Source organism: Serratia sp. Sp408, from assembly GCF_057180665.1.
The window spans coordinates 57,146-114,816 of sequence record NZ_JBXUFT010000005.1 but is presented as its reverse complement, the minus strand read 5'-3'; the positions used below and the strand labels follow the sequence as shown (position 1 = coordinate 114,816).

Here is a 57,671-nt window from a genome sequence, read left to right as displayed (position 1 = left end):
GCACGTCAACAGCAAAACAGTAATCAGCAACAAAATCAGGCACAGGCAAAACAACAATGATCAAGTCGACGGACAGAAAACTGGTAGTTGGACTGGAGATCGGTACGGCGAAAGTCGCCGCATTGGTAGGGGAAGTTCTGCCCGATGGCATGGTCAACATTATCGGGGTGGGCAGCTGTCCGTCCCGGGGTATGGATAAGGGCGGCGTTAACGACCTGGAGTCGGTAGTGAAGTGCGTACAGCGCGCTATCGATCAGGCCGAGCTGATGGCTGACTGCCAGATTTCTTCGGTCTACCTCGCATTATCGGGCAAACATATCAGTTGCCAGAACGAAATAGGGATGGTTCCTATTTCAGAAGAGGAAGTGACCCAGGAGGATGTGGAGAACGTCGTCCATACCGCCAAGTCGGTGCGTGTGCGCGATGAGCATCGCGTTCTGCATGTGATTCCTCAGGAATATGCCATCGACTATCAGGAAGGCATCAAAAACCCGGTGGGGTTGTCCGGCGTGCGTATGCAAGCCAAGGTGCACCTGATTACCTGCCATAACGACATGGCAAAAAACATTGTCAAAGCGGTTGAACGTTGCGGTCTGAAAGTTGACCAACTCATTTTCGCCGGTCTGGCCGCCAGCTATGCGGTACTGACCGAAGATGAACGCGAACTCGGCGTTTGCGTGGTGGATATCGGTGGCGGCACCATGGACATGGCGGTGTATACCGGTGGCGCGCTGCGCCATACCAAGGTTATCCCGTATGCCGGCAACGTGGTCACCAGCGATATCGCCTACGCCTTCGGCACGCCGCCGACGGATGCAGAAGCAATTAAAGTTCGACACGGTTGTGCGCTTGGGTCGATTGTTAGCAAGGATGAGAGTGTAGAGGTGCCTAGCGTCGGGGGACGTCCTCCGCGTAGTCTGCAAAGACAGACACTGGCTGAAGTCATTGAGCCACGCTACGCCGAACTGTTGAATCTGGTTAACGATGAAATTTTGCAATTGCAGGAGCAACTGCGTCAGCAAGGGGTGAAGCACCATCTGGCAGCGGGTATTGTGCTGACCGGCGGTGCCGCCCAGATTGATGGCCTGGCAGCCTGTGCGCAACGGGTGTTCCACACCCAGGTACGCATCGGCCAACCCTTGAACATCACGGGTCTGACGGATTATGCGCAGGAGCCTTACTACTCAACGGCGGTAGGTCTGCTGCACTATGGAAAAGAGTCTCACCTCAGCGGTGAGTCAGAAGTAGAAAAACGCGCCTCGGTGGGCAATTGGTTTAAACGTATCAATAGCTGGCTGAGAAAAGAGTTTTAATGTTTCAACTAAGAGATCATGCTGAGTAATCTTTTTATGATCTCGCAGCGACAGGCACAAAACGGAGAGAAACTATGTTTGAACCAATGGAACTAACCAATGACGCGGTGATTAAAGTCATCGGCGTCGGCGGTGGCGGCGGTAACGCCGTTGAACACATGGTGCGTGAGCGCATCGAAGGTGTTGAATTCTTTGCCGTTAATACAGACGCTCAGGCGCTTCGTAAAACGGCAGTTGGCCAAACCATCCAGATTGGTAGCGGTATTACCAAAGGTCTGGGTGCAGGCGCGAACCCCGAAGTGGGTCGCAATTCGGCGGAAGAAGACCGTGAAGCCCTGCGCGCCGCTCTGGAAGGTGCAGACATGGTCTTCATCGCAGCCGGTATGGGCGGCGGTACCGGTACCGGTGCTGCACCTGTGGTGGCCGAAGTTGCCAAGGATCTGGGGATCCTGACAGTAGCCGTGGTTACCAAGCCTTTCAATTTTGAAGGCAAGAAACGCATGGCGTTCGCTGAGCAGGGTATCGCCGAACTGTCCAAGCACGTGGACTCACTGATCACCATCCCGAACGACAAGCTGTTGAAAGTACTGGGACGCGGTATTTCTCTGCTGGACGCCTTTGGTGCGGCCAACGACGTGCTGAAAGGCGCGGTGCAGGGCATTGCCGAACTGATCACCCGTCCGGGCCTGATGAACGTCGACTTCGCCGACGTGCGCACCGTGATGTCCGAAATGGGCTACGCGATGATGGGTTCTGGCGTTGCCTGCGGTGAAGACCGTGCTGAAGAAGCCGCTGAAATGGCCATCTCCAGCCCGCTGCTGGAAGATATCGATCTGTCCGGCGCGCGCGGCGTTCTGGTTAACATTACCGCCGGCTTCGACCTGCGTCTGGATGAGTTCGAAACCGTGGGTAACACCATCCGTGCGTTTGCTTCCGACAATGCGACCGTAGTAATCGGTACCTCACTGGATCCGGAAATGAACGACGAACTGCGTGTCACCGTAGTGGCTACCGGTATTGGCATGGACAAACGTCCTGAAATCACCCTGGTGACCAACAAGCAGGTCAGCCAGCCAGTGATGGATCACCGTTACCAGCAGCACGGTATGGCTCCGCTGCAACAGGAAGTGAAGCCTGCTGCCAAGGTGGTTAACGATCAGAACGCGCAACCGAATAAAGAGCCTGACTATCTGGATATCCCGGCCTTCCTGCGCAAGCAGGCAGACTAAGAATTTCCTGATAATTTGGAATCTCCGCTCTTTGTGCTAAACTGTCCCGCCGGCCTTGCTGTATGCTTGGCTGGTAGGATGGATAACATTGCGAGATAAAACGATGATCAAACAAAGGACATTAAAACGTATTGTTCAGGCGACTGGTGTCGGTTTGCATACCGGCAAGAAAGTCACGCTGACCATGCGCCCAGCGCCGGCTAATACCGGGGTCATCTATCGTCGCACTGACTTGAATCCACCGGTTGATTTTCCGGCTGATGCAAAATCCGTGCGTGATACCATGCTCTGTACTTGTCTGGTGAACGAGCATGACGTGCGTATTTCTACCGTTGAGCATCTTAATGCCGCACTGGCTGGGCTTGGCATCGACAACATCATTATTGAAGTTGACGCCGCCGAAATCCCAATCATGGACGGTAGCGCCAGTCCGTTCGTCTTCCTGTTGCTGGATGCCGGCATCGAAGAACTGAACTCAGCGAAGAAATTCCTGCGTCTGAAAGACACAGTGCGTGTTGAAGATGGCGATAAATGGGCCGAGCTGTCCCCGCATAACGGGTTCCGCCTGGACTTTACCATTGATTTCAACCACCCGGCGATTGATGCCAGCACCCAGCGCTACCGCCTGGATTTTTCTGCCGACTCGTTCGTGCGTCAAATCAGCCGTGCGCGTACCTTCGGGTTTATGCGTGATATCGAATATCTGCAATCCCGTGGCCTGGCCCTGGGCGGCAGCTTCGATTGCGCCATCGTGGTCGACGATTACCGTGTGCTGAACGAAGACGGTCTGCGTTTTGAAGACGAATTCGTGCGCCACAAAATGCTGGACGCCATCGGCGACCTGTTTATGTGCGGTCATAACATCATTGGCGCGTTTACCGCGTACAAGTCTGGCCACGCATTGAATAACAAATTGCTGCAGGCCGTCTTGGCCAAACAGGAAGCGTGGGAATTCGTCACCTTCCAGGACGAAGCCGAAATGCCATTGGCATTCAAGGCACCGTCCACCGTATTGGCATAAGCCTGTACCCGAGAACGTCGAGCGCATCACGGCGGCGCAGTGCGGCCAACAGGCCGAGCTAAACGCAAGCTCACCCTCCCGAGTCATCTGCTCAGGCAAACGACCGGGATGGGCTGAACCGCGCGCCTGCGATGCGGCTTGAAGCGTAACGGGTAGATATCGCTGGTTATTTGTCACGACTGGTAGCGTTGGCACCCTCTCCGGCCATCGATGCCAGTCGTTCCAGCGTCTTGCGCAATTTTTCCGGGCTGCGACTGGCCAATCCCCTCAATTGTTCCGCACTTTCCACGCTTAGCGTGCGCATTGGCGCATCTGTCTGACCGTTCGCCGGCGTTTTATCCGTCTTCTGCTGCAGATTAGCGCTTTTCGCCATCAACGCAGGATTAATCCTGATGTCGATCGATGACAATGATGGTAGAATTTGCGCTCTTAGTGCTGATAACAAGTTAGGCTGTTCGTAGCGCAAGCGCATCATCCAACTGGCATTTGCCGTTTCCAGCACTAAAATACCCTGTCTGAAGTTCGCGACGCGGCACCAGGGGTGCAGTTGAGCAGGCAATAAGCCCTTGACCGCACGATTCAGCTTCAGCAGCGCTACGGCGCGCTGTTGTACATTGTGCAACGGCCCCTTATCTGCTGCGGACGCTTCGTCGAACAGGACATCTAATAATTGTGGACGGCTATCGCGCATAATGGGCTCCGGCGGATTATAAACTTGTGATCGGTATTCTAAATCGTTGGCGACAATTTGGCAGACGTTATTTTTGGCCTCATCTCCTGCTAGGGATGGTAGCGGCCACGCTTGGCGTACCGCAAAATCTGTCGGGCAACGCCGAACAGGCCGCCTTGCCGAGTACCTCGTCCAGCCTTAACCGGCAAAATTCCGCAGCCAACGCCTTTAACAGTCTGGCTTTGTTGCAAGATGCGCCCCGTCGCCCGACCTTTAGCGTCGACTATTGGCAGCAGCATGCGCTACGTACCGTCATTCGTCACCTCTCTTTTGCCCTGGCACCGCAGGTAGTTTATGCCCGGGTACAGGAAAGCGAGGTTGAAGCCGCCGAACCGCCACTGCAGGTGGAACGACTGGCGCTGCTGTCAACGCTGAACGCGTTGCTGACGCATGAGCCGAAGCCGCCGACCATCATTCGTGATACCCATCATTCTGTCCATCCTTCTTTGGCGCAGCATCAGGCGGGGCTATGGCTCGCGCAGGTGCAGGGCATTCGCGCCGGGCCGACGCTTCGCAGCTGATTCTCGCCCTCTGGGCACCGATACCAACAAAATAACAGCAAGTCGATCGCCTGTCTGGGCGGTCATGACAGAGATATCAAATATTATGTTAGCTAAATTATTGACCAAAGTTTTTGGTAGCCGTAACGATCGTACACTGCGCCGTATGCGCAAAGTGGTTGAGCAAATCAACCGTCTGGAACCGGACATGGAAAAACTGTCCGATGACGAGCTGAAAGCCAAAACCAACGAATTCCGCGAACGCCTGAAGAAAGGCGAAGTATTGGAGTCGCTGATCCCTGAAGCCTTCGCCGTAGTGCGTGAAGCGAGCAAGCGCGTATTCGGCATGCGTCACTTCGACGTCCAGCTGCTGGGCGGTATCGTCCTGAACGACCGCTGCATCGCCGAGATGCGGACCGGTGAAGGTAAAACCCTGACTGCAACACTGCCTGCCTACCTGAATGCCCTGAGCGGCCGCGGCGTGCACGTGGTAACCGTCAACGACTATCTGGCGCAGCGCGATGCCGAAAACAACCGTCCGCTGTTCGAGTTCCTCGGTCTGAGCATCGGTATCAACCTGCCGGGCATGCCGGCGCCGGCCAAGCGTGAAGCCTACGCCGCAGACATCACCTACGGCACCAACAACGAATACGGCTTCGACTATCTGCGTGACAACATGGCGTTCAGCCCTGAAGAACGTGTACAGCGCAAGCTGCATTATGCGCTGGTGGATGAGGTTGACTCGATCCTGATCGACGAAGCGCGTACGCCGCTGATCATCTCCGGCCCGGCGGAAGACAGCTCGGAAATGTACATCAAGGTTAACAAGCTGATTCCAAAACTTATTCGCCAGGAAAAAGAAGACTCTGACAGCTTCCAGGGCGAAGGCCACTTTTCGGTGGACGAAAAGGCGCGCCAGGTTCACCTGACCGAGCGTGGACTGATCCTGATCGAAGAAATGCTGGTCGACGCCGGCATTATGGAAGAGGGTGAATCCCTGTATTCACCGACCAACATCATGCTGATGCACCACGTCACCGCCGCCCTGCGTGCCCACGTGCTGTTTACCCGTGACGTTGACTACATCGTGAAAGACGGCGAAGTGATTATCGTCGATGAGCACACCGGTCGTACCATGCAGGGACGTCGCTGGTCGGACGGCTTGCACCAGGCGGTCGAGGCGAAAGAAGGCGTAGAGATTCAGAACGAAAACCAGACCCTGGCTTCGATCACCTTCCAGAACTATTTCCGCCTGTATGAAAAACTGGCCGGCATGACCGGTACCGCCGATACCGAAGCGTTTGAATTCAGCTCGATTTACAAGCTGGATACCATCGTGGTGCCGACCAACCGTCCAATGCTGCGCAAGGACATGCCGGATCTGGTGTACATGACCGAGCTCGAGAAAATCGGTGCAATCATTGAAGATATCCGTGAACGCACGGCGAATGGTCAGCCGGTGCTGGTGGGGACCATCTCGATCGAAAAGTCGGAAGTGATTTCCCGCGAGCTGGCGAAGGCTAACATTGACCACAAGGTATTGAACGCCAAATTCCACGCCATGGAAGCGGACATCGTGGCACAGGCTGGTCAGCCTGGCGCGGTAACCATCGCTACCAACATGGCCGGTCGCGGTACCGACATCGTGCTGGGCGGCAGCTGGCAGACAGAAATTGCCAAGCTGGAAGCGCCAACCGAAGAGCAGATTGCCGCTATCAAACAGGAATGGCAACTGCGTCACGACGCGGTGCTGGCATCCGGCGGTCTGCACATCATCGGTACCGAGCGCCACGAATCTCGCCGTATCGATAACCAGCTGCGCGGTCGTTCCGGCCGTCAGGGTGATGCCGGTTCATCACGCTTCTATCTGTCGATGGAAGATGCGTTGATGCGTATTTTTGCCTCCGATCGCGTTTCCAACATGATGCGCAAACTGGGGATGAAAGAGGGCGAAGCGATTGAACACCCGTGGGTGACCAAGGCCATCGCCAACGCACAGCGTAAAGTGGAAAGCCGTAACTTCGACATCCGTAAGCAATTGTTGGAATACGATGATGTGGCCAACGATCAGCGCCGCGCGATTTACAGCCAGCGTAATGAACTGCTTGACGTGTCCGACGTCAGCGAAACCATTGCCAGCATCCGTGAAGACGTGTTTAAGGCCACCATCGATAACTACATTCCGCCGCAGTCGCTGGAAGAAATGTGGGACGTACAGGGCCTTGAAGAGCGCCTGAAAAACGATTTTGATCTGGATATGCCGATTGCGGAATGGCTGGACAAAGAACCGCAGCTGCACGAAGAAACGCTGCGCGAGCGCATTCTGGACAACGCAAAAGAAGAGTATCAGCGCAAAGAAGAGGTTGTGGGCAGCGAGATGATGCGCAACTTCGAAAAAGGCGTGATGCTGCAAACGCTGGATTCCCTGTGGAAAGAGCATTTGGCAGCGATGGATTACCTGCGTCAGGGCATCCACCTGCGCGGCTATGCGCAAAAGGATCCGAAGCAGGAATACAAGCGTGAATCGTTCGCCATGTTTGCCGCAATGCTTGAGTCGCTGAAGTATGAAGTGATTAGCGTGCTGAGCAAGGTTCAGGTACGGATGCCGGAAGAAGTGGAAGCGCTGGAGCAACAGCGCCGTGAAGAAGCGGAACGTCTGGCGCAGCAGCAACAGCTGAGCCATAAAGATGAGAATTCGCTGGTAACGGAAGATCCGAACGCGCCGGCCAGCGCCGAGCGCAAGGTAGGACGTAACGATCCTTGCCCGTGCGGTTCAGGTAAGAAATACAAGCAGTGTCACGGCCGTTTGCAAAAGTAAGCTGCGGTGCAGCTTGATTAACCCGTTGGGGCCGGCATGTCCGGCCCCAGCTGTATCCGGCGCTGCCGTCAGATGGGCTGCAATATCACGCCGCTATCAAGGAGTTTGCGATGAAACATGTCAACATCGCCGTGGGCATCATCCGTAATGCTCAACAGGAAATCTTTATCACCCGCCGTGCGGCAGATGCGCACATGGCCGGATTCTGGGAGTTCCCAGGCGGTAAAATTGAACAGGGGGAAACGCCGCAGCAGGCGTTGACCCGAGAATTGCTGGAAGAGACCGGAATCAAGACCGAAGGCGCCGAACTGCTGGAGGTGCTGGAGCACCAATTTACCGATCGTATCGTGACGCTGAATTTCTATCTGGTGGAAAGCTGGCAGGGTGAACCGTTTGGTCGAGAGGGGCAACCGATGCGCTGGGTCAGGCAGGCAGATTTGCAGGCGGACGAGTTTCCGCCGGCCAACCTCACCATCGTACAACGGCTGGTAGCACTGGCCAACGCGGCACAATAATCATTACGGCCTGCATCAGCAGGCCGTTTAAACAATGTTAGCAGCGCTTCCACTGGACTGGGTGCCCGCCAGTGGTGCTGTTGGTGCACGCGTCGTTAATCCCGATCGCGCTGTTCTTCAGACCATTCATCACTTTCGTTCAAATCACCGTTGCTGGGAATGCGCTTTTCTTCATCGGCCCATTCGCCAAGATCGATCAGCTGGCAGCGTTTGCTGCAAAACGGACGATACGGGCTGACTTCGCCCCATACCACGCCTTTGCCACAGGTTGGGCATTTTACTACGGTAGTCATCTTGCTTCCTTAGCCTTGGTTAATGCCAAAGGCCTTTTTATTCAAAAACTAACAACACGCCAAATCAAATGTCAGACGCTCGGGAACCTGGCCGTGCTCACTGTCCAGCGGTAAAAAACGGATCGCATAACGCGTCTTGTGGCCGGAGATCTGCGGATACAGCTGATGCGCCAGATCGATGCGCAAACGCAGCAGATCGGCACCTTCGGCATTATCCTGATAGAAGCCGTTCAGGCTGATCTGGTTGCGGAACGGCTCGGTCTGACGGATCAGGCTCAGGATCATGGTCAGCGCCTGATGCAACGGCTCCAGGGTTTGCAGCCACTGTGCGACGTCGTCATCACGCTCATGTTGCGCGGCGTGCATCCACATATGCAGCGTCGGCAAATCAAAGCTGCAACAGCCGCCAGGAATACTCAGCCGTTGCCGCACCAGGGCGATCAGGCGGTCTTCGCGTAATGCCTGACCCATGCGCGGCGCGGACATCAACTGGCTTGAGCGTTGTTTCAACTGATTGCGCAGTTGATCGACCCGCGTCATGTCGACGCCCGGTACGTCGGCCCATTGCAGCAGTTTCTGCTGCTGGCGCTCCAGTTCTTTCAACAGTTCGGTACGAATTTCTCCGCGCTCCAGCACGTCCAGCAGATCGGAAATCGTGCGAAAGAAAGTCAGGGCGATAGCGGTTTCGCTCAGCGCTCGCTGACCGTGCAACTGCTGTAATAAAAATTCAATGCGCAGCCAGGTACGCATTTTTTCGTTCAACGGGTGTTCAAAGAGAACGGTTGGAGAAGCGTCACTCATTCAGTTTAATCCTGTTGGGGCGCCGATGCTGCCAGTTCGAGGTAGCGGCGATGCAAGGCGGCGACGTGTGGCTCTATCCCTTGAGCGGTGCCGCTATTGTCAATAACGTCATCCGCCGCGGCCAGGCGCTGCTCGCGCGTTGCCTGGGCAGATAAAATGTTGTGCGCCTGCTGGCGGCTGATGCCGTCGCGGGCGATGGTCCTGGCCAACTGTGTTTCGCGATCGACATCGACCACCAGCACGCGGTCGGCGCGCGACTGGAGATGATTCTCGACCAGCAGCGGCACCACCCACAACGCGTACGGGTGGGTAGTCTGAGCCAGTTGCCGTTGAGTTTCCTGCTGGATCAGCGGATGCAGCAGTTGATTAAGCCAGGCCTTTTCGTCCGGCTGGCTAAAGATGCGTTCACGCAGCGTCGCGCGGTCAAGCGTGCCGTCCGGCTGCAATATTTCCTTACCAAAATGCGCGGCGATGGCGGCCAATGCCGGCGTATCGGGCTGTACTACCTGGCGGGCGATCACGTCGGCATCAACGATTGGCGCGCCATGGCGCGCGAAGGCGTCAGCCACGGTGGACTTACCGCTGCCAATACCGCCGGTCAACGCAACTATGTAGGTCATGGTCTGTGGATGCACCCGAAATTCATAAAAAAATAATAGACGAATCATAAAGCGATCGCACAGAAGTGCAAGTTGACGCACGCACTCTGTTGTCACGGTCACGCAAGACCGGGAGTTTTGCTTACGGCAGGAAAAGTGAGCGCAGCATCACACTGCATTTGCATGGGTAAATTTCTGTGATTGTAGCGTAAATAAAGATGAAATCGCAGTCTTGCCGCGTGTTTATTCCGGCGTATGATAACTCCACTGGAACTGGCACTAAAAGATTCGATCACCACCCTGCGATCCGTCGCCATAAACCAGGAAATCAGTTGTCATGCGTATTGAAGAAGATTTGAAGTTGGGTTTTAAAGATGTACTGATCCGCCCTAAGCGCTCCACGCTGAAAAGCCGCTCTGAGGTTGAACTGGCCCGCCAGTTCGCATTCAAACACTCCGGTTGTAAATGGTCAGGCGTACCGATCATCGCCGCCAATATGGACACGGTGGGCACCTTCCGCATGGCTGAAGCCCTGGCTTCTTTTGACGTCCTCACCGCGGTGCATAAACACTATTCCGTTGAACAATGGGCTGAATTTGTTCAGCGCGTTCCCGAAGCCACATTGCGCCATGTGATGGTATCTACCGGCACTTCTGACGCCGACTTTGTGAAAATGAAGCAGATCCTGGCACTGTCTCCGGCGTTGAAATTCATCTGCATCGACGTAGCCAATGGCTACTCCGAGCATTTTGTCGCCTTCCTGCAAAAAGCGCGCGAAGCCTGCCCGCAACACGTCATCTGTGCCGGCAACGTGGTTACCGGTGAAATGGTCGAAGAGCTGATCCTGTCTGGTGCGGATATCGTCAAGGTTGGCATCGGTCCTGGCTCCGTCTGTACCACGCGGGTGAAAACCGGCGTCGGCTATCCACAGCTGTCGGCGGTGATTGAATGCGCGGATGCTGCGCACGGTCTGGGCGGACAAATCGTTAGCGACGGTGGCTGTTCGGTGCCGGGAGATGTGGCAAAAGCCTTTGGCGGCGGTGCCGATTTCGTCATGTTGGGCGGTATGTTGGCCGGTCATGACGAATGCGAAGGTAGCGTGGTGGAAGAAAACGGCGAGAAATTCATGCTGTTCTACGGCATGAGCTCAGAATCGGCAATGAAGCGCCACGTGGGCGGCGTCGCCGAGTACCGCGCGGCGGAAGGAAAGACGGTCAAGCTGCCGTTGCGCGGCGAGGTGGAGTTCACCATTCGCGACATCCTTGGCGGGTTGCGCTCGGCCTGTACCTACGTAGGGGCAGAACGCCTGAAAGAGCTGACCAAGCGCACTACCTTTATTCGCGTGGCGGAGCAGGAAAACCGCGTTTTCGGCGCCAAGTAACCGATGTGCCTCACCCCCGCAGCCGCGGGGGTTTTGCCAGTTAACCCAGCACGTTTCCCAACTGAAAGATCGGCAGATACATGGCGATCACCAAGCCGCCGACAATAGCGCCCACCGTCAGCATCAATACCGGCTCCAGCGTTTGCGCCAAAGTATCCGCCAGCTCGTGTGTCTGTTGTTCATGCCACTGTGCCAATTTTCCCAACAGGGTGTCCAGCGTGCCGGACGCTTCACCAACCCGAACCAATTGTTGGCAAAGAGCCGGGAACAGCGGCTGCTCCCCCAGTGCGCGGTGGAAAGACACCCCCTGCGCCAGTTGCTGCTGGATGCTCTCCAACGCCTGGCGAAAAAACGGATTGTCTACCGCCAACCGTGCCGCATTCAGCCCGTCAACCAGCGTTAATCCTGCCAACTGGGTCATATTCAGCGTGCGGAATATCTGGCTCAGGCAGCCGCCAGCGATCAGACGTGCAATCAGCGGTAACCGCAGCAGCAGCCGTTGCTCTCGCCGCTGCCAGTCAGAGCGGGGATGCAAATAGCGCCAGTAGCCCGCGACTACGCCGGCGGTTATCGTCAACAGATAAGGCCCGACATCAATCAATAGGCTGGACAACGCCAGTAACCCCTGGGTAAACCACGGCAGCGGGGCATCAAACGATTGGTAAACCTTGGCAAATTCGGGGAGCACCATCACCAGCATCACGATGCTGACCAGCAATGCCACCGTGCAGACAAATAGCGGGTAGCGCAGCGCGGCGACCACTTTTTTCTGCAATTTTTGCTGTTGATCCTGCTGCTGCGCCAATTGCCAACAACAGCGATCGAGGTTGCCGGTCAGTTCGCCAATGGCAATCAGCTGTCGGTATACCTGCGGAAAAATCTGTGGGTAATCGGCGATCGCTTCGGAAAATGGCTGACCTTGCGCGACCAGCGCGCCGAGATCGGCCAACAGGCAGCGCCACGCGGCGCACGGATGCTCCTGAGCCAGTAATTGCAGCGTATTGACCAGCGGGAGTCCGGCCTGTAGCAGGGTGGCCAACTGCCGGGTGAACTGGATTAACGCCTCACCACGCCATTGGCGAGCGCCGATCCGTTTACCTCCGCCGACGCGACAGGGTTGCAAGCCCTGTTCAATCAGCCAGAGATAAACCTGTGGCTTTGCCTCGACCAGTACGGCGCCCTGGCGAAGCTCACCTTGTGCATCAACGGCTTGCCAACGGAATAGCCGCCGGGCCTTCATCGCTGTCGCTCCTGGTTGCTGCCAATTACCCGGTACACTTCTTCCAGCGAGGTCACTCCCTGCGTCGCCAGCGCCAGGCCGGCTTGCAGCAGCGAATGCTGCCCCTGTTGACGGGCAATGGCAGCCAACTGGCTGGCGGCCAGATTTTGCAGCAGCCCTTGTTGCACCTCCGGCGTGATATACAGCAGTTCATAAATGCCGATCCGGCCGTAGTAGCCGCCAAAGCAGTGTTCGCAGCCCTCCGCGCGCCAGGGGACTAGCGGTTCGGGCCAGATGTCCGGCGGGAAGCGTTGCGGCTCGGCGAGCAGATAGCGGCAATGTACGCACAGCCGGCGCACCAGCCGCTGTGCGATGACCAACTTGAGGCTGGCGGCCAGCAGGTAGCCGGCCACCCCCATGTGAGTCAAGCGCGTCAAGGTTTCGCTGGTGGAGTTGGTATGCAGCGTCGACAGCACCAGATGTCCAGTCTGTGCCGCCTTGACGGCGATCTCTGCCGTTTCCGCGTCGCGGATCTCGCCGATCATGATCACGTCCGGATCCTGCCGCAGCAATGCGCGCAATACCCGCGCAAAGCCTAGATCGGTTTTCGCGTTGATCTGGGTCTGGTTGATGCCGAATACCGGGATCTCGATTGGATCTTCGACGCTGCACAAATTGCTCTGTTGATCGTTCAACTGCCGCAGGCCGCTGTACAGCGTGACGGTTTTGCCGCTGCCGGTCGGGCCGGTGACCAGGATCAGACCCTGAGGGTTGGCAAGCGCGCCGGCAAAGCGATCGCGATCGGCCGGACTCATGCCCAACTGTTCCAGCGACAGCTCCTGCCGGTCGGTTTGCAAGATGCGTAAAACCACTTTTTCGCCGTACAGCGTCGGCAGAGTGGAAATGCGCATCGAATAGCTGGCGTGATCCAACTGTACGCCGAGCTGCCCGTCCTGTGGCAAGCGGCGTTCTGCGATATCCAGTTGTCCCATGATCTTCAGCCGTGCGATCACCCGTGCTGCCAGCGCGAAGGGCGGCGAAACCACGGCCTGCAGCACGCCGTCGATGCGCAGGCGTACGCGCAGTTGGTGTTGATAAGGTTCAAAGTGCACATCGGAGGCCCGGCGCTGGATCGCGCTGCGCAATGTCAGATTGATAAAGCGCACCGCTGGCGCATCGCTGTCATCATTTAGCGAGGGCGTGGCGTCATCGCTGGCGATGCGTTGCGTTGACGATGCCACATTCTGCTGTTGATTGCGCGCCTGCTCCAGACGCGCCAGCGGCCATTGCTCGACCACCACCTGCTTGCCACTGGCCAGGCGCAGCGCCTGCAACAGCAAGGTCGGTAGATCGCCATTCAAGGCGATGGTCAGCCGCGTCTCATCCTGGCTCAGCGCCAGCGCCTGGTAGCGTTGACACAGCACCTGGATTTCATCGCTGATGTCGCGGCCCGTCATGCCTCTTGAGCCGTATCATCGAAGCGGAACACGTCCTGGCATATCTGTTTCAACGCGTCGCTGTCGCCGCTGCACCGGCGGGTCCAGCGCGTCAGTCCGACGTTATTTTGCTCTGGCGTCAGCGCCACCGTCAGGCCTTGCAGCGTTTGGCTGCCGGTAAGGACGATCGCACCTTGCTGTACCTGAACATTGCTGACATAGCGGGATGCCGCGCCTTCTGGAATACCTTTGCTGCCGGCATTGCAGCTGCTCGGGTTGCCGTGGTCCAGCAGGCAAAGCTCGACCGCCATTTTATACGGGGCCATCGCTTGCAACATGTCGGTCATGGCGGCCTTCTGGACATAACGCTGATAGGCGGGGACGCCGATAGCGCTGAGAATGGCGATGATGGCGATCACGACCATCAGTTCGATCAGGGTAAATCCACGTTGGCTGTCCATTGATTGCTTGCTCCTTATGAATAAGGCAGCAACGGTAATACCTGGAATGACGTCGGGCGAGGGGCGGTTGGTCAGGTTGCGCGCCGTTTCGACAAAAAGACTGGCTGTTGCAGCGAGCGGCATGATTTATGCGGCATGCAGCGCAATCTGACTTGGTAGACAGGTCTCCCGCCTGATGCGGGAGACGGTAAGATGAGGGCGTTAATTAAAGCGCATGGACAGATCGAGTGCGGTAACATGCTTGGTGAGCGCGCCAACCGAAATATAGTCGACGCCGGTTTCAGCATATTCACGCAGAGTTTCATGGGTGACATTACCGGAGACTTCCAATTGGGCACGCTGCTGGGTCAGGGCAACCGCCTGGCGCATCATGTCGACGCTGAAATTGTCCAGCATGACGATATCGGCCCCGGCTTCCAACGCCTGCTGCAGTTCGTCCAGCGATTCCACTTCCACCTCTACCGGCACATCGTCGTGTAGCCAGAAGGCTTGCTCCACCGCGTTTTTGATCGAGCCGGCGGCGATGATATGGTTTTCCTTGATCAGAAACGCATCGGACAGCCCCAAACGGTGATTGCCGCCGCCGCCGCACAGCACCGCATATTTCAAGGCGGTACGCAGGCCTGGCAGCGTCTTGCGGGTATCCAGCAGACGGGTGCGGGTGCCAGCCAGCAGAGCGACATAACGGCTGACTTCACTGGCGACGCCGGACAGGGTCTGCACAAAGTTCAGCGCGGTGCGTTCGCCGGTCAGCAAAATGCGGGCCGGGCCGTGCAAACGGCACAGCGGCTGGTTGGGGATCAGCGCATCGCCGTCGGCGACCAGCCATTCAACCTGGATCTGATTGCCCAATTGGATAAAGACTTCGTTCAGCCAGCGTTGCCCGCAAAAAACGCCGGCTTCGCGAGTGATGATAGTGGCCTGCGCCTGTTTGTCGGCCGGCAGCAACTGGGCGGTAATATCACGATCCGCATTCACTTCACCTCCCAGATCTTCCCGCAGCGCCTGGGCTACGGCATAGGGAATGTCATGCTCAATTCGTGTAAGAAGCTCGCTGCGGCGGCTGTCGGCACTGTAGCGACGTGTCGGCATAGGTGACTCCGAAAAGGGGACTTAGGAAGAAGTTGAAACATGCTACTCTGTTGCAAAGATAAGTACCACCGGCAGAGCGGGTCGCTGTTACTGAAATATGAATCAGGTATTATCCGCTATCGGCAGCAAGAATTATCTGGCATCTGTGGAGCAACGCAGTTTAGCCCTGGCACCCGGCTGGGCGTGATAATAAGGGAGAAACATAGCTAATGACGCTGTTTACGCTGTTACTGGTTCTGGCATGGGAACGCCTGTTCAAACTGGGCGAACACTGGCAGTTGGATCACCGGCTGGAGGTGGTGTTTCATCGACTGCAGCGCTTCTCGCTGGTGCAAACGCTGGCTCTGGTGCTCGGCTGGATGGTGGTGGTCGGCGCACTTTTGTGGCTGTCGCAGGGGCTGTTCTTCGGCGTGCTTACGCTGGCACTGTGGGTGATTATCAGCCTGCTGTGCGTAGGGGCCGGTATCAAACGCAAGCACTACCGTGCCTATCTGAAGGCGGCGCGGCAGGGCGACGCCCATGCCAGCGATCAACTGGCGGAAGAGTTGGCGCTGATCCACGGGCTACCGGTGGATTGCAGTGAAGCAGATCGGTTGCGCGAATTGCAGAATGCGCTGCTGTGGATCAACTACCGTTATTACCTGGCGCCGTTGTTCTGGTTTGTGGTCAGCGGGCCTTATGGGCCGATTGCGTTGGCCGGTTATGCCTTTCTGCGTGCCTATCAGACCTGGCTGGCGCGTCACAATACACCGCTGGAACGTTCGCGCTCCGGCATCGACAGCGTGCTGCATTGGCTGGACTGGATCCCGGTACGCCTGGTGGGCGTGGCGTATGCGCTGATCGGCCATGGTGAAAAGGCGCTGCCGGCCTGGTTTGCCTCGTTGGGCGATCGCCGCACCTCGCAGTATCAGGTGCTGACTCGTCTGGCGCAGTTCTCTTTGGCGCGCGAGCCACATACCGATCCGGTACAAACGCCACGTGCTGCGGTGACGCTGGCGCGTAAAGTTACCATGGTAGTGGTGGTGGTGGTGGCGCTGCTGACGATTTACGGCACCTTGCTGTAAACAAAAAACGGGCGCATAAGGCGCCCGTTATCCTTTTTAGCTGACGCGCTTACAGTTTGGCGAAGCAGCGGCGTGCCGCATCGATGGTGCGCTGAATATCTTCCTTGCTGTGTGCCACCGACATAAAACCGGCTTCGAAGGCCGACGGCGCCAGATAAATCCCTTCATCCAGCATCAGGTGGAAGAAACGCTTAAAGCGTTCCACATCGCACTGCATCACGTCCTGATAGCAGGTCACCGTGGTGGCGTCGGTAAAGAACAGGCCGAACATGCCGCCGACGTTGTTGACTACCAGCGGGATATTCTCCTCTTTGGCGGCGTGCAGCAGGCCCGTTGCCAGCATTTCTGTCAGCTCGGTCAGCGTCTGGTGTACGCCCGGCTGGGCAACCAGATTCAGGCAGGCAAAGCCGGCGGCCATGGCGATCGGATTACCGGACAGCGTACCGGCCTGATAGACCGGGCCGGTCGGCGCCAGCGCCGCCATCACTTCGCGACGGCCGCCGAACGCCCCTACCGGCATACCGCCACCGATGATTTTGCCCAGGCAGGTCAGATCCGGTTCCACCTGATAGTAGGCCTGTGCCCCAGCCAGCGCCACGCGGAAACCGGTCATCACTTCGTCGATGATCAGCAGTGCGCCGTATTTGTCACACAGCGCGCGCAGGCCGGGCAGGAATTCGGGCAGCGGCGGCACGCAGTTCATGTTGCCGGCAACCGGTTCAACGATGATGCAGGCGATCTCTGACGGGTACTGTTCGAACGCGCTGCGCACCGAATCCAGATCGTTATAGGTGCAGGTCAGGGTGTGCTTGGCGAAATCTGCCGGCACGCCCGGAGAGTTGGGCTGACCCAGCGTCAGCGCGCCGGAACCGGCTTTTACCAGCAGGCAGTCGGCGTGGCCGTGGTAACAGCCTTCAAACTTGACGATCTTGTCACGGTTGGTATAGCCGCGAGCCAGGCGAATGGCACTCATGGTGGCTTCGGTGCCGGAGTTCACCATGCGCACCATATCCATGGTCGGTACCAGTTCGGTCACCAGTTCGGCCATTTTGACTTCCATCTCGGTCGGTGCGCCGAAGCTCAGACCGCGTTCGGCCGCTTCGATAACCGCGTTGCGGATGGCCGGGTGATTATGTCCCAGCACCATCGGGCCCCAGGAACCGACATAATCGATATAGGCTTTGCCATCGGCATCAAACAGATAAGCGCCGTCGGCACGCTCGATAAACAGCGGTACACCGCCTACACCGGTGAATGCACGCACCGGAGAGTTAACCCCACCCGGGATCAACTGTTGCGCCTGTGCATACAGACTTTCGGACTTGCTGTGCAAGCTCATAAATCGGCTCCTGGAAGTTTCATTAAATTAATTTGACCGGCATATTCTAGAGAAGTGTGCGCCGTTATGAAACGATCACAGTCAGATACCTATTTCGCCGGGCGGCAAGCGTCAGTCTGCGCTAGAATGACCCGCTCGCTATTTGTATTACTTATCTTGCCAATAATAAATAACTCATGATGACTGATTTACAAAAGCAACCTCCGCGGGTGCGTTTTGCGCACCTGAAGCCCAGCGACCGGGTGCGCCAATTTATGCGTCGCGACAAAACGCCGGTGGCGATACTGGTGATGGCGGCGCTGGTGGGCACCCTGGCCGGTCTGCTGGGCGTCGCGTTTGAGAAAGCCGTGGATTGGGTTCAGCAGCAACGGCTCTCCGGTCTGGCCTATGTTGCCAATTACTGGTTTCTGGTCTGGCCGCTGGCGTTTCTTTTCTCCGCAGCGCTGGCGGTGCTTGGCTATTACCTGGTGCGACGCTTTGCACCGGAAGCCGGCGGATCCGGCATTCCTGAAATCGAAGGTGCGCTGGAAGAGTTACGGCCGGTGCGCTGGTGGCGAGTGATTCCGGTGAAATTCATCGGCGGCATGGGCACGCTGGGGGCTGGCATGGTGCTCGGGCGCGAAGGGCCAACGGTACAGATGGGCGGCAACGTCGGGCGTATGGTGCTGGATATTTTCCGCATTCGCGGCGCGGAAGCGCGCCATTCTCTGTTGGCCACCGGCGCGGCTGCCGGGCTTTCCGCCGCGTTCAACGCGCCATTGGCCGGCATTCTGTTCATTATCGAAGAGATGCGACCGCAGTTTCGTTATAACCTGATTTCGATAAAAGCGGTGTTTATCGGCGTGATCATGTCGGCGGTGGTGTTCCAGATTTTCAATGGGCAACACTCGGTGATTGAGGTGGGCAAATTGTCTTCGGCACCCACCAATACCCTGTGGCTGTATCTGGTGCTCGGCGCGGTATTCGGTGCGGTTGGCGTGATGTTTAACCGCTTGATATTTCGCACTCAGGATATGTTTGCACGTATTCACGGCGGCAACATGCGCAAGATCCTGCTGATCGGCGGTCTACTCGGCGGCATGTGCGGCATTCTCGGCCTGATCCAGCCGCAGGCGGCGGGCGGCGGTTTTGGCCTGATACCGATTGCTGCGGCGGGCAATTACACCGTCGGCATGCTGATGTTCATTTTTATTGCGCGCGTTGTAACCACCCTGTTGTGCTTTGCCTCCGGCGCGCCTGGCGGCATTTTTGCGCCGATGCTGGCGTTGGGCACCTTGTTCGGTACCGCATTTGGCTTGGCCAGCGGGCATTTATTTCCGCAGTACGGCCTTGAAGCCGGTACCTTCGCCATTGCCGGAATGGGCGCGCTGTTTGCCGCCACGGTACGTGCACCGCTGACCGGCATCGTGCTGGTGCTGGAAATGACCGACAATTATCAGTTGATATTACCAATGATTATAACCTGCCTCGGCGCGACGCTGGTGGCGCAATTACTCGGTGGTAAGCCCTTGTATTCTTCACTGTTGGCCCGCACGTTAGAAAAGCAGGAAGCGCAGCAGACCCAGGCCACGGCCGATAAAACAGGTAAAGAAGATGCAACAAATGCGGCGAATACTTGAACGCAACACTCAGGTATTGGATAATCGTTAATATTAATCAGGCTGCCATCGTCGCGACCTGAGGCTGAACAATGTTGGGAGTAACGAGTATGAGCGATGAAACGGCACTGCCCCTGCAATTTACCGAGGCGGCAGCAAAGAAGGTGAAATTCCTGATTGCTGATGAAGAAAACCCGGACCTGAAGTTGCGGGTTTACATTACCGGCGGTGGGTGCAGCGGATTCCAATACGGCTTCACTTTCGACGACAAGATCAACGAAGGCGACATGACCATTGAGAAACAGGGCGTAGCGCTGGTGGTTGATCCAATGAGTCTGCAATATCTGGTCGGCGGGTCGGTGGACTATACCGAAGGGCTGGAAGGTTCACGTTTTGTGGTCACCAACCCGAATGCCAAAACCACCTGCGGTTGCGGTTCTTCATTCAGCATCTGATGCACTGCATGGCCAAAACCCGCTAACGGAGCACCGTTGGCGGGTTTTTTATTGCCTATTGTTCGAGGATAAAGGCCGGCAGTTTCAGGTGCCAGCGAATCGCCGCCAGCCGGATTATCAGCGTAATGGCCATACCGAGCATCATTGCCTGCTGGAGTGGCATGCCAAAGCTGTAATAGGCGGTTGCATGGATGATGCCGCCGATAATGCAGGCGGTGGCGTAAATTTCGGTGCGCAGGATCATCGGGATTTCCCGAGCCAGCACATCGCGAATGATACCGCCGCCAACGCCGGTAATCACCCCCATGCAGATGGCCACCAGTGGTCCACTACCGGCGGCAAAGGCTTTATTGACGCCGATGCCGACAAACACCGCCAGTCCGACGGCGTCCAGCACCGGCAGGATCCATTTCGGCAAACGGCGCGGCTGTCGCACCAGCAGCAGCGTCAGTACGCAGGTGACCATCGCCACCACCAGATCGGTGGGATCCTGCACCCAGAACACCGGCCCGTTGGCCAGCGCCATATCGCGGATAGTGCCGCCACCGACCGCGGTGACCACCCCCAGCACCAGAACGCCGAACGGATCCATGCGTAATTTGCCCGCCAGCAGTACGCCTGAAATGGCAAATACCGCGGTGCCCAGAATATCCAGCCAGAACACCAGCATCAGCGGATCTCCGCCAGTTGGCTACACAGCTGCTGCGCCGCCAGCATAATGCGCGGCCCGGCGCGGTTGAACCAGTCCTCGTTCAGCGCAATCACCGGCACCTGCAGTTGCGGAGCCCAAAACGCCTTGACGCTGGCGACCTGTCTGGCGCCGCCGGTTATGACGACCGCCTGCGGTTTGCGCGCCAGTACCTGTTCGCGACTGATTTGCGGCCAGGGCATGCGGCTGTCGGCGAACAGATTTTCAGCGCCGCACAGCGACAGTACCTGGCTTTGCAGCGTAGCGCCCGAACTGGTGAACAGCGGTTGAGTGCCGAACTGCAACAGGACGCGGCGCGGCTGGTTGCTGGCATAACGGGCTTTCAGTTGTGCGGTTTGCCGACGAATCAGTTCTGCCGCCTGGTGTGCCTGCAGCGGATGTGGGCTGTAACGAGCCAGGTCGTCCAGCGACTGGGCTATGTCGTCGATATTTTTCGCATCGGCATAAAAAATCGGGATGCCGAAAGACGCCAACTGATCCAGAACCCGCTGCGGGTTGCCGCCGCGCCAGGCCAGGATCAGATCCGGCTTCAATGCCAACACCCGCTCGAGATTGATCCCCTGCCAGGAGGCTACCTGTTCCAGCTTTTTGGCCTGTGGGGGATAATCGGAAAAGGCACTGACTGCCAGCAGGCTATCCCCCATGCCTGCGGCGTAGGCCAGCTCGGTGGTATTCGGCGCCAGACTGATGACGCGTTGCGCCGCCGATGCCGGCAATACCAGTGCCAGCGCCAGCAGCCACGGAAAGAAAGAGCCGCGTCGCTTCACATTAACCGCGTTTGGCCAGCGTCTGCAGCATCGCATTGACCATCAGCGAGGACTGCTTGGCCGCGACCACCAGAAACTCGTCGAAGCTCATGTGCGATTCGCTGTCAGCGACGTCGGAAATGGCGCGAACGACGACGAACGGCGTGTTGAACTGGTGGCAAACATGGCCAATGGCCGCCGCTTCCATCTCCACCGCCGCTACATTTGGGAAGGTGGCGCGAATGCGCGCCAGCGGCTCTGCGCCGTTGATAAAGGCGTCACCGCTGCAAATCAGGCCACGTACCGCATTGAGTTCCAGCTGTTTGATGCAGTTCTCTGCCAGCGCAATCAGCGCATCATTGGCAACGAAGGCCGCCGGGCAGCCGGCCATTTGGCCTGGTTGATAGCCAAAGGCAGTCACGTCGGCATCGTGATAGCGCACTTCTTCCGACACCACGATATCGCCTACTTTCAGCGTCGAGGCCAGGCCGCCGGCGGATCCGGTGTTGATCACCACGTCCGGTTGGCAATGTTCCAGCAGCAAAGTGGTACCCAGCGCCGCCGCAACTTTACCGATGCCAGACTTCAGGAGCGCCACCTCGACGCCGCCGATCTGGCCGGTATAGATTTCACAGCCCGCGCGTTGAATCGTCTGGCGGTTTTCAATTTGTTCGCGCAGCAGGGTCACTTCTTGTTCCATGGCGCCGATGATGCCTACTTTCATAAATAATACTCGCTGATTGGGTGTGAGAATTGCGCATAGTCTATCATGGCTCTGAAAGAGAGATAATCCGTTGCATCCGCCGTTGGGAATTGTTATCACGGGGGTAATGCGCCAAGGGGAGAGAACCAGATGTCCGGGATCGACTTTAAACAGAAAATCAGCTTCCAGCGGCCGTTCAGTAAACCGATCGAAGCCGAGGAAGAATACGATATCATTCGTCAGTTCGAGAGCGATCGCGGGCGGATCGTCAATTCGGCAGCGATCCGCCGATTGCAGCAAAAAACCCAGGTTTTCCCGCTGGAGCGCAATGCCGCGGTGCGCAGTCGTCTGACCCATTCGATGGAGGTGCAGCAGGTTGGGCGACATATTGCCAAAGAGATCCTCAACCGTTTCAAGCAGGAGCAACGCATCGATCGGCTCGGCCTGACCCGCCTGCTCGATCCGTTTGAAAGCATCGTGGAAATGGCCTGCCTGATGCATGACATCGGCAATCCGCCGTTTGGCCATTTTGGCGAGTCGGCGATTAACGACTGGTTCAGCCAGCGCCTGGATCCTGCCAGCTGCGGCAGCCAGCCGAGCAGTCAGGATCGCTGCTCGGTTGAGGTATTGCGTCTGCATGAGGGGGAAAGCGATCTTAACCGCCTGCGCAGCCGCATTCGTCACGATCTCAGTCATTTCGAGGGTAATGCCCAGGCTATTCGACTGGTGTATACCCTGCTGAAATTGAACCTGACCTACGCGCAGGTGGGCTGTATATTAAAATATACCCGTCCGGCATATTGGGCGGATGATATTCCAGCCAGTCACAGTTATTTGATGAAGAAGCCCGGTTTTTATCTGGCGGAAGAGGCCTTTGTCGATCGGCTGCGTCGAGAATTGAATATGGGGGAGTTCGATCGTTTCCCATTGACCTATATTATGGAAGCCGCCGACGATATTTCTTATTGCGTTGCCGACCTGGAAGACGCGGTAGAAAAAAATATCTTTACCGTTGAGCAACTTTATCTGCATCTGACCCAGGAATGGGGCGTGGTCACCCCGGGCGATCTGTTTGATAAAACCGTTGCCAGCGCCTTCCGTAAAATCGACCGCGGTGGCGCGCGGCGCAGCGCCGAAGATCAGTTCTTCATGTATTTGCGAGTATTTACCGTGGCGCGCCTGGTGCCGCATGCTGCGCAACGCTTTATCGACAACCTGGAGGCGGTCTATCAGGGCAATTTCAATCAGGCGTTACTGGAGGATTCCAGCCCGGCATACCAGCTGTTGAAGATTTTCAAGAACGTGGCGTTCAAGCACGTGTTCAATCACCCGGAAGTGGAACAGCTGGAACTGCAGGGCTACCGCGTCATCAGCGGCCTGCTGGATATCTACAGTCCGTTGCTGGCGATGCCGTTGGCGGACTTCAGCCGTCTGGTGCAAGATGACAGCCACCGTGATTACCCGATTGAAACGCGGCTGTTTCACAAATTGTCGACCAAACACCGACTGGCCTATCAGGAAGCGGTGGAAGGGCTGCAGCATTTATCGCAGGAACAGTTGGCGATCCGCGAGTATTATTTCCGCGCGCGTTTAATGCAGGATTATATCAGTGGCATGACCGATCTTTATGCCTATGACGAATACCGTCGGTTAATGGCAGCGGAATAATTCTGCAGGTTGACGACTCTATTTCCCGCCGGGCGAAATTCGGCGGGCATGCTGTTTGGAGTTTTGTAAAGATGCCCAATATTTATTTACCATTATCAACAAACTACGCTGGAACTTCGCGCTATTAATAGGTTCTCATTAAACACAACAAAAAGTTATCCCAATAATTTTAAAGAGACACACAGATGAAAAAAACAGCATTAGTTCTGAGCGCTTTGGCATTCAGCATTGGTATGGCGATGGGCCCGGTAACGGCCAGCGCCGCAGAGACCGCATCGGCAAGCACGCCTTCGCAGCAATTGCCGAGCCTGGCGCCGATGTTGGAAAAGGTCATGCCGTCGGTGGTGAGCATTAACGTTGAAGGCAGCACTGCCGTTAATACGCCGCGCATGCCACAGCAGTTCCAGCAATTCTTCGGTGAAGATTCGCCGTTCTGCCAGGACGGTTCGCCGTTCCAGGGTTCGCCGATGTGTCAGGGCGGGCAAGGTGGGCCGGGCGATCAGGGCGCCAAACAGAAGTTCCAGGCGCTGGGCGCCGGCGTGGTGATTGATGCGGCTAAAGGCTACGTCGTTACCAATAACCACGTGGTGGATAACGCCAGCAAGATCCAGGTGCAGTTAAGCGATGGCCGACGTTTCGACGCCAAGATGATCGGTAAGGATCCGCGTTCCGACATCGCGCTGATTCAATTGAAAGACTTCAAGAATCTGACTGCGATCAAAATGGCGGATTCCGACAAGCTGCGGGTGGGCGATTATACCGTGGCGATCGGTAACCCGTACGGGCTGGGTGAAACCGCCACTTCCGGTATCGTGTCGGCGTTGGGTCGTAGCGGCCTCAACATTGAAAATTACGAAAACTTTATTCAGACCGATGCGGCGATCAACCGCGGCAACTCCGGCGGTGCGTTGGTCAACCTGAACGGCGAACTGATCGGCATCAATACCGCGATCCTGGCGCCGGACGGCGGGAATATCGGCATCGGCTTTGCCATCCCCAGTAACATGGTTAAAAACCTGACGGCGCAAATGGTGGAATATGGCCAGGTGAAACGCGGCGAGCTGGGTATCATGGGCACGGAACTGAATTCTGAGCTGGCGAAAGCGATGAAGGTCGACGCCCAGCGCGGCGCCTTTATCAGTCAGGTATTGCCAAAATCTGCCGCTGCGAAGGCGGGTATCAAAGCCGGCGATGTGATTGTTACGCTTAACGGCAAGGCGATTTCCAGTTTTGCCTCCTTCCGTGCCGAAGTCGGTACGCTGCCGGTTGGCAGCAAACTGGCGCTGGGTCTGATCCGCGACGGCAAACCGGTAACGGTGGACGTGACGCTGGAACAGAGCAAACAGACGCAGGTCGATTCCGGCAACATCTATACCGGCATTGAAGGGGCCGAACTGAGCAATACCCAGGCGGGCAGTCAGAAAGGCGTTAAAGTGGACAGCGTCAAGCCTGGCAGCGCCGCGGCGCGTATCGGTCTGAAAAAAGGTGATGTGATCCTCGGGGTTAACCAACAACCGATCCAGAACCTGGGCGAGCTGCGTAAAATTCTCGACAGCAAGCCGCCAGTGTTGGCGCTGAACGTTCAGCGCGGTGATAGTACGCTGTATCTGCTGATGCAGTAATCACCACGGTTTATGCTGATAAAGGCACGCATTCTGCGTGCCTTTTTTTATGCCTTAAAATTGTGAAGCTCACCACAACTCCCGCTGCTGCCAAAACGCTTTGGGCATATGCACAATGTGCAGGCCGTATGGCGTCGGTATGCTGGGCGCTTATCTAAATTGGCTTGGGGCAGAACTGAATGGCGGAATACCATCTTGACGGCAAGCTGGCGCAGGAAATCGTTGCCCGCACCATGCAAATCATTGACGGTAACGTCAATGTGATGGATGCGCGCGGCCGAATTATCGGTAGTGGCGATCGTGAGCGTGTCGGCGAGTTGCATGAAGGTGCACTGCTGGTGCTGTCGCAGGCCAGGGTGGTTGACATCGATGAGGCGGTCGCCCGTCATCTGCACGGTGTGCGACCGGGAATCAATCTCCCGTTGCGCATCGACGGGAAAATTGTCGGCGTTATCGGCCTGACCGGCAATCCGGCGCAACTGCGGCAATATGGCGAACTGGTGTGCATGACCGCCGAAATGATGCTCGAACAGGCGCGTCTGATGCATATGCTGGCGCAGGACAGCCGCTTTCGCGAAGAGCTGGTACTCAACCTGATCCGCACCGAAGAGCTGTCGCCGGCGCTGATGGAGTGGGCGCAGCGGTTAGGCATCGATCCTAACCAGCCGCGGGTTGTGGCGGTGGTGGAAGTGGACAGCGGGCAGCTCGGGGTTGACAGCGCGATGGCGGAATTGCAGCAGCTGCAAGCGTTGCTGACCTTGCCGGAGCGCGACAACCTGATCGCCATCGTTTCACTGAGCGAAATGGTGGTGCTGAAGCCGGCGCTTAACGCGCATGGCCGCTGGGACGCCGAAGACCATCGACGGCGGGTGGAAAACCTGCTGTCGCGCATGAATGAAAGCAGCCGTCTGCGGGTGCGGGTGGCGCTGGGCAATTTCTTTACCGGACCGGGCAGCATCGCCCGTTCTTATCGCACCGCGCGCACCACCATGGCGGTTGGCAAACAGCGGATGTTCGATCAACGCGCCTATTACTACCAGGATCTGATGCTGCCGGTGCTGCTGGACAGCCTGCGCGGCGGTTGGCAGGCCGATGAATTGGTCAGGCCGCTGGCGCGGCTCAAGGCGATGGACGGTAACGGTTTGCTACGCCGTACGCTGAATGCCTGGTTTCTCAATAACGTCCAGCCGAGCGCTACCGCCAAGGCGCTGTATATTCACCGCAATACGCTGGAATACCGTCTCAACCGCATTTCTGAACTGACCGGGTTAAATTTGTCCAGTTTCGACGATCGCCTGTTGCTGTACGTCGGGCTGCAACTGGATGAGGTATAACGCGCTGTTTTCGGCTCCAGGCATATCGTCGTGTGGCCAGGCGGCAACAGGTTAAATCCCCGGGAGCTGACATTGGTCAGTGACCGGGGTGCCGCCGCGTAGCCAACAACGCTAGGCGGCGAAAGGCGAAGGAGATGGGAATTTAGGTGACGGGCGCAGGATTAAACACTGCCAACGCGTTATACAACCCCCATTGATCCGACCAGGTTTTCTGACGGCCGCTGGCGATCGCCAGAATCAGCTCAAACAGCTGCCAACCGACTTGCTCAATCGTTGCCTCGCCGGTGGCGATGGTGCCGGCGTTGATGTCCATCAGATCGTGCCAACGTTCGGCCAGCGCGCTGCGGGTGGCCATTTTGATCACCGGTACCGCCGTCAGGCCATACGGCGTGCCGCGGCCGGTGGTGAACACCTGCAGGGTGATGCCGGAGGCCAGCTGCTGGGTGCCGCAGACAAAGTCGCTGGCCGGCGTGGCAGCAAAGATCAGGCCGCGTTTGGTGGGACGCTGGCCAGGGGACAGTACCTCTACAATCGCGCTGGTGCCGGATTTGGCGATCGAACCCAACGCTTTTTCCACCACGTTGGCCAGGCCTCCTTTTTTATTGCCGGGAGAGGGATTGGCGCTGCGATCGGTTTGGCCCTGGCTCAGGTAATCATCGTACCAGCTCATCTCCTCCAGTAAGCGCTTGCCAACCTGTTGGTTCGCTACACGCGGCGTCAGCAGGTGAATGGCATCGCGTACTTCGGTTACCTCGGAAAACATCACCGTGGCGCCGCAGCGCACCAGCAAATCCGAGGCGTAGCCCACCGCCGGATTGGCGGTCACGCCGGAAAAGGCATCGCTGCCGCCGCATTGCATGCCGACCACCAGCTCGGAAACCGGGCAGGGTTCGCGTCGGCGCTGATTAAGGCGTTGCAGATGGCGTTCGGCCAGCGCCAGAATATCATCGACCATCGATTTGAAGCCGACATGCTTTTCATCCTGCAGGCGCACGATGTCACCGGCGTCGAGCGAGATCGGTTGCACATCGTCAGTGCCTTGCAGCAGGCGTTCCGGCTGCAATTTTTCACAGCCCAGCCCGACCACCATCACTTCGCCGCCAAAATTGGGGTTGAGCGCCAGATTGTGAATAGTGCGGATCGGCACTACCGCCGCAGGGGCATTGATTGCCACGCCGCAGCCGTACAGGTGGTTTAATGCCACCACGCCATCGACGTTGGGATACTTTGGCAGCAGATCGCGTTCGATGATTTTCACCACGAAGTCCACCACGCCGGCCACGCAGTGCACGCTGGTGGTGATACCCAGCAGATTCTTGGTGCCGACGCTGCCGTCGGCATTGCGATAACCGTCAAAGGTGTAGCCCGTCAACGGCGCTAACGGCGCCGGTACTCGGTTGGCCAGCGGCAGGCTGTGCAACTCGGGCGCTTCCGGCAGTACCACCAGCGACTCGTCAATCCAGCTGCCGCGGGCGATGTTGCGCAGCGCGTAGCCGATGATCTCGCCATAGCGAATAATATTGCCGCCGCTGGCAATATCGTCCAGCGCCACCTTATGCCCTTGCGGTATATGTTCCATTAATTGCAAGCCGCAGGGAAATAGCGTTCCTTTTGGCAGGCCGTCATTATTAACCACGATGGCGACATTATCTTGTGCATGAACTTTTATATACAGCGGTGCGTCATGATTGTTATTTGCTTCAGACATTAAAACCTCACTTGCCATATTCATTATTGTTATTCGCTACGGGATATCACCGGCGGGCTGCTCAGGGAACAGTATATGTGGGGGGGCTGGTGGCGGCATTATGCAAATGACCGGTATTACGCGAATAGGAGACTCAATTGTTTGGCATCGGTCCAATAGGCTGTGAGCCGGCTCACGGCGCGGCCGGGTTTCGTGAGCTGTACAGCGCAGCATAGGGCAGATGCCATAAACAAACGGCAATATTGCGCCGATCCTTGGGGTATTGCCCGATGAGTCTGCCTGGACGGGCACATATACTTTTTGCCGTAGAGAAATTTATTGAGTTTGGTATTGCCGCTGCCGGATTAATCGCACTGCTCAACAACGGCTGACATTCAATTCAATCAATTTCGTTCTGAGAAATTTATGTAGTTCAGGATGAATATAGCAACGGCTAGATTCAGGAGAACACCATGTCTACTATCAGTTCCGCGACCAGTGTAATAAAAAGGACCAATACGCGTTACTGGATTGTGGTGATGTTATTTATCGTCACCTCATTCAACTACGGCGACCGCGCAACGCTGTCGATTGCCGGTTCATCGATGGCGAAAGATATCGGCCTCGATCCGGTCGGAATGGGCTACATTTTTTCCGCATTTTCCTGGGCGTACGTTATCGGCCAGATCCCTGGCGGCTGGCTGCTCGATCGCTTCGGCTCCAAGCGCGTCTACTTCTGGAGTATTTTCATCTGGTCGCTGTTTACCTTGCTGCAAGGCTTCGTGGACATCTTCAGCGGCTTTGGCATCGTCGTTTCCCTGTTCGCCCTGCGTTTTCTGGTCGGGCTGGCTGAAGCGCCTTCCTTCCCTGGCAATAGCCGCATTGTTGCAGCCTGGTTCCCGGCGCATGAACGTGGCACTGCGGTGTCAATCTTCAACTCGGCGCAGTACTTCGCCACGGTGATTTTTGCGCCGATCATGGGGTGGTTGACTCATGCGGTCGGCTGGGCGCACGTGTTCTTCTTTATGGGCGGGCTGGGCATCATTCTGAGCTTTGTCTGGCTGAAGGTGCTGCACAATCCCAAGGATCATCCCGGAATCAACCAGGCCGAACTGGACTATATCGAGGCCGGCGGTGCGCTGATCAACATGGATCAGAAGCAGGAAAAAACGCAAAAAATCAAAGGCGAAAAGTGGTTCCAGATCAAGCAACTGCTGCAATCGCGCATGATGATTGGCGTCTATATCGGCCAATATTGCATTAATGCGCTGACCTATTTCTTCATCACCTGGTTCCCGGTGTATCTGGTGCAGGCGCGCGGCATGTCGATCCTCAAGGCCGGTTTCGTGGCCTCGGTTCCGGCAATCTGCGGCTTTGTCGGCGGGGTGCTCGGCGGGGTGATTTCCGACTATCTGATGCGCCGTACCCAGTCGCTGACCTTTTCGCGCAAGGCTCCCATCGTGCTTGGCATGCTGTTATCGATGTCGATGGTGTTCTGCAACTACGTCGATACCGAATGGATGGTGGTCGGCATCATGGCGATGGCGTTCTTCGGCAAAGGGGTTGGGGCGCTGGGCTGGGCGGTGATGGCGGATACCGCGCCAAAAGAGATCAGCGGGCTGAGCGGCGGCCTGTTCAACATGTTCGGCAATGTATCCGGCATCGTCACGCCGATCGCCATCGGCTACATCATCGGCACCACCGGTTCATTCAACGGCGCCCTGATTTACGTTGGTATCCATGCGCTGCTGGCGGTAGCCAGTTATCTGTTCATCGTCGGTGAAATCAAACGTATCGAACTGAAGCCGATGGCAAGGAGTGCCGCATGAGCCACACGCAAGCGACGCCGGTGATTACCGCCATGCGCGTCATTCCGGTCGCCGGTCATGACAGCATGCTGCTGAACATCGGCGGTGCGCACGGCGCCTACTTCACTCGCAACATCGTGGTGCTGACCGACAGCGCCGGGCATACCGGCGTTGGCGAAGCGCCGGGCGGCGAGGTGATCTATCAGACCTTGCTGGCGGCGATCCCGCAGGTGGAAGGCCAGCAAATCGCCTGCATGAACAAGCTGGTGCACGCCATTCATAGCGGTAACCAGTCATCGGATTTCGCCGCCTTTGGCAACGGCGCATGGACCTTTGAACTGCGGGTCAACGCGGTGGCGGCGCTTGAAGCGGCGCTGCTCGATCTGCTGGGGCAGTTTCTCGGCGTGCCGGTGGCGGAACTGCTAGGCCCCGGTAAACAGCGTGATGAGGTTACGGTGCTCGGCTATCTGTTTTACATCGGTGATCGGCAACAGACCGATTTGCCGTATCTGGCCGGTGAAAGCGGGCGGCATCCGTGGTACCAGTTGCGCCACCGGCCTGCGATGGATAGCGCGGCGATCGTCGAGCTGGCGGCGGCGGCGCAAGATCGCTACGGCTTCAAGGATTTCAAGCTGAAGGGCGGGGTTCTGCCGGGCGAACAGGAGATTGACGCAGTTTGCCAACTGGCAAAACGCTTTCCCGAAGCGCGCATCACCGTCGATCCGAATGGCGCATGGCTGTTGGACGAGGCCATCGCGCTATGTAAAGGCATGCAGGGCGTTCTGGCCTATGCCGAGGATCCGTGCGGGGCGCAGCAGGGCTATTCCGGTCGTGAGGTGATGGCCGAGTTTCGCCGCGCCACCGGTTTGCCGGTTGCCACCAATATGATCGCCACCAACTGGCGTGAGCTGAACCATGCGGTGATGCTACAGGCGGTGGACATCCCGCTGGCGGATCCGCACTTCTGGACCATGCACGGCGCAGTGCGCGTGGCGCAGCTGTGTGACGAGTGGGGGCTGACCTGGGGGTGCCACTCCAATAATCATTTCGACATTTCACTGGCGATGTTTACCCACGTCGGCGCGGCGGCGCCGGGCAATCCTACCGCCATTGATACCCACTGGATCTGGCAGGAAGGTCAACACCTGACTCACAACCCGCTGCAGATTGTCGACGGCAAAATTGCCCTGCCGGATCGGCCGGGGCTGGGCGTTGAGCTTGACTGGGCGGCGCTGGAACAGGCGCACCGGCTGCACCAGGCGCTGCCGAGCGGCGCACGCAACGATGCGTTGGCAATGCAATATCTGATTCCCGGCTGGCAGTTCGATCGCAAGCGCCCGGCGTTTGGCCGCTGAACTTAACGAAAAGGACAGGAACATGACAACGACTCAGGCAGCTCCAAAAATTACCGCCATGCAAGTGGTGCCGGTTGCCGGCCACGACAGCATGTTGCTCAACCTGAGCGGCGCGCATGCGCCGTTCTTCACGCGCAATATCGTTATCTTGCAGGATAACGCCGGCAACACCGGCGTGGGGGAGATCCCCGGGGGGGAGAAAATCCGCCAGACGCTGGAGGACGCGCAACCGCTGGTGATCGGCAAGACGCTCGGTGAATACAAAAATGTCATGGCGGCGGTGCGCCAGCGTTTCGCCGATCGCGATGCGTCGGGGCGTGGCCAGCAAACCTTCGATCTGCGCACCACCATTCACGTGGTGACCGGCATTGAGGCAGCGATGCTCGATCTGCTTGGCCAGTTCCTGCAGGTGCCGGTGGCCGCGCTGCTGGGGGATGGGCAGCAGCGCGATTCGGTCGACATGCTTGGCTATCTGTTCTACGTCGGCGATCGCCGTAAAACGCCGTTGTCGTACCAGAGTCAGCCCGACGACGCCTGCGACTGGTATCGGCTGCGTCACGAAGCCGCGCTGACGCCGCAGGCGGTGGTGAGGCTGGCGGAGGCCGCCTATGAAAAATACGGCTTTAACGATTTTAAACTGAAGGGCGGCGTGTTGGCCGGCAGTGAGGAAGCTGAGGCGGTCACGGCGCTGGCGGCGCGTTTTCCGCAGGCGCGCATTACCCTCGATCCCAACGGCGCCTGGTCGCTGGAGGAAGCGATTGGCCTCGGCAAACAGCTGCGCCACGTGCTGGCCTACGCGGAAGATCCGTGCGGGGCAGAACAGGGTTTTTCCGGCCGCGAGGTGATGGCGGAATTCCGCCGCGCCACCGGCCTGCCGACCGCCACCAACATGATCGCCACCGACTGGCGGCAGATGGGCCACACGCTGCAATTGCAGTCGGTGGATATCCCGCTGGCGGATCCGCATTTCTGGACCATGAGCGGTTCGGTGCGAGTGGCGCAGATGTGCCACGAATTCGGTCTCACCTGGGGCTCTCACTCCAATAATCATTTTGATATTTCACTGGCGATGTTTACTCACGTAGCCGCCGCGGCGCCGGGCAATATCACCGCCATCGACACGCACTGGATCTGGCAGGAGGGTAACCAGCGCCTGACGCGTGAACCGCTGAGCATTGCCGACGGCCGCGTGGCGGTGCCGCAGAAACCGGGGCTGGGGATCGAGCTCGATCGCGATCGGCTGATGCAGGCCCATGAGTTGTACAAAACCCACGGCCTCGGTGCGCGCGATGACGCCATGGGCATGCAGTACCTGATCCCCAACTGGACCTTTGACCCTAAACGCCCATGCCTGGTGCGTTAATCGCCGATGCATTTCTTCCCCAACGCAAAATACAAGGAAACGCCATGAAAAGTTGCCACAACCGCTTCCGCCAGTCATTGCAGCAGGGGGAAACCCTTATCGGCTGCTGGTCGGCGCTGGGCAATCCGATTTCCACCGAAGTACTGGGGCTGGCCGGTTTTGACTGGCTGGTGCTGGACGGCGAACATGCCCCCAACGACATTACCACCTTCGTACCGCAACTGATGGCATTGAAAGGCAGCGACAGTGCCGCAGTGGTGCGTCCGCCGTGCAACGAGCCGGTGATCATCAAACGGCTGCTGGATATTGGCTTTCACAACTTTCTGATCCCGTTCGTCGAAAGCGAACAGCAGGCACTGCAGGCGGTGGCCTCGACGCGCTACCCGCCGGCCGGCATTCGCGGCGTGTCGGTTTCGCACCGCAGCAACGGCTACGGTACGGTGGCGGATTACTTTGCCACCATCAATGACAACGTCAGCGTACTGGTGCAGATCGAAACCCAGGCTGGGGTCGATAACCTGGATGCGATCGCCGCAGTGGACGGCGTGGACGGTATTTTTGTCGGGCCAGGCGATCTGTCGGCGGCGCTGGGATATCTCGGCCAGCCGAATCACCCGGAAGTGCAGGCGGTGATCCGCCATATTTTCGACCGAGCCAAAACCGCCGGTAAACCGAGCGGCATCTTGGCGCCGGCGGAGGCCGATGCGCGTCGCTACCTGCAATGGGGCGCGCAGTTTGTCGCCGTCGGCAGCGATCTGGGGGTGTTGCGCAATGCCACCCAGGCACTGTGCGACCGTTTTAAAACTAGCGAGAAATAAGGGGAATACGATGAAAGTTGGATTTATTGGTCTGGGGATCATGGGCAAGCCGATGAGCAAAAACCTGCTGAAAGCCGGATATTCACTGGTGGTGCTCAATTATCACGCCGACACCACCGCCGAGCTGCTGGCGCTGGGCGCCGAGTCGGCCGAGACGCCGCAAGCGGTAGCGGCGCAGAGCGACATCGTGATCACCATGCTGCCCAATTCCCCGCAGGTACAGCAGGTAGTGTTAGGTGAACACGGCGTTATCGACGGCGCCAAGCCGGGCAGCGTGCTGATCGACATGAGCTCGATCGCGCCGTTGGCCAGCCGTGAAATCAGCGCCAGACTGGCGGACAAGCAGATTGCGATGCTGGATGCGCCGGTCAGCGGTGGCGAGCCGAAGGCGATTGACGGTAGCCTGTCGGTGATGGTTGGCGGCGATAAAGAGGTGTTTGAGCGTTGCTACGAAGTGATGAAAGCGATGGCCGGTTCGGTGGTGCACACCGGGGAAATCGGCGCCGGCAACGTCACCAAACTGGCTAATCAGGTGATTGTGGCGCTGAATATTGCCGCGATGTCCGAAGCGTTGGTATTGGCCACCAAGGCCGGCGTCAACCCGGATCTGGTGTACCAGGCAATCCGTGGCGGGCTGGCGGGTAGCACGGTGCTGGATGCCAAGGCGCCGATGGTGATGGATCGCAACTTCAAGCCGGGATTCCGTATCGACTTGCATATCAAGGATCTGGCCAATGCGCTGGATACCTCGCATGGCATTGGCGCGCAGCTGCCGCTCACCGCCGCGGTGATGGAAATGATGCAGGCGCTGCGCGTTGACGATCTCGGCAATGCCGATCACAGTGCGTTGGCCTGCTATTACGAAAAATTGGCCCAGGTTGAAGTCACTCGTCAGAGGTAACGCAGGCTGCTTATGAAAATAGTGATTGCGCCGGATTCATACAAAGAAAGTTTATCTGCCCTGGCGGTAGCTACCGGTATTGAAGCCGGATTCCGGGAGATTTTCCCCGATGCGGAATACGTTAAATTACCGCTGGCCGACGGTGGTGAGGGCACGGTTGAGGCGATGGTGGCCGCAACCGGTGGCAAGACAATCGAGGTGGAGGTGACCGGGCCATTGGGAGAAAAAACGCGGGCATTTTTTGGCCTGTCCGGTGATGAACAAAGCGCATTTATTGAAATGGCCGCGGCCAGCGGGCTGGAGCGGCTGCCGGCCGAACGGCGCAATCCGCTGAACACCACCTCGTACGGCACCGGCGAACTGATCCGCTGTGCGCTCGATCACGGGGTGAAGCACTGCATTATCGGCATTGGCGGCAGCGCCACCAATGACGGCGGTGCGGGCATGGTGCAGGCGTTGGGCGCACGCTTGCTGGATGAGCAGGGCAACGACATCGCGTTTGGCGGTGCGGCGTTGGCGACGCTGGCCGATATAGACCTTAGCGGCCTGGATGCGCGTATCGGTCAGTGCAAATTCGAAGTCGCCTGCGACGTCAGCAATCCATTGACCGGCGCCGATGGCGCCTCCGCCATTTTTGGCCCGCAGAAGGGCGCGACGCCGCAAATGGTGGCCGAGCTGGACCGTGCCTTGCAGCACTATGCGCAGGTGATTGAGCGCACGCTGGGTATCGACGTTGAACGGGTGCCTGGCGCCGGAGCGGCAGGGGGCATGGGGGCCGGGCTGTTGGCGTTCTGTCAGGCCGAACTGCGGCAGGGTATCGAAATCGTTACCGAAGCCCTGGGTCTTGATGCTCTGGTGCGCGATGCCACCTTGGTGATCACCGGCGAGGGGCGTATCGATAGCCAGAGCATCAACGGCAAAGTGCCGATTGGCGTTGCTCGGGTGGCCAAACGTCACAACAAGCCGGTGATCGGCATTGCCGGTAGCCTGAGCACCGACGTCGGCGTGGTGCATCAACACGGTCTGGATGCGGTATTTAGCGTGCTTTACAGCGTTTGTACCCTGGAGGAGGCGCTGAACGGCGCAGCCGACAACGTGCGCATGGCGGCGCGCAATATTGCGGCGACGTTGCGACTGGCGCAGCAAGGGTAGCGTCTGGCCCCTGCCTGAGTTACAGGGGCCGCTCTGTAACGCGAGATATTGGTCAGGGGGGCCTCAGCGTCTGGCGGTATGCGCCGGTCTGCATGTCTAGCGTAAATGTTGGCGCGCCGCCTGGCTGACCAGTTCTATCTCATCCAGCAGTTCCAGCCATTCCGGCTCCAGATCGCTGCGGCTGACGCCCAGACGCAGCTGTTGCTCAAGATAAAAACACAGCTGCTTCAGGCGTGGAACGCCGCTATAGCTGCAACTGCCGTGCAGCTTGTGAATGATATCGATAATTTCCACCTCCAGCGTGCCGTCCAGCAAGGCCTGCACCTGCTTTTTAACCTGCGGCAGGAAGTCGAGCAGCATGTGCAACAGATCGCGCGCCAAATCCTCTTTATTGGCTGCCTGGCGTAGCGCCAATGGCCAATCGAGTGAAAGCTGCGCATCGCCGGCATGCGGTAGCGCCGCTGACTGTGGGTCACCGTCGCTGTGATAACGCGACAGCACGCGTGTCAGCATCGCCTCGTCGATCGGTTTTGCCAGATAGTCATCCATGCCGGATTGCAACAGGTGCTCGCGTTCGCCGCTAACGGCATGGGCGGTGACCGCCACGATCGGCGTGGAATTGTGATGTGGCATTTGGCGGATCAGCTCGGCAGTGCGTATGCCGTCGATGTTCGGCATCTGAATGTCCATCAGGATCATGTCGAGCACGTTATCGCGTGCCAGCGCGATCGCTTCCTCGCCGCTTTCGCATAGCAAAGTCTGTTCCACCTGCTCGTTCAGCAGCGTGCCGATAAGCTTCAGATTGGCCGGATTATCGTCCACTGCCAGCACCGTCAGTGGTAAACGTCGGCGTTCCGGCAATGCGTTCTGCCGAGCCGGGTTTTCCATGCGCAGCAGCGGGTACAGGCGATTGGCGGTAATCGGCTTGGTGAGGCAACCCACGGCGCCAAGCTGCTTAAGCTGTTCGGCATCGATCTGTGACTGGCAGGGCAGTGCCAGGATCACCCGTTTGGCCAGTTGCAACGCTTCTTGCAGTTTTTCCTTATGCTGGCCAATGGTGTCGCGGAACGGGATCGGTATGCCGACCAGCAGAAAATCGTAGTCGTTTTTCGCCAATTGGGCGAAGGTCGGCGAATGGGTAACGATCAGCTGCGTTACGCTGAGCATATTCAGCGTCGCCTGTGCTGCCGTTGGGTTGGCTTCAATGTAGGCCAGCGTTTTCCCCTGCAGCTCAGGTAAGCGTGACGGCAACGTCAGCATGCCTTCGTTCAGATCGAGGGTGATATGGAACCAGAAGGTCGAACCGCGGTTCAACTGGCTGTGGAAGCAGATATCGCCGCCCATTTCCTTTACCAGCTTCTGGGTGATCACCAGCCCAAGGCCGGTGCCGCCATGACGGCGGGAAATGCTGGCATCAGCCTGGCGGAAGGCCTGGAACAGCTGCGATTGCTGGCGCTCGGAAATACCGATGCCGGTGTCGTGGATCTGTACTTCCAGTTCAACCTGACGTTCAAAGCGGTTGCGCAATTCGACGCGAATATCAATATTGCCGGTTTCGGTAAATTTCACCGCGTTGCCCAACAGGTTGGTGATCACCTGCTGCAAGCGCAGCGAATCGCCGATCACCTGCTCCGGGACGTCGTTATGTACATCCAGCGTCAGCTCCAGCCCTTTTTCATGCGCGCTGGGTGCCAGCAGCACGATGACCTCGTCCAGCGTTTCGCGCAGTGCGAACGGAATGTGCTCCAGCACCAGTTTGCCGGCTTCCAGTTTGGAGAAGTCCAGCACATCGTTAATGATGGTCAGCAGATTATTCGCCGAGCGCTCGATGGTTTGCAGATAGTCGGTTTGCGTGGCGCTCAGATCGGTTTTCAGCGTCTGGCGGGTAAAGCCGATCACCCCGTTGAGCGGGGTACGCAGCTCGTGCGACATGTTGGCCAGAAACTCGGACTTGATGCGCGCCGCTTCTTGCGCCCGTTTCTTCGCCAGATCCAGCTCGACGTTTTGGATCTCCATCTGCTCCAGCGTTTCGCGCAAATCGGAGGTGGCCTGATCGATGTTCTGCTGCATCTCTTCGTGATAGGCGGTCAACGACATCGCCATTGAGTTGATGCCATTCTTTAGCATATGCAGTTCGCCGAGCATAAAGCCTTCGACCCGACTGTCGAGCTGGCCGCGGCGGATGCGGTCGACGGTATTGACCATGTTGCGGATCGGGCCGGTGACGTCGCGCATCAGGCGGTAGGCAAACAGAATGGCAATGCACATGCACAGCAGCAACAGCAGGGTGGAAACAAACACTTCCTTATACTGCTGCAGGCGTACCGATTGCAGATCCAGCTCAATCGCCACGTAGCCGAGATTATTATTCGGTTGCACGTCGGCACTGGCGGTTTCGTCGGGGTATTGGCTTTCCGACAGGATCGGGGTCCGCAGGATCAGCGAATCACCACGCCGTGTCAGCATCAGTTCTGTGGGCATTGGCACACCCTTCGGTAACTGCAACTGGCCAAAATTATGGTGATAATTGGAGGTGACAAACAGGTTGTTCTGCGCGTCAAACACCGTGATGGAGCGCACAATGTCCGAATGGCGGCGATGCAGCAGGCTGACCAACTGGCGTACCGACTCGCGGCTGCGGAATGTCATGCCGTATTCGCTGGCCACTGCCAGCGGTTCAATGATGCTGGCGCCGGCATCAACCAGTTGTTCTTGCAGCTCATTGTAACGGTGCACCACAAAGAAGGTACTGAGCAGCAGGCCGATCAATAACGTCGGGGCCAGAATCAGTACCATCATGCGTGCGCGCAGACTGTATTTGGTCATGGGAATCCAATGTGGGAGAATTGCGCTCATCCTAGCTTAATGAACCAGCAATCGACAATTTTATGGCGCAATTCTACTCTCCCAAACGCCGCGTGACGACCCGGCAAAGTCCACAAATATTGACCGTTACCGTGGACGATCTCGATCCCTTTGGCCAGGGCGTGGCGCGTCACAACGGCAAGGCGGTATTTGTCGCCGGGGTACTGCCGGGCGAACAGGCGGAAATTCAGCTGACGGAAGATAAGCGTCAGTTCGCCAAAGGCAAGCTGAAACGCCTGCTGACGCGCAGCCCGCAGCGGGTTGAGCCGCAGTGTCCGCATTTTGGCGTGTGCGGCGGTTGCCAGCAGCAGCACGCCGATGCGGCGTTGCAGCAGCAGAGCAAGGCGGCGGCGCTGGGGCGGATGATCGAACGGGAAACCGGCGTCAGAGTGCCGCCGGAACCGATGATTGCCGGGCCGCAGTATGGTTATCGGCGCCGTGCACGTCTGGGGCTGGCCTGGCAACCCCGGCGACAGTCGTTGACGATGGGGTTCCGCCAGGCGGCATCCAACGATCTGGTGCCCATCAGCCACTGTCCGGTGCTGGCACCAGCGCTGGAGCGGCTGCTGCAACCGCTGCACGCCTGCCTGAGCAGCCTGCAAGCCGCCAATCGCCTGGGCCATGCGGAGCTGGTGCTGGCGGACAACGGCCCGCTTCTGGTGCTGCGCCATCTTGACGCGCTGAAACCGGCCGATCGCCAGGCGCTGCTGGCGTTTGCCGAGCAGCATACGCTAGCAGTTTTTCTGGCGGCCAACAGCGAACGGCTGGAAAAACTGTGCGGTGAAACGCCGTATTATCAGGTTGACGGACTACGCTTAGACTTCAGTCCGCGTGACTTCATTCAGGTCAATGACGCGGTAAACCAGCAAATGGTGGCTCAGGCCCTTGAATGGCTCGAGCTACAACCCAATGATCGTGTATTGGATCTGTTCTGCGGCATGGGCAACTTTACCCTGCCGCTGGCCCGGCGCGCCAAAGCGGTGGTGGGCATCGAAGGTGTTGCCACGCTGGTAGCGAATGGGCAATATAATGCACATAAGAATTTGCTGAATAATGCGTCTTTCTTCCATGAGAATCTGGAAGATGACGTTGAGCGGCAGCCTTGGGCAGCACAGGGATTTGATAAAGTGATGCTGGATCCTGCCCGCGCGGGTGCGGCTGGTGTGATGTCACATATTGTAAAACTGGCGCCAGAGCGAGTGGTTTACGTTTCCTGTAATCCCAGCACGCTGGCACGCGACAGCAAGGTATTGCTGGCCGCCGGTTATCGTCTTGCGCGTGTGCGAATGTTGGATATGTTCCCGCACACGGGGCATCTTGAATCAATGGCGCTGTTTATAAACGACACGGCGTCAGGGGCCGCTGCAAAGTAGGGAGAAGGTATGGTTGCGGTAAGAAGTGCACATCTGAACACGGCGGGCGAATTCGCGCTCGATGCGTGGATCGAAAGCCTTGGGCTACCTAACCCGCAGTCATGTGAGCGTTTAGCCGCAACCTGGCGCTACTGTGAGCAGCAAACTCAGCATCATCCCGATGCGCCGATCCTGTTATGGCGCGGTCTGGAAATGGTGGAAATCCTGTCGACGCTCAGCATGGACAACGACAGCATGCGCGCCGCGCTGCTGTTCCCGCTGGTTGATGCCAACGTGGTGGCGGAAGATACCCTGAGCGAGACCTTCGGCAAGGGCATCGTCGCCCTGGTGCACGGCGTGCGCGACATGGACGCCATTCGTCAATTGAAGGCGACGCACAACGATTCGATGGGCTCTGAGCAGGTCGATAACGTGCGCCGCATGCTGCTGGCGATGGTGGAAGATTTCCGCTGCGTGGTGATCAAGCTGGCGGAGCGTATCGCCCATTTGCGAGAGGTCAAGGACGCGCCGGAAGACGAACGTGTACTGGCGGCCAAAGAGTGTTCCAACATTTATGCGCCGCTGGCTAACCGGCTGGGTATCGGCCAGTTGAAATGGGAGCTGGAGGATTTCTGCTTCCGTTATCTGCACCCGGAAGAATACAAGCGCATTGCCAAGCTGTTGCATGAACGACGCATCGATCGCGAGCAGTTTATCGACGACTTCGTCTCCTCGTTGCGCAAGGCGATGGTCGACGAAGGCATCAAGGTCGATATTTATGGCCGGCCAAAACACATCTACAGCATCTGGCGCAAAATGCAGAAGAAGGCGCTGGCGTTCGATGAGCTGTTCGACGTGCGCGCGGTGCGTATCGTGGCCGAACGTCTGCAAGACTGCTACGCGGCGCTGGGCATCGTGCATACCCATTTCCGCCACCTGCCTGACGAGTTCGACGACTATGTCGCCAACCCGAAACCGAACGGCTATCAGTCAATCCATACCGTGGTGCTCGGGCCGCGCGGCAAAACGGTTGAAATCCAGATCCGTACCCGGCAGATGCATGAAGACGCCGAGCTGGGCGTGGCGGCACACTGGAAATACAAAGAGGGCGCCATCGCCACGGTGCGCTCCGGCTATGAAGAACGTATTGCCTGGCTACGCAAGCTGATTGCCTGGCAGGAAGAAATGGCCGACTCCGGCGAAATGCTCGACGAAGTACGCAGCCAGGTGTTCGACGACCGGGTGTACGTATTTACGCCGAAGGGCGACGTGGTGGATCTGCCGGCCGGCTCTACGCCGCTGGATTTCGCCTACCACATTCACAGCGATGTCGGTCACCGCTGTATTGGCGCCAAGATTGGCGGGCGTATCGTGCCGTTTACCTATCAGTTGCAGATGGGCGATCAGATCGAAATCATCACCCAGAAGCAGCCGAACCCCAGCCGTGACTGGCTGAACCCGAACCTGGGCTACGTGACCACCAGCCGCGGCCGTTCTAAGATACACAACTGGTTCCGCAAGCAGGATCGTGACAAGAATATACTGGCCGGACGGCAAATGCTCGACAATGAGTTGGAGCATCTTGGCATCAGCCTGAAGGACGCGGAAAAGCTGCTGATCCCGCGTTACAACATGAACTCGCTGGATGAAGTGCTGGCGGCGATCGGCGGCGGCGATATTCGCCTCAATCAGATGGTCAACTTCCTGCAAGGCAAGTTCAACAAACCGAGCGCCGAGGAGCAGGATCGCGAAGCCCTGCGTCAACTGGTGCAGCACAAGGCGCCGCCGACTACGCGTCGCAAGGATGACGGTCGGGTGGTGGTGGAGGGCGTTGGCAACCTGATGCATCACATCGCGCGTTGCTGCCAACCGATCCCGGGCGATGACATCATTGGCTTTATCACCCAGGGGCGTGGGATCTCGATCCACCGCGCCGATTGCGATCAACTGGCCGAACTGCAATCCCATGCTCCGGAGCGTATCGTCGACGCGGTGTGGGGCGAAAGCTATTCCAGCGGCTATTCGCTGGTGGTGCGCGTAACGGCCAACGATCGCAGTGGTCTGCTACGCGATATCACCACCATCCTGGCCAATGAAAAGGTCAACGTGCTGGGCGTGGCCAGCAGGAGCGATACCAAAAAGCAGGTGGCAACCATCGATATGGATATCGAAATCTACAACCAGCAGGTGCTGGGGCGGGTGTTGGCCAAGCTGAACCAGTTGCCGGACGTGATCGATGCCAAGCGGCTGCACGGCAGCTGAATCCCCGGCGTGTTTCGTGCCGTCTGGTTGCCGGGGGGAGATCCCTCCGGCATCACCCCCTATGGGCCGTAACCGGCCCTTTCTTTTGCCAGAGATGTTTACATGACTCAACCTATTGCCTTGCAGCGTCTGCTTACCATCATGAAAACGCTGCGCGACCCCGACAGCGGTTGCCCGTGGGATCGCCAACAGACCTTTGCCAGCATTGCGCCCTACACGCTGGAAGAAACCTACGAAGTGCTGGACGCCATCGCGCGTCGCGACTATGCCGATCTGCGCGACGAGCTGGGGGATCTGCTGTTCCAGGTAGTGTTCTATGCCCAGATGGGGCAAGAGCAGGGGCTGTTCGATTTCAACGACCTGTGTAATGCCATCAGCGATAAGCTGGAGCGGCGTCACCCGCACATCTTTGGTGATGCCGTGGCGCGCGATGTCGGTGCGGTGGCTGCCCGCTGGGAACAGCTGAAGGCCGGGGAGCGCGCGGAGAAGGCGTTGCATTCGGTGCTGGACGACATTCCCACGGCGCTGCCGGCGCTGATGAAGGCGCACAAAATTCAAAAGCGCTGTGCCTCGGTGGGGTTTGACTGGCATACCCTTGGTCCGGTGCTCGACAAAGTGTACGAAGAAATCGACGAAGTGATGCACGAAGCGCAGCAGGCGGTGGTCGACCCACAGAAGTTGGAAGAGGAAATCGGCGACCTGCTGTTCGCCACGGTGAATCTGTCACGCCATCTGGGCCATAAGGCGGAAACCGCGCTCCAGGCCGCCAATCGCAAGTTCGAGCGACGCTTCCGTCAGGTGGAAAGCCTGATCGCGCAGCAGGGCCTGACGACGGAGGAGGCCACGCTGGAACAGATGGAGCAGGCCTGGCAACAGGTGAAGAAAGCCGAAAACTAAACGGCTTTTTTGTTGTCTCATCAGCGGTAGGGTAATCCTGCCGCTTGTTTGATCGGTGACAAGGTTCGTCCAAGCTGAAACGGTTAAGCTGAAAATGGTTTCGCCGCCGTGCATCGGGGCGAGGGGAAAAGGCCAACAAACTGAAATGTAAGACGTTTTAGCGCGGCAGAATGGCATTAAACAAAAACTTTTCCCACTAACTCATTGTTTTGAAAAGAGTGAGTCGACGGCGCTGACAGGCTAAACCTCGAGGAACATACGGTGACGACAGAGATGATGGCGAGTAAAACGATCGTTTGTAGGTCAAGAGAGGTTCGGGTATACTACTTTCCCGTCTTGGTTCTTCCATCGTCTTTAAACCTAAACTCTCAGGTTCAGCATGACAACTAATTATATTTTTGTGACCGGCGGGGTCGTATCCTCTCTGGGTAAAGGCATTGCCGCAGCCTCTCTGGCGGCTATTCTTGAAGCCCGTGGCCTCAACGTTACCATCATGAAACTGGACCCGTACATCAACGTGGATCCGGGCACCATGAGCCCGATCCAGCATGGGGAAGTTTTCGTCACCGAAGACGGCGCTGAAACCGATCTGGACTTGGGTCACTACGAGCGCTTCATCCGCACCAAAATGACGCGCCGTAACAACTTCACCACTGGCCGTATCTATTCCGACGTACTGCGTAAAGAGCGCCGTGGCGATTACCTGGGCGCGACCGTACAGGTTATCCCGCACATCACCAACGCTATCAAGGAACGCATCATCGAAGGTGGCGAAGGCCACGATGTGGTGCTGGTGGAAATCGGCGGTACCGTCGGCGACATCGAATCGCTGCCGTTCCTCGAGGCCATCCGCCAGATGGCGGTTGAAGTGGGCCGCGAGCATACGCTGTACATGCACCTGACGCTGGTGCCGTACATGGCCGCTGCCGGTGAAGTAAAAACCAAGCCTACCCAGCATTCCGTAAAAGAGCTGCTTTCCATCGGTATCCAGCCGGATGTGCTGATTTGCCGTTCCGATCGCGTGGTTCCTGCTAACGAACGCGCCAAAATCGCACTTTTCTGCAACGTGCCGGAAAAAGCGGTTATCTCGCTGAAAGACGTTGATTCTATTTATAAAATTCCAGGCCTATTGAAATCTCAGGGGCTTGATGATTATATTTGTAAACGATTCAGCCTGAACGTGCCGGAAGCCAATCTGGCCGAATGGGAACAGGTGATTTACGAAGAAGCGAACCCAGGCGGCGAAGTAACCATCGGCATGGTCGGCAAGTACGTCGAACTGCCGGATGCCTACAAGTCGGTGATCGAGGCGTTGAAGCACGGTGGCCTGAAGAACCGTCTGACGGTCAACATCAAGCTGATCGATTCGCAGGACGTTGAAACCCGCGGTGTCGACGTGCTGAAAGGTCTGGATGCGATCCTGATCCCTGGCGGCTTCGGTTACCGTGGCGTTGAAGGTAAGGTGATGACCGCGCAGTACGCGCGTGAAAACAATATTCCGTATCTGGGCATCTGCCTGGGTATGCAGGTTGCGCTGATGGAGTTCGCCCGTAACGTAGCGGGTATGGAACACGCCAACTCGACCGAATTTGTGCCAGACTGTAAATATCCTGTGGTGGCGTTGATCACCGAATGGCGCGACGAAGACGGCAACGTTGAAGTGCGTACCGAAGAAAGCGATTTGGGCGGCACGATGCGCGTCGGTGGTCAGCAATGTCACCTGACCGACAACAGCCTGGTGCGCCAGATGTACGGCGAAGCCACCATCGTTGAGCGTCACCGTCACCGTTATGAAGTCAACAACATGCTGTTGAAGCAGATCGAAGCTGCCGGGTTGCGTGTGGCAGGCCGTTCCGCAGACAACAAGCTGGTAGAAATTATCGAGCTGCCGAACCACCCATGGTTTGTTGCTTGTCAGTTCCACCCTGAGTTTACTTCGACGCCGCGTGATGGGCATCCGTTATTCGCTGGCTTTGTCAAGGCGGCGGGTGAGCACCAGAAGCGTCAAGTGAAATAAGAGTTTTGGTAGGCAACGCGCGGCATAAACCGCGCGTTGTTTGTCTGGGATTTGTTACCCAACGGATTTCGAGCTGCATTCAGTCGGCAAGGATGTGCATCCTCGACAGCCTGGACCACCAGGTGACTGGGGCGAGCAGCCGCAGCCAACAACGATGCGGCTTGAAAAACCAAGGGTATATTCAACTTGTGACTGAGGAAAACCTATATGTCCAAAATCGTTAAAGTCATCGGCCGTGAAATCATCGATTCACGCGGCAACCCAACCGTTGAAGCCGAAGTGCATCTGGAAGGCGGTTTCGTTGGTCTGGCTGCTGCGCCGTCAGGTGCTTCTACCGGTTCCCGTGAAGCACTGGAACTGCGCGACGGTGACAAGTCTCGTTTCCTGGGTAAAGGCGTACTGAAAGCCGTTGCAGCAGTAAATGGGCCAATCGCTCAGGCCGTGCTGGGCAAAGATGCCAAAGACCAGGCGAACATCGACAAGATCATGATCGAGCTGGACGGCACCGAGAACAAATCCCAGTTCGGCGCCAACGCCATTCTGGCGGTTTCCCTGGCTGCGGCCAAGGCGGCTGCGGCCTCTAAAGGCATGCCGCTGTACGAGCACATCGCTGAACTGAACGGCACCCCAGGCAAATTCTCCATGCCTCTGCCGATGATGAACATCATCAACGGCGGCGAGCACGCCGACAACAACGTCGACATTCAGGAGTTCATGATTCAGCCGGTTGGCGCCAAGACGCTGAAAGACGCGGTACGTATCGGTTCCGAAGTGTTCCACCACCTGGCGAAAGTGCTGAAGGCCAAAGGCCTGAACACCGCCGTTGGCGACGAAGGCGGCTACGCGCCTAACCTGGGTTCCAACGCCGAAGCGCTGGCAGTTATCGCCGAAGCGGTGAAAGCGGCCGGTTACGAGCTGGGCAAAGACGTGACCCTGGCGATGGACTGTGCAGCATCCGAATTCTACAAAGATGGCAAATATGTGCTGGCTGGCGAAGGCAACAAAGCCTTCACTTCTGAAGAGTTCACCCACTTCCTGGAAGAGCTGACCAAGCAGTACCCGATCGTGTCTATCGAAGACGGTCTGGACGAATCTGACTGGGACGGTTTTGCTTACCAGACCAAAGTGCTGGGCGACAAAATCCAGCTGGTTGGCGACGATCTGTTCGTTACCAACACCAAAATCCTGAAAGAAGGCATCGAGAAAGGCATCGCCAACTCCATCCTGATCAAATTCAACCAGATCGGTTCTCTGACCGAAACCCTGGCTGCAATCAAGATGGCTAAAGATGCTGGCTACACCGCGGTGATCTCTCACCGTTCAGGTGAAACCGAAGACGCGACCATCGCCGATCTGGCGGTAGGCACTGCGGCTGGCCAAATCAAGACCGGTTCCATGAGCCGTTCTGACCGCGTCGCCAAATACAACCAGCTGATTCGTATCGAAGAAGCGCTGGGCGACCGCGCGCCATTCAATGGCCTCAAAGAAGTTAAAGGTCAGTAATCACGCTTTTCCCGGTGATTAATTTAAAACCCGCTACGGCGGGTTTTTTTATGGCTGTCGATCGTATAGGCAATAATAACGGTGAGTGCGGTTATAAATAGTTTGATAGTAGTTCCTGTATTATTAATTCATTTAAACAATATTCTTATCCATTTGGTTTTATTTAACTAATAAAAATAAATATTTATTTATTCCATTTGGTTTGGCGTTATATTCATCTGTTACTAGACTCAATTCTGGCAAATAAACTTCATACTGTGGCCAAGGTGATAAAAATTGGCAGAGTGGGGAACCATGCGCAAAAGAATTGTGATCGTTGGTGGCGGTACGGGTGGCACCATACTGGCTAATCTTCTTGCCGCCAAGCTGCATCGTGAAATTATTAATAATAAAGTCGAGTTATTAATGATATCGCAAACGGCGCTGCATTATTACAAGCCAGCATTTATGTATGTGGCGTTTAATGCATTTTTTAAACAGGAATTAATGCGCTCGCAGCAAAGTCTGTTGCGGCCAGAAATTAAATTTGTCGTCGATAAGGCGGAACGTTTTGATTTCCAGCAGCGCCAGGTTGTAACGCATAGCGGAAATAAATACGGCTACGATTTTTTGGTATTCGCTACCGGCTGCGTTCCCTGGCCGGATAAAATAACCGGCCTGGCGCAGGCCGGCGATCATTTCTATCAATATACGGCAGCACGGCAACTGGCGCACAAGCTGGCGACCATTGAAAAAGGCCGCATCTTTATTACCGTTTCCTTCCCACAGACTCCCAACGTCCCACATCAGTGCGGCATCGCACCGATTGAAACCACGCTGATGCTGGATGATTATCTGCGGCGGCGCGGGGTGCGCAAGGCGGTCGAGATTGTTTACACCTATCCGACGATTTCACAGCTGTTGCGCAACTGCCTGTTTTTACAACGCCCCACCGGTGAAGCGTTGCCGGCGATATTTGAAGCGCGCGGCATCAGGCACCAGCGGGGATTCACTCTCGATCGGGTGGATACCGAACGGCGCGTGGCCTATTCCGCCGAGGGGGAAGAGCAACCGTTCGATATTCTGATGGCAACGCCACCGATCCGAGCGGTGGAGGCGGTACGCAATACCGGTTTGAGCGACATTGATAACGGTGAGGGCTGGCTGCCGACCGATCCGCAAACGTTGCAGGTTTATGGCCAGCAAGGAGTGTATGTGATTGGCGATACGGTGGATCTGCCGATCAGCAAGGCTGGAGGGTCTTGCCATAATCAGGCGCCGGTGATTGCCGACAATATCGTAGCGGAAATGCGGCTTGGACAACCGATCTGTCATTACGACGGCAAGGTGCAGGCGGTGGCGCAAATGGGGCTGCAGGCGGGTATGCCGCTGGTTTATGACTACCGTCACGACGTGGTGCCGACTCCGGCCACCAAGCTGGGCGGCATGCTACGCAACGGATTTAACCGCGGTCTGTATTGGGCCACGGTACGCGGGTTGATTTAAGGAGGCGCCATGGAAGCAACGCAGAACGAGGCGCTGACGGCGCTGATGGATAAATTATCTCCGCTGTTGGCGAGCGGCAGGTTGGACAACGTTGTCGACCTGCTGTCGCTGCTGTCGGATCTGACCGATATCGCCGACAACGCGCTGGTGGAGAAACTGGCAGGGCTGTTTGAGGATCTCACCGCATTGGGTTGGGAAGGCGGCATGGCACTAAAAATGGCGCACAGCGAACTGCAACGCGATGCGCCGACCGCCAGTTTGCGTGCGTTATATGGGGTGCTGCGCCAGCCGGATACCCTGCTGGGGTTGATGCTGGTATTGCGCACGTTGCAAATCATCGGGCAGCGTATGCGTAGCAGCCGCTTACCGGCGGAATCCCCCGAAGAGTAATTCTTCCACTGTTCATCGTACAGGACGCGTCTATGTCTACTCATCCAGTCAAACAGGCTTTTGCCACTCGTGCGATTCATTACGGTTATGATCCGCAGCAGTATCACGGCGCGCTTTGCCCACCGGTATTTATGAGTTCGACCTTTACCTTTCCCTCGGCGGAGTATGGCGGTGCCTGCTTTGCCGGCACTGAGCACGGCTATTTTTATTCACGCATTGCCAACCCGACCCTGCACCTGCTGGAGCAGCGTATTGCCAATCTGGAGGGCGGCGAGGCGGCGGTGGCCTTTTCCTCCGGCATGGGGGCGGTGACCGCCTGTTGCTGGACGCTGCTGGCGCCGGGCGATGAACTGATCGTTGATGAAACCATTTATGGTTGCACGTTCAGTTATTTTCATCATGGTCTGGCACGTTTTGGCGTCAAGGTGACGCACGTTGACATGACGCAGCCAGAGAAGCTGGCGTCGGCCATTGGCCCGCGTACCCGTCTGGTGTACTGCGAAACGCCCGCCAATCCGAACATGCGTCTGGTGGATATTCAGGCGGTGGCGGAGATTACGCATCGCCAGCGCGCGCTGCTGCTGGTCGACAACACCTATTGCACGCCGTATCTGCAACAGCCGCTGGCGCTGGGGGCGGATATCGTGGTGCATTCTGCCACCAAATACCTTGGTGGTCATGGCGATCTGCTGGCCGGCTTGGTGATCACCACCTCGGAACTGGCGCAACAGATCCGCCTTATCGGCCTCAAGGACATGAACGGTGCGGTGCTGTCGGCGCAAGATGCGGCGCTGTTGCTACGTGGCTTGAAGACGCTGCCGCTGCGTATGCAACGACACTGCGATACCGCTCAGCGGCTGGCGGAAATGCTTGCCCGCCATCCGGCGGTGGCGCAGGTATATTATCCGGGCCTGGACACCTTTCCGCAGTACGCGCTGGCACAGCGGCAGATGGCGCGTCCCGGCGGCATGATCGCCTGTGAACTGAAAGGTGGAATGGCGGCAGGCATCGCTTTCCTCAACGCGTTGCAATTGATCTTGCGGGCGGTCAGCCTGGGGGATTGCGAAACGCTGGCGCAGCACCCGGCGAGCATGACTCACTCGGCCTACAGCGAGCAAGAGCGCCAACGTCACCACATCAGTGACGGATTGATCCGTCTGTCTGCCGGTCTGGAAGACGTGGAGGATCTGCGCGCCGATATCGAACAGGCGCTGGCAAAGGTGAAGTGATTCCAGGGGAGACGCGGCCCTTTGATCGACGAAAGGGCCGCAGCGGTTTAAGCGAGATACGGGGTGATGTCGGCCAGGACACCGTCATCGGCAATCAGGGCGGCGCTGGCGGCAATATCCGGCGCCAGCCAGCGATCCTGGTGATACGGCGCAACGCTCTGTCGCAGCCGTTGCCAGGCACGCCCGGTGCCGACGCCGAAGCGGGTAGGCGTCAGGAACTCAAACGCCTGGGCGGCCAGCAGGTATTCAATCGCCAGAATCTGTCGGCAGTTGGCCACCGCCTTATGCAAGCGCAGCGCCGCACCGGTGCCGAGGCTGAGGTGATCTTCCTGCAATGCCGAGGTGACGTAGTTGTCCACCACGCACGGCTGCGCCAACTGGCGGTTTTCCGCACACAGCGCGGCGGCGACGTATTGAGCGATCATCATGCCGGAGTTGACCCCCGGCTCGCTGACCAGAAACGCCGGCAGGCCGCTGACCAGTGGGTTGATCAGGCGATCGATGCGGCGTTCGGCGATCCCCCCCAGTTCTGCCAGGGCAATCGCCAGCAGATCGGCGGCCATTGCTACCGATTCGCCGTGAGGATTGGCCTGCGATACCACACGGTAGCGTTGCGGTGTGCCCAGTAGCAGTGGGTTATCGCTGGCACCGTTCAGCTCGTTTTCAATCTGCCGTGCGGCATGCGCCCACTGATCGCGGCAGGCGCCGTGCACCTGTGGTATGGAACGAATGCTTAATGCATCCTGGGTGCGGATGCCTTCTGCGGCGGCAATCACTTCGCTGCCGCTCAGCAAGGCGCGCAAATTATGCCCCACCTGTTGCATGCCGGGATGCGGCTTCAAGGCCAGGATCTCCTGGTCGAAGGCCGCCTGCTGACCGCGTAACGCTTCAAAACTCATCGCACCCAGTACATCGCCCCAACGCAGCAGACTCCAGGCATCGGCCAGTGCCAGGCAGGCCAGACCGGTCATGCACGGCGTACCGTTCACCAGGCACAGACCGTCCTTGGCGCCGAGCGGTGGCAGCACAATCTGTTCCTCGGCCAGTGCCTGGCTGGCGGCGACAATCTGTCCGCGATAGCTGACCTGACCGAGGCCAAGCAGCGCCACGCCAACGTGCGCCATATGCGTCAGATAGCCGACCGAACCCTGCGCAGGTACCTGTGGCGTAATGCCACGGTTGAGCAACGCCAGCAGCGCTTCCACCAGCGGACGCTGGATGCCGGATTTGCCGTGGCTGTAATTGATCACGGCGCAGCAGACGATCGCCCGCGTCTGGCTATCGCTGAGCGGCGCACCGACACCGCAGGCATGGCTCAGCAGGGTATTGCGTGACAGTTGCGCCAACTGTTCACCGTGCAGCGCCTGATTGCACAGCGCGCCGAGTCCGGTATTAACGCCGTAAGCGCGCTGTTCGCCGTCGACAATCTGCCTGACGATGCCGTGCGCATTGTCGATACGCGCCCAGGCGGCAGGGGACAGGCTGAGCGGCGCACCGTCGCGCGCTACTGCCACCACGTCCTGCCAGCGCAGCGGCTGGCGATCAATCTCCACGCCGGAAACGGAATGCATCATGGTTCTCCTCAGGCGCTGGCCATCATCATTGGACGCGGTTTTTGCATGTTTTCATCCAGCGCCAATCGGCGCTGTACAAAACGGTTGACGTATTCATCTGCCGGATTATTCAGGATCTCCTGCGGGGTGCCGACCTGGATCAGCTTGCCGTCCTTCAAGATGGCGATACGGTTACCGATGCGTACCGCTTCATCCAGATCGTGAGTGATGAATACCAGCGTCTTATGCAGCTCTTTTTGCAGTGCCAGCAGTTGATCCTGCATCTCGGCGCGGATCAGCGGATCGAGGGCGCTGAACGCTTCATCCAGCAGAATGATATCGGTGTCGGTGGCCAGGGCGCGCGCCAGTCCGACGCGTTGGCGCATACCGCCGGAAAGTTGATGCGGATAGGATTTCTCATAGCCTTTCAGGCCAACGGTGTCGATCCAGTGTTGCGCTCGCGCCTGAAAAACTTCTCTGGTTTCACCGCGCACCTTCAGGCCGTAGCCGACGTTCTCCAGCACCGTCTTATGCGGCAGCAGGCCGAAGCTCTGGAACACCATACTGATTTTGTGCCGGCGAAAATGTTCGAGCTGTTTTTCGTCGTAGCGCAGAATGTCTTCGCCGTCGACCAGGATCTCGCCGCTGGTCGGCTCGATCAGGCGGTTGAAGTGGCGCACCAGGGTGGATTTTCCCGATCCGGACAACCCCATAATGACAAAAATCTCACCGGCAGCGATGCTCATCGACAGATCGTGTACGCCGATCACGCAGCCGGTTGCTGACTGCACCTCTGGCTTGGTTTTCCCTTGCTGGCTCAGCGCCAGCGCCTCGGTGGTGCGTTGGCCAAAGATCTTGTAAACGTTTTTGATTTCGATTTTATTCATCAGGATTCCCTCGCAACAACCGCAGAGCGGCCATAGGCCTGAGTGATGCGGTCAATGACCACGGCGAGAATGACAATGGCCAGGCCGGCTTCCAGCCCCAGCCCGACGTTCAGCGTCTGGATGCCCACCAGTACGTCCTCGCCCAGCCCGCGTGCGCCGATCATCGACGCCACCACCACCATTGACAGCGACATCATGGTGGTTTGGTTGATACCGGCCATAATGCTCGGCAGTGCCAGCGGCAGCTGGACGCCGAACAGTTTTTGCCACCGGTTGGCACCAAATGCGGTGACCGACTCCATCACTTCCTTATCGACCTGGCGAATACCCAGATCGGTCAGGCGGATCAGCGGCGGCGTGGCGTAAATCACCGTCGCCAGGATCGCTGGCACCTTGCCCAGGCCGAACAGCATCAGCACCGGGATCAGATAGACAAAGCTTGGCATGGTCTGCATTACGTCCATCAGCGGCATCATCACCGCCCGCACGCGATCGCTGCGCGCGGCCAAAATACCCTGTGGGATGCCGATGATCACCGCCAGCAGCGTAGCAACCAGCACCAGCGCCAGCGTTTGCATCAGTTTGTCCCACATGCCGGCGGCGCCAACCAGCAGCAGCAGCCCGACCATCACCGCTGTCGGCAGCCAGCGGCGGGTCGCATGCCAGGCCAGCAAGCCGACGACCGCCAGCATTAGCCACCACGGCGTAGCACGCAGCAGGCCTTCCAGTTGAATCACCGCCCACAGCAGGCTGTCGGAAATGTTGCGAAACATATCGCCGTAGTTGTTGACCAGGATATCGACCCAGCCATTAATCCAATCGGCAATCGAGAAGGTAAAGCGTTCTGGAAACATAGATATAGCCCCTGTCTGGACCGGGGTTCAGCCGGCCCCGGTAGTTATCTAACGTCAGTCGCCTTACAGGGACGCCTGGATTTTCTTCGCTGCGTCTTCGCTCACCCAGCTTTGCCAGATTTCCGGGTGCTGCTTGAAGAACTCCAGCGCCAGCTTGTCTGAACGGATGCGCTCTTTGCTCATCCGTGCCAGATTCTGGTTCAGCAGATCGAGCGGCAGATTGATCTTGCCCAGCACCGCTACCAGTTCTGGCGCCTGCTGATTGAAGACGCTGGAAAGACCGACTTTGATCTGAATGTTTTTATCCACGCCGGGTTCTTCCAGTTTGACCAAATCGAGCTGACCCATCAGCGGCGTAGGCGACCAGTAGTAGAACAGGATCGGTTCGCCGCGGCGGTAGCTGGAGAGAATGGCGGTATCCAGCGCCGGTCCGGTGCCGGGGCGGAAATTGGTCAGCTTGTCGTCCAGTTTGAATTTTTTCAGGATGGCGGTGTTGTCCAGCTCGCAGGTCCAGCCCGCCGGACAGTTATAGAAGCGGCCTTTGTTCGGCTCTTCCTGATCCTTGAATACCTGCGCGTACTTCGCCAGATCCGGAATGCTTTTCAGATCGGGCGCCGACGGCTTGATGTTACGTTTGGCGTCGCCTTCGACCACATAGCGTGGCACATACCAGCCTTCCACCGCACCAACGATTGGCGCGCCGACGCTGACCGCCTTGCCGGCTTTTTCGGCCTTGTTCCACACTTCACTGCGGCCAATCCACTCTTCGGCAAACACCTGGATATCGTTGGTGCCGACCGCCTGCTCCATGGTGATAGAGTTACCCGGCAGCGCATCGGTTTTGCAGTCATAACCCTTTTGCAGCACGTATTGCATGATGTCGGTCAGCAACATGCCGCTTTCCCAGTTCAGTCCGGCAAACTTGACCGGTTTGCCGGACTCGCACCAGCCGGCCGCCTTGGCAGAACTGCTGGCAAACGTTAATCCGAGTGCAATAAGCGGTACCCATAGTGTTTTAAAAATAACTGACGTTGTGGTTTGCATGATTATCTTTCCCCATTATGTGTTTGGGAGAATGTAAGGGCCCGGGAACGGCGGGCCCCGTCACTACAGACCCTGGGGTGAGGTGGCGACAGGTGATCCCCCGCCTTTTTTGCGCACCCACATCCAGTAAGCCAGGGTGAGCAATGCCACCCAGACCAGTCCGACATACAGTGCGATCCGGCTTTCCTCGAAGTAACCGAGCAGGCCAATCACAAAGAACATAAACGCCGTCGCCAGCAAGGGGGCCAGCGGCCACCACGGTACCGGGAAGCTCAGGCTGGCAATCTCCGCCTTGCTCAGCGTGCGGCGCATGGCGATCTGCGACAGCAGGATCATCAGCCACACCCAGACGGTGGCGAAGGTAGCGATAGAGGCGATGATCATAAATACCTGTTTCGGTATCAGGTAGTTGAGCACCACCCCCAGCAGCAGCGCCAGCGACATCACCAGCACCGTCATCCACGGCACGCCGTTGCCGGTCAGCCGGGTAAAGCTCTTCGGCGCCTGACCTTCCTGCGCCATGCCGTACATCATGCGGCCGGCGCCGAAAATATCGCTGTTGATGGCGGAAATGGCGGCGGTGATCACCACCAGGTTAAGCAGGTGAGCGGCAGAGCTGATGCCCAGACTGCTGAAGATCTCGACAAACGGGCTGCCGTTCTGGCCGATGCTGTTCCACGGGTATATCGCCATCAGTACCAGCAGCGTCAGCACGTAAAACAGCAGGATGCGCAACGGTACCGCATTGATCGCCCGCGGCAGCATTTTGGCCGGATCCTTTGCTTCACTGGCGGTGATGCCAATGATTTCGATACCGCCAAAGGCGAACATCACCACCGCCAGCGAGGCCACCACGCCGCCGATGCCGTTCGGCATAAAACCGCCGTGTTGCCACAGGTTGTCAAAGCCGGTGGCGGCCTGGGTCTGGCCGAAGCCAAACAGCATGACCGCCGCGCCGCCGACGATCATCGCCACGATCGCGGCGACCTTGATCAGCGACAGCCAGAATTCCATTTCGCCAAACACCTTGACGTTGCACAGGTTGAGCGCGCCAATGAAGAAGATAATGCTCAATACCCACACCCACTGGGCGACATCCGGGAACCACAGCCCCATGTAAATGCCGAAGGCGGTGACGTCCGCCAGTGCGACGATCACCATTTCGAAGGTATAGGTCCAGCCGGTCAGAAAACCGGCCAGCGGGCCGAGGTAGTGACTGGCATAGTGGCCGAACGAACCGGAAACCGGCTGGTGTACCGCCATTTCTCCCAGTGCACGCATCACCATGAACACCGCCGCGCCGCCGACCAGGTAGGCCAGCAGTACCGCCGGCCCGGCCAGTTGGATAGCGCCGGCCGAACCGTAAAACAGCCCGGTACCAATGGCTGAACCGAGCGCCATAAAACGAATGTGCCGCGCGTTCAGGCCGCGCCGCAACTGAGAAGGTTGTGTTTCGTCGTTACGCATGTTGCTCTCCGTATTTTGCGTTGTTATCGGACGGGCAGCGCTATCCCGCCAGGGTTGTCCCGGCGGGATAGGTACGAACTTGATGTAGGGTAGCGGCGGTTATGCCTGGCTTGGCAACAACGCCGCAGGGACTAACGCCGTCAGATGACCGGCCGCCAACAGCAGGCTGGCGGCTTCAATGTCGGGGGCGAAGAAACGATCCTTGTCGTAATAACTGACGTGTTCGCGCAGCAGGCGGCGTGCCTGTTCCAGCCCTTCGGTGCTGTGCAGCCCTTTGCGCAGATCCAGCCCCTGGCAGGCGGCCAGCCATTCCACGGCGATAATGCCGCGTACGTTGTCGGCCATTTCCCACAGTCGCCGACCGGCGGCTGGCGCCATCGACACATGATCTTCCTGATTGGCCGAGGTCGGGATGCTGTCGACGCTGGCCGGGTGCGCCAGCGCCTTGTTTTCACTGGTCAGCGCCGCGGCAGTCACCTGGGCTATCATAAAGCCGGAGTTCACCCCGCCGTTGTCCACCAGGAACGGTGGCAGTTGCGACATGTGTTTGTCCATCATCAGTGAAATGCGGCGTTCGGCCAACGAGCCGATTTCCGCCAGCGCCAGCGCCAGATTGTCTGCGGCCATCGCTACCGGCTCGGCGTGGAAGTTGCCACCGGACAGTACGTCGCCCTGTTCGGCGAACACCAGCGGGTTGTCTGACACCGCGTTGGCTTCAACTTCCAGCACTTCGCTGGCCTGGCGGATCTGCGTCAGGCAGGCGCCCATCACCTGCGGCTGGCAGCGCAGGGAGTAGGGATCCTGCACCTTGTCGCAGTTGCGATGCGAATCGGAGACCTCGCTGCGTTCACCCAGCAGGTGACGGTAAGCGGCGGCGGCGTCGATCTGACCGCGCTGGCCGCGTACGTCATGAATACGTGCATCAAACGGGCTGCGCGAGCCCAGCGCCGCTTCCACCGTCAGGCTGCCACACACCGTGGCGGCGGCGTACAGATCTTCGGCATCAAACAGGCCGCGCAGCGCAAAGGCGGTAGACACCTGGGTGCCATTCAGCAGCGCCAGGCCTTCTTTGGCCGCCAGCGTCAATGGCTTCAGCCCGGCCTTCGCCAGTGCGGCGTCGGCGCTCAGCCATTCACCCTGATGGCGCGCCTTGCCTTCGCCCAGCAGCAGCAGGCTCATGTGCGCCAGCGGCGCCAGATCGCCCGATGCGCCGACCGAGCCCTTCAACGGAATGTGTGGATAGACCTCGGCGTTGACCAATGCCATCAACGCTTCGATCACTTCACGACGAATGCCGGAAAAGCCGCGGGACAGGCTATTGATCTTCAGCACCATGATCAGCCGTACCAGATTGTCGTCGGTTGGTGCACCGACGCCGGCGGCGTGCGACAGCACGATCGAACGTTGCAGGTTTTCCAGATCCTCGCGCGCAATACGCGTCGAGGCCAGCAGACCAAAGCCGGTATTGATGCCGTAGGTCGTGCGGTTCTCTTCGACAATGCGTTCAACGCAGGCCACGCTGCGATCGATCGCCGCATAGGCGCTGTCCGGAAGCTGGAGTTTTACCGGCTGTTGATACACTTCGCGCAGTTGCGATAGCTGAAGTTTGCCTGGGCGGATAATCAAGGTTTTCATGCTTTGTTCCCCTGAGTCGCAGCGATCATCGGCAGGTTCAGGCCCTGTTCGCGCGCGCAGTCGATGGCGATGTCGTAACCGGCATCGGCATGACGCATTACGCCGGTAGCTGGATCGTTATGCAGTACGCGGGCGATGCGTTCGGCGGCTTCGTCGCTACCGTCGCAGACGATCACCATGCCGGAATGCTGTGAAAAGCCCATGCCGACGCCGCCGCCGTGGTGCAGTGAAACCCAGGTTGCGCCGCTGGCGGTATTCAGCAGGGCGTTGAGCAGCGGCCAGTCGGAAACGGCGTCGGAGCCGTCCTGCATGGCTTCGGTTTCGCGGTTCGGGCTGGCGACCGAGCCGGAGTCGAGGTGGTCACGGCCGATAACGATCGGTGCGGAAAGTTCGCCGCGGCGCACCATCTCATTGAACGCCAGGCCCAGCTTGGCGCGTTGACCAAGGCCAACCCAGCAGATACGTGCCGGCAGCCCCTGGAAGCTGATGCGCTCGCGGGCC

49 protein-coding genes (2 of these 49 running past the window's edge) are annotated in these 57,671 nt (G+C 57.9%); 28 read left to right on the top strand and 21 right to left on the bottom strand.

Translation table 11 applies throughout. The features are described from left to right. The 4 genes from ftsQ to lpxC all read left to right on the top strand — a co-directional run. Positions 1-60, top strand: partial view of a cell division protein FtsQ gene (gene ftsQ / locus AC2AXP_RS15970; RefSeq protein ID WP_004955370.1) — the 3' portion only. 804 nt of this gene lie to the left of the window's left edge; the window shows 60 of its 864 coding nt (coding positions 805-864); its start codon lies beyond the left edge, outside the window; the stop codon is at positions 58-60. Further along, on the top strand, positions 57-1,313 hold the full coding sequence (gene ftsA / locus AC2AXP_RS15965) for a cell division protein FtsA (protein WP_004955369.1): 1,257 nt from the start codon (positions 57-59) through the stop codon (positions 1,311-1,313). The genes ftsQ and ftsA overlap by 4 nt, the downstream gene beginning before the upstream one ends. A gap of 74 nt (positions 1,314-1,387) precedes the next feature. Continuing rightward, positions 1,388-2,542 (top strand): cell division protein FtsZ, encoded by a 1,155-nt coding sequence (ftsZ, locus tag AC2AXP_RS15960; protein WP_004955368.1) that lies wholly within the window; start codon positions 1,388-1,390, stop codon positions 2,540-2,542. A 103-nt stretch (positions 2,543-2,645) separates the two neighbouring features. Next, positions 2,646-3,563 (top strand): UDP-3-O-acyl-N-acetylglucosamine deacetylase, encoded by a 918-nt coding sequence (lpxC, locus tag AC2AXP_RS15955; protein ID WP_004955367.1) that lies wholly within the window; start codon positions 2,646-2,648, stop codon positions 3,561-3,563. 166 nt (positions 3,564-3,729) lie between these two features. On the opposite strand, the gene AC2AXP_RS15950 is transcribed toward lpxC, so the two are convergent. Further along, positions 3,730-4,254: a DUF721 domain-containing protein gene (locus AC2AXP_RS15950; RefSeq protein ID WP_004955366.1), complete on the bottom strand. Its 525-nt coding sequence runs from the start codon at positions 4,252-4,254 to the stop codon at positions 3,730-3,732. A 26-nt stretch (positions 4,255-4,280) separates the two neighbouring features. On the opposite strand from AC2AXP_RS15950, the gene secM reads away from it, so the two are divergent. The 3 genes from secM to mutT all read left to right on the top strand — a co-directional run bounded on the left by secM (position 4,281) and on the right by mutT (position 8,126). Further along, on the top strand, positions 4,281-4,814 hold the full coding sequence (gene secM / locus AC2AXP_RS15945) for a secA translation cis-regulator SecM (RefSeq protein WP_039991158.1): 534 nt from the start codon (positions 4,281-4,283) through the stop codon (positions 4,812-4,814). Between the two features lie 85 nt (positions 4,815-4,899). Then, positions 4,900-7,611 (top strand): preprotein translocase subunit SecA, encoded by a 2,712-nt coding sequence (secA, locus tag AC2AXP_RS15940; RefSeq protein WP_039991157.1) that lies wholly within the window; start codon positions 4,900-4,902, stop codon positions 7,609-7,611. Between the two features lie 110 nt (positions 7,612-7,721). Then, a complete protein-coding gene (mutT, locus tag AC2AXP_RS15935; RefSeq protein ID WP_004955363.1) occupies positions 7,722-8,126 on the top strand; it encodes an 8-oxo-dGTP diphosphatase MutT in 405 nt (134 codons plus the stop codon). A 95-nt stretch (positions 8,127-8,221) separates the two neighbouring features. Here mutT and yacG read toward each other — a convergent pair whose 3' ends face one another. The 3 genes from yacG to coaE are packed head-to-tail and all read right to left on the bottom strand — an operon-like array spanning position 8,222 to position 9,840. After that, a complete protein-coding gene (gene yacG, locus AC2AXP_RS15930; RefSeq protein ID WP_004955361.1) occupies positions 8,222-8,419 on the bottom strand; it encodes a DNA gyrase inhibitor YacG in 198 nt (65 codons plus the stop codon). A gap of 48 nt (positions 8,420-8,467) precedes the next feature. Beyond that, positions 8,468-9,220 carry a cell division protein ZapD gene (gene zapD / locus AC2AXP_RS15925; protein ID WP_198773281.1) on the bottom strand — a complete coding sequence of 251 codons (753 nt, stop codon included), beginning with the start codon at positions 9,218-9,220 and terminating at the stop codon, positions 8,468-8,470. Positions 9,221-9,225: 5 nt separating this feature from the next. Then, on the bottom strand, positions 9,226-9,840 hold the full coding sequence (gene coaE, locus AC2AXP_RS15920) for a dephospho-CoA kinase (RefSeq protein ID WP_039992424.1): 615 nt from the start codon (positions 9,838-9,840) through the stop codon (positions 9,226-9,228). Positions 9,841-10,156: 316 nt separating this feature from the next. Between coaE and AC2AXP_RS15915 the strand changes: the two genes are divergently transcribed. Beyond that, a complete protein-coding gene (locus tag AC2AXP_RS15915; protein ID WP_004955353.1) occupies positions 10,157-11,200 on the top strand; it encodes a GMP reductase in 1,044 nt (347 codons plus the stop codon). Between the two features lie 40 nt (positions 11,201-11,240). Here the strand turns inward: AC2AXP_RS15915 and hofC are convergent, their stop codons facing one another. The 4 genes from hofC to nadC form a co-directional block, all read right to left on the bottom strand. Continuing rightward, the gene (hofC, locus tag AC2AXP_RS15910) at positions 11,241-12,440 is read right to left on the bottom strand and encodes a protein transport protein HofC (RefSeq protein ID WP_371901992.1); all 1,200 of its coding nucleotides are present in this window, start codon (positions 12,438-12,440) and stop codon (positions 11,241-11,243) included. Then, a complete protein-coding gene (gene gspE, locus AC2AXP_RS15905) occupies positions 12,437-13,876 on the bottom strand; it encodes a type II secretion system protein GspE (protein WP_484381801.1) in 1,440 nt (479 codons plus the stop codon). The genes hofC and gspE overlap by 4 nt, the downstream gene beginning before the upstream one ends. Then, the gene (ppdD, locus tag AC2AXP_RS15900; protein WP_484381800.1) at positions 13,873-14,316 is read right to left on the bottom strand and encodes a prepilin peptidase-dependent pilin; all 444 of its coding nucleotides are present in this window, start codon (positions 14,314-14,316) and stop codon (positions 13,873-13,875) included. Before ppdD ends, gspE begins: the two co-directional genes overlap by 4 nt. Positions 14,317-14,517: 201 nt before the next feature. After that, positions 14,518-15,408, bottom strand: a complete 891-nt coding sequence (nadC, locus tag AC2AXP_RS15895) for a carboxylating nicotinate-nucleotide diphosphorylase (protein ID WP_273871075.1) — start codon at positions 15,406-15,408, stop codon at positions 14,518-14,520. A gap of 209 nt (positions 15,409-15,617) precedes the next feature. Between nadC and ampE the strand changes: the two genes are divergently transcribed. Beyond that, positions 15,618-16,472 carry a beta-lactamase regulator AmpE gene (ampE, locus tag AC2AXP_RS15890; protein WP_004955346.1) on the top strand — a complete coding sequence of 285 codons (855 nt, stop codon included), beginning with the start codon at positions 15,618-15,620 and terminating at the stop codon, positions 16,470-16,472. Between the two features lie 49 nt (positions 16,473-16,521). Here ampE and hemL read toward each other — a convergent pair whose 3' ends face one another. Further along, positions 16,522-17,811: a glutamate-1-semialdehyde 2,1-aminomutase gene (gene hemL, locus AC2AXP_RS15885; protein WP_004955345.1), complete on the bottom strand. Its 1,290-nt coding sequence runs from the start codon at positions 17,809-17,811 to the stop codon at positions 16,522-16,524. Positions 17,812-17,990: 179 nt separating this feature from the next. Between hemL and clcA the strand changes: the two genes are divergently transcribed. After that, positions 17,991-19,430 carry a H(+)/Cl(-) exchange transporter ClcA gene (clcA, locus tag AC2AXP_RS15880; RefSeq protein WP_039992422.1) on the top strand — a complete coding sequence of 480 codons (1,440 nt, stop codon included), beginning with the start codon at positions 17,991-17,993 and terminating at the stop codon, positions 19,428-19,430. Positions 19,431-19,519: 89 nt separating this feature from the next. Beyond that, positions 19,520-19,864, top strand: a complete 345-nt coding sequence (gene erpA, locus AC2AXP_RS15875; RefSeq protein WP_039991152.1) for an iron-sulfur cluster insertion protein ErpA — start codon at positions 19,520-19,522, stop codon at positions 19,862-19,864. Between the two features lie 55 nt (positions 19,865-19,919). On the opposite strand, the gene AC2AXP_RS15870 is transcribed toward erpA, so the two are convergent. From AC2AXP_RS15870 to mtnN, 3 genes are read right to left on the bottom strand one after another with little or no spacing between them, the layout of a single operon-like run. Beyond that, positions 19,920-20,534, bottom strand: a complete 615-nt coding sequence (locus AC2AXP_RS15870) for a TRIC cation channel family protein (RefSeq protein ID WP_004955340.1) — start codon at positions 20,532-20,534, stop codon at positions 19,920-19,922. Beyond that, positions 20,534-21,376 (bottom strand): vitamin B12 ABC transporter substrate-binding protein BtuF, encoded by an 843-nt coding sequence (gene btuF / locus AC2AXP_RS15865; protein WP_371901994.1) that lies wholly within the window; start codon positions 21,374-21,376, stop codon positions 20,534-20,536. Before btuF ends, AC2AXP_RS15870 begins: the two co-directional genes overlap by 1 nt. Beyond that, positions 21,342-22,043, bottom strand: coding sequence for a 5'-methylthioadenosine/S-adenosylhomocysteine nucleosidase (gene mtnN, locus AC2AXP_RS15860; RefSeq protein ID WP_039991149.1), 702 nt, complete (start codon positions 22,041-22,043; stop codon positions 21,342-21,344). Before mtnN ends, btuF begins: the two co-directional genes overlap by 35 nt. A 129-nt stretch (positions 22,044-22,172) precedes the next feature. Between mtnN and dgt the strand changes: the two genes are divergently transcribed. The 3 genes from dgt (at position 22,173) to AC2AXP_RS15845 (ending at position 26,646) form a co-directional block, all read left to right on the top strand. Continuing rightward, positions 22,173-23,690: a dGTPase gene (gene dgt, locus AC2AXP_RS15855; protein WP_273871063.1), complete on the top strand. Its 1,518-nt coding sequence runs from the start codon at positions 22,173-22,175 to the stop codon at positions 23,688-23,690. A gap of 185 nt (positions 23,691-23,875) precedes the next feature. After that, positions 23,876-25,312 carry a serine endoprotease DegP gene (degP, locus tag AC2AXP_RS15850; RefSeq protein ID WP_004955336.1) on the top strand — a complete coding sequence of 479 codons (1,437 nt, stop codon included), beginning with the start codon at positions 23,876-23,878 and terminating at the stop codon, positions 25,310-25,312. A gap of 179 nt (positions 25,313-25,491) precedes the next feature. Continuing rightward, positions 25,492-26,646: a CdaR family transcriptional regulator gene (locus AC2AXP_RS15845; protein ID WP_004955335.1), complete on the top strand. Its 1,155-nt coding sequence runs from the start codon at positions 25,492-25,494 to the stop codon at positions 26,644-26,646. Between the two features lie 142 nt (positions 26,647-26,788). Here AC2AXP_RS15845 and garD read toward each other — a convergent pair whose 3' ends face one another. Then, positions 26,789-28,354: a galactarate dehydratase gene (gene garD / locus AC2AXP_RS15840; RefSeq protein WP_039991147.1), complete on the bottom strand. Its 1,566-nt coding sequence runs from the start codon at positions 28,352-28,354 to the stop codon at positions 26,789-26,791. A 452-nt stretch (positions 28,355-28,806) separates the two neighbouring features. Between garD and AC2AXP_RS15835 the strand changes: the two genes are divergently transcribed. Genes AC2AXP_RS15835 through AC2AXP_RS15810 form a run of 6 tightly spaced genes read left to right on the top strand, consistent with a single transcriptional unit; the run spans position 28,807 to position 35,730 of the window. Further along, the gene (locus AC2AXP_RS15835; RefSeq protein WP_004955332.1) at positions 28,807-30,162 is read left to right on the top strand and encodes an MFS transporter; all 1,356 of its coding nucleotides are present in this window, start codon (positions 28,807-28,809) and stop codon (positions 30,160-30,162) included. Beyond that, complete coding sequence (locus tag AC2AXP_RS15830) at positions 30,159-31,496, top strand: enolase C-terminal domain-like protein (RefSeq protein WP_004955330.1); 1,338 nt, start codon at positions 30,159-30,161, stop codon at positions 31,494-31,496. Before AC2AXP_RS15835 ends, AC2AXP_RS15830 begins: the two co-directional genes overlap by 4 nt. Before the next feature lie 22 nt (positions 31,497-31,518). Beyond that, a complete protein-coding gene (gudD, locus tag AC2AXP_RS15825) occupies positions 31,519-32,859 on the top strand; it encodes a glucarate dehydratase (RefSeq protein WP_039991146.1) in 1,341 nt (446 codons plus the stop codon). A 44-nt stretch (positions 32,860-32,903) separates the two neighbouring features. Next, positions 32,904-33,677: a 2-dehydro-3-deoxyglucarate aldolase gene (gene garL, locus AC2AXP_RS15820; RefSeq protein WP_039991144.1), complete on the top strand. Its 774-nt coding sequence runs from the start codon at positions 32,904-32,906 to the stop codon at positions 33,675-33,677. A 10-nt stretch (positions 33,678-33,687) separates the two neighbouring features. Then, entirely contained in the window at positions 33,688-34,578 is an 891-nt protein-coding gene (gene garR, locus AC2AXP_RS15815; protein ID WP_004955324.1) for a 2-hydroxy-3-oxopropionate reductase, read from the top strand. 12 nt (positions 34,579-34,590) lie between these two features. Next, positions 34,591-35,730, top strand: coding sequence for a glycerate kinase (locus tag AC2AXP_RS15810; RefSeq protein ID WP_004955322.1), 1,140 nt, complete (start codon positions 34,591-34,593; stop codon positions 35,728-35,730). 96 nt (positions 35,731-35,826) lie between these two features. Here the strand turns inward: AC2AXP_RS15810 and barA are convergent, their stop codons facing one another. Next, positions 35,827-38,556, bottom strand: a complete 2,730-nt coding sequence (barA, locus tag AC2AXP_RS15805; protein WP_004955320.1) for a two-component sensor histidine kinase BarA — start codon at positions 38,554-38,556, stop codon at positions 35,827-35,829. Between the two features lie 62 nt (positions 38,557-38,618). Between barA and rlmD the strand changes: the two genes are divergently transcribed. The 8 genes from rlmD (at position 38,619) to AC2AXP_RS15765 (ending at position 49,730) form a co-directional block, all read left to right on the top strand. Next, a complete protein-coding gene (gene rlmD / locus AC2AXP_RS15800; protein ID WP_484381799.1) occupies positions 38,619-39,968 on the top strand; it encodes a 23S rRNA (uracil(1939)-C(5))-methyltransferase RlmD in 1,350 nt (449 codons plus the stop codon). Between the two features lie 9 nt (positions 39,969-39,977). Beyond that, positions 39,978-42,209, top strand: coding sequence for a GTP diphosphokinase (relA, locus tag AC2AXP_RS15795; RefSeq protein WP_004955316.1), 2,232 nt, complete (start codon positions 39,978-39,980; stop codon positions 42,207-42,209). A gap of 102 nt (positions 42,210-42,311) precedes the next feature. Beyond that, the gene (mazG, locus tag AC2AXP_RS15790) at positions 42,312-43,106 is read left to right on the top strand and encodes a nucleoside triphosphate pyrophosphohydrolase (protein ID WP_004955315.1); all 795 of its coding nucleotides are present in this window, start codon (positions 42,312-42,314) and stop codon (positions 43,104-43,106) included. Between the two features lie 379 nt (positions 43,107-43,485). Continuing rightward, positions 43,486-45,123 (top strand): glutamine hydrolyzing CTP synthase, encoded by a 1,638-nt coding sequence (pyrG, locus tag AC2AXP_RS15785; protein ID WP_198773292.1) that lies wholly within the window; start codon positions 43,486-43,488, stop codon positions 45,121-45,123. 207 nt (positions 45,124-45,330) lie between these two features. After that, the gene (gene eno, locus AC2AXP_RS15780; RefSeq protein WP_004955312.1) at positions 45,331-46,626 is read left to right on the top strand and encodes a phosphopyruvate hydratase; all 1,296 of its coding nucleotides are present in this window, start codon (positions 45,331-45,333) and stop codon (positions 46,624-46,626) included. Between the two features lie 294 nt (positions 46,627-46,920). Next, positions 46,921-48,111 (top strand): NAD(P)/FAD-dependent oxidoreductase, encoded by a 1,191-nt coding sequence (locus tag AC2AXP_RS15775; protein WP_004955310.1) that lies wholly within the window; start codon positions 46,921-46,923, stop codon positions 48,109-48,111. A 9-nt stretch (positions 48,112-48,120) separates the two neighbouring features. Further along, positions 48,121-48,501, top strand: a complete 381-nt coding sequence (locus tag AC2AXP_RS15770) for a hypothetical protein (protein ID WP_198773293.1) — start codon at positions 48,121-48,123, stop codon at positions 48,499-48,501. 32 nt (positions 48,502-48,533) lie between these two features. Further along, the gene (locus AC2AXP_RS15765) at positions 48,534-49,730 is read left to right on the top strand and encodes a methionine gamma-lyase (protein ID WP_039991139.1); all 1,197 of its coding nucleotides are present in this window, start codon (positions 48,534-48,536) and stop codon (positions 49,728-49,730) included. Positions 49,731-49,777: 47 nt separating this feature from the next. Here the strand turns inward: AC2AXP_RS15765 and AC2AXP_RS15760 are convergent, their stop codons facing one another. The 7 genes from AC2AXP_RS15760 to hutU all read right to left on the bottom strand — a co-directional run. Then, positions 49,778-51,304 (bottom strand): HAL/PAL/TAL family ammonia-lyase, encoded by a 1,527-nt coding sequence (locus AC2AXP_RS15760; protein ID WP_371901996.1) that lies wholly within the window; start codon positions 51,302-51,304, stop codon positions 49,778-49,780. A gap of 8 nt (positions 51,305-51,312) precedes the next feature. Further along, the gene (locus AC2AXP_RS15755; protein ID WP_004955299.1) at positions 51,313-52,170 is read right to left on the bottom strand and encodes a quaternary amine ABC transporter ATP-binding protein; all 858 of its coding nucleotides are present in this window, start codon (positions 52,168-52,170) and stop codon (positions 51,313-51,315) included. After that, complete coding sequence (locus AC2AXP_RS15750; protein ID WP_004955295.1) at positions 52,170-53,024, bottom strand: ABC transporter permease; 855 nt, start codon at positions 53,022-53,024, stop codon at positions 52,170-52,172. Before AC2AXP_RS15750 ends, AC2AXP_RS15755 begins: the two co-directional genes overlap by 1 nt. A 63-nt stretch (positions 53,025-53,087) precedes the next feature. After that, a complete protein-coding gene (locus tag AC2AXP_RS15745) occupies positions 53,088-54,068 on the bottom strand; it encodes an ABC transporter substrate-binding protein (protein WP_004955292.1) in 981 nt (326 codons plus the stop codon). Between the two features lie 63 nt (positions 54,069-54,131). After that, entirely contained in the window at positions 54,132-55,535 is a 1,404-nt protein-coding gene (locus AC2AXP_RS15740) for an amino acid permease (RefSeq protein WP_004955290.1), read from the bottom strand. Positions 55,536-55,634: 99 nt separating this feature from the next. After that, complete coding sequence (gene hutH / locus AC2AXP_RS15735) at positions 55,635-57,170, bottom strand: histidine ammonia-lyase (protein WP_004955288.1); 1,536 nt, start codon at positions 57,168-57,170, stop codon at positions 55,635-55,637. Continuing rightward, positions 57,167-57,671 carry the end of a urocanate hydratase gene (gene hutU, locus AC2AXP_RS15730; RefSeq protein WP_039991137.1) on the bottom strand. It continues 1,187 nt past the right edge of the window, so 505 of the gene's 1,692 nt are visible here — the last part of the coding sequence; its start codon lies off the right edge, out of view; it ends in the stop codon at positions 57,167-57,169. Before hutU ends, hutH begins: the two co-directional genes overlap by 4 nt.

What these genes read in the sequence shown, in the direction of transcription:
- ftsA (WP_004955369.1), top strand. Translation starts at nt 57, where the DNA reads ATGATCAAGTCGACGGACAGAAAACTGGTAGTTGGACTGGAGATCGGT.
- ftsZ (WP_004955368.1), top strand. Translation starts at nt 1,388, where the DNA reads ATGTTTGAACCAATGGAACTAACCAATGACGCGGTGATTAAAGTCATC.
- lpxC (WP_004955367.1), top strand. Translation starts at nt 2,646, where the DNA reads ATGATCAAACAAAGGACATTAAAACGTATTGTTCAGGCGACTGGTGTC.
- AC2AXP_RS15950 (WP_004955366.1), bottom strand. Translation starts at nt 4,254, where the DNA reads ATGCGCGATAGCCGTCCACAATTATTAGATGTCCTGTTCGACGAAGCG.
- secA (WP_039991157.1), top strand. Translation starts at nt 4,900, where the DNA reads ATGTTAGCTAAATTATTGACCAAAGTTTTTGGTAGCCGTAACGATCGT.
- mutT (WP_004955363.1), top strand. Translation starts at nt 7,722, where the DNA reads ATGAAACATGTCAACATCGCCGTGGGCATCATCCGTAATGCTCAACAG.
- yacG (WP_004955361.1), bottom strand. Translation starts at nt 8,419, where the DNA reads ATGACTACCGTAGTAAAATGCCCAACCTGTGGCAAAGGCGTGGTATGG.
- zapD (WP_198773281.1), bottom strand. Translation starts at nt 9,220, where the DNA reads ATGAGTGACGCTTCTCCAACCGTTCTCTTTGAACACCCGTTGAACGAA.
- coaE (WP_039992424.1), bottom strand. Translation starts at nt 9,840, where the DNA reads ATGACCTACATAGTTGCGTTGACCGGCGGTATTGGCAGCGGTAAGTCC.
- AC2AXP_RS15915 (WP_004955353.1), top strand. Translation starts at nt 10,157, where the DNA reads ATGCGTATTGAAGAAGATTTGAAGTTGGGTTTTAAAGATGTACTGATC.
- hofC (WP_371901992.1), bottom strand. Translation starts at nt 12,440, where the DNA reads ATGAAGGCCCGGCGGCTATTCCGTTGGCAAGCCGTTGATGCACAAGGT.
- gspE (WP_484381801.1), bottom strand. Translation starts at nt 13,876, where the DNA reads ATGACGGGCCGCGACATCAGCGATGAAATCCAGGTGCTGTGTCAACGC.
- ppdD (WP_484381800.1), bottom strand. Translation starts at nt 14,316, where the DNA reads ATGGACAGCCAACGTGGATTTACCCTGATCGAACTGATGGTCGTGATC.
- nadC (WP_273871075.1), bottom strand. Translation starts at nt 15,408, where the DNA reads ATGCCGACACGTCGCTACAGTGCCGACAGCCGCCGCAGCGAGCTTCTT.
- ampE (WP_004955346.1), top strand. Translation starts at nt 15,618, where the DNA reads ATGACGCTGTTTACGCTGTTACTGGTTCTGGCATGGGAACGCCTGTTC.
- hemL (WP_004955345.1), bottom strand. Translation starts at nt 17,811, where the DNA reads ATGAGCTTGCACAGCAAGTCCGAAAGTCTGTATGCACAGGCGCAACAG.
- clcA (WP_039992422.1), top strand. Translation starts at nt 17,991, where the DNA reads ATGACTGATTTACAAAAGCAACCTCCGCGGGTGCGTTTTGCGCACCTG.
- erpA (WP_039991152.1), top strand. Translation starts at nt 19,520, where the DNA reads ATGAGCGATGAAACGGCACTGCCCCTGCAATTTACCGAGGCGGCAGCA.
- AC2AXP_RS15870 (WP_004955340.1), bottom strand. Translation starts at nt 20,534, where the DNA reads ATGCTGGTGTTCTGGCTGGATATTCTGGGCACCGCGGTATTTGCCATT.
- btuF (WP_371901994.1), bottom strand. Translation starts at nt 21,376, where the DNA reads ATGCGATGCTGCAGACGCTGGCCAAACGCGGTTAATGTGAAGCGACGC.
- mtnN (WP_039991149.1), bottom strand. Translation starts at nt 22,043, where the DNA reads ATGAAAGTAGGCATCATCGGCGCCATGGAACAAGAAGTGACCCTGCTG.
- dgt (WP_273871063.1), top strand. Translation starts at nt 22,173, where the DNA reads ATGTCCGGGATCGACTTTAAACAGAAAATCAGCTTCCAGCGGCCGTTC.
- degP (WP_004955336.1), top strand. Translation starts at nt 23,876, where the DNA reads ATGAAAAAAACAGCATTAGTTCTGAGCGCTTTGGCATTCAGCATTGGT.
- AC2AXP_RS15845 (WP_004955335.1), top strand. Translation starts at nt 25,492, where the DNA reads ATGGCGGAATACCATCTTGACGGCAAGCTGGCGCAGGAAATCGTTGCC.
- garD (WP_039991147.1), bottom strand. Translation starts at nt 28,354, where the DNA reads ATGTCTGAAGCAAATAACAATCATGACGCACCGCTGTATATAAAAGTT.
- AC2AXP_RS15835 (WP_004955332.1), top strand. Translation starts at nt 28,807, where the DNA reads ATGTCTACTATCAGTTCCGCGACCAGTGTAATAAAAAGGACCAATACG.
- AC2AXP_RS15830 (WP_004955330.1), top strand. Translation starts at nt 30,159, where the DNA reads ATGAGCCACACGCAAGCGACGCCGGTGATTACCGCCATGCGCGTCATT.
- gudD (WP_039991146.1), top strand. Translation starts at nt 31,519, where the DNA reads ATGACAACGACTCAGGCAGCTCCAAAAATTACCGCCATGCAAGTGGTG.
- garL (WP_039991144.1), top strand. Translation starts at nt 32,904, where the DNA reads ATGAAAAGTTGCCACAACCGCTTCCGCCAGTCATTGCAGCAGGGGGAA.
- garR (WP_004955324.1), top strand. Translation starts at nt 33,688, where the DNA reads ATGAAAGTTGGATTTATTGGTCTGGGGATCATGGGCAAGCCGATGAGC.
- AC2AXP_RS15810 (WP_004955322.1), top strand. Translation starts at nt 34,591, where the DNA reads ATGAAAATAGTGATTGCGCCGGATTCATACAAAGAAAGTTTATCTGCC.
- barA (WP_004955320.1), bottom strand. Translation starts at nt 38,556, where the DNA reads ATGACCAAATACAGTCTGCGCGCACGCATGATGGTACTGATTCTGGCC.
- rlmD (WP_484381799.1), top strand. Translation starts at nt 38,619, where the DNA reads ATGGCGCAATTCTACTCTCCCAAACGCCGCGTGACGACCCGGCAAAGT.
- relA (WP_004955316.1), top strand. Translation starts at nt 39,978, where the DNA reads ATGGTTGCGGTAAGAAGTGCACATCTGAACACGGCGGGCGAATTCGCG.
- mazG (WP_004955315.1), top strand. Translation starts at nt 42,312, where the DNA reads ATGACTCAACCTATTGCCTTGCAGCGTCTGCTTACCATCATGAAAACG.
- pyrG (WP_198773292.1), top strand. Translation starts at nt 43,486, where the DNA reads ATGACAACTAATTATATTTTTGTGACCGGCGGGGTCGTATCCTCTCTG.
- eno (WP_004955312.1), top strand. Translation starts at nt 45,331, where the DNA reads ATGTCCAAAATCGTTAAAGTCATCGGCCGTGAAATCATCGATTCACGC.
- AC2AXP_RS15775 (WP_004955310.1), top strand. Translation starts at nt 46,921, where the DNA reads ATGCGCAAAAGAATTGTGATCGTTGGTGGCGGTACGGGTGGCACCATA.
- AC2AXP_RS15770 (WP_198773293.1), top strand. Translation starts at nt 48,121, where the DNA reads ATGGAAGCAACGCAGAACGAGGCGCTGACGGCGCTGATGGATAAATTA.
- AC2AXP_RS15765 (WP_039991139.1), top strand. Translation starts at nt 48,534, where the DNA reads ATGTCTACTCATCCAGTCAAACAGGCTTTTGCCACTCGTGCGATTCAT.
- AC2AXP_RS15760 (WP_371901996.1), bottom strand. Translation starts at nt 51,304, where the DNA reads ATGATGCATTCCGTTTCCGGCGTGGAGATTGATCGCCAGCCGCTGCGC.
- AC2AXP_RS15755 (WP_004955299.1), bottom strand. Translation starts at nt 52,170, where the DNA reads ATGAATAAAATCGAAATCAAAAACGTTTACAAGATCTTTGGCCAACGC.
- AC2AXP_RS15750 (WP_004955295.1), bottom strand. Translation starts at nt 53,024, where the DNA reads ATGTTTCCAGAACGCTTTACCTTCTCGATTGCCGATTGGATTAATGGC.
- AC2AXP_RS15745 (WP_004955292.1), bottom strand. Translation starts at nt 54,068, where the DNA reads ATGCAAACCACAACGTCAGTTATTTTTAAAACACTATGGGTACCGCTT.
- AC2AXP_RS15740 (WP_004955290.1), bottom strand. Translation starts at nt 55,535, where the DNA reads ATGCGTAACGACGAAACACAACCTTCTCAGTTGCGGCGCGGCCTGAAC.
- hutH (WP_004955288.1), bottom strand. Translation starts at nt 57,170, where the DNA reads ATGAAAACCTTGATTATCCGCCCAGGCAAACTTCAGCTATCGCAACTG.